We start from the raw sequence: 56,871 nt of genomic DNA on the forward strand, positions 1-56,871 counted from the left end.
GGTTCCTAGACAGCTCCACTTCACAGCCGGAGGCCTTCACCTGTCAGCCGGACTCACCACAGTGAGTAGGCCGGACAACCTCCCTGGACATCACAACTAGCCGAATTCGGCCCAGCTGGGCCGCTGCTGGTGTGCGCGCGGCCGGTCGTAGTCTCATCTGGGTGGGCGGTCGGCCAGCGGGACCGGTGCATCAGGAGACGCCCGACGTTGTCGGACCGGCCAATCATTGGGCGCGCGACAGAGAACCACGCGGCAATCCCCGACACCGATCCACCGCCGTCGCCGATGGGCTGCGGCGTACTCTCATCGTCTGGCAGCGGTGTGTCTGCTCTGGTTGACTGGCTCCGTGGTTCCGACAAGCACCATCACCCGCATCCGTACACTTGACGGCCTGCACCTGGCAGCCACCCTCGTCACTCCCGGTCAACCCACGACGCACGCCGTCGTGCTGGTGCACGGTGGCGGCGTCACCCGCGAGGAGGGCGGCTTCTTCACCCGTCTCGCGACCGGCCTTGCCGATGCTGGTATGGCGTCGCTGCGGTTTGATCTTCGCGGCCACGGCGACAGCGAGGGCCGCCAAGAGGAACTGACACTTTCCGCCATCCTCAACGACATCCGTGTCAGCCTCGCTGCTGTTCAGGCTGCCACGGGTGCCAGTGACGTGTCGCTGCTCGGTGCTAGCTTTGGGGGTGGCATTTGTGGCTATTACGCTGCCAAACGCCCACAGGATCTGTCTCGGTTGGTCTTGCTGAATCCGCAGTTCGACTACAAGAAGCGCACCATCGACACTCGCGACTACTGGACGAACGATGTCATCAGCGACGAGAAGGCCGAAGAACTCGACAAAACCGGAGCGATCCAGTTCACGCCGACACTGCGGCATGGTCGGCCGCTGCTCAATGAGGTGTTCTGGCTGAAGCCGAACGAAGTCCTCGGCGAGATCAAGGCATCGACTCTGATCGTCCATGGCAACGCAGACACCTTGGTCCCAATCGACGGTTCCCGTACTGCCGTCGCCCAATTCACCGCACCCGTTGAGCTGGTTGAAATCGAGCGATCACAGCATGGATTCGCCGTCCATGACGATCCGCAGTACCGCAACCCGAAAAGCCAGGAGTTCCAGGCCGAAGTGATCCGCATCGTGGCGGACTGGCTCACGACTTAGCGCGACGGCATCAAGGCTTCACGGAGCTGCCGCACACTCGGCCGGTGGTTCCAAGGGTCGAGCGTCCGCATTACATCCACAACGACATTCATCGTTCGCTCCGAACGGGTCTCGCGCGCCACCTCGACCGATTTGGTTGCCACCGTGGCGGCCTCGTCTGGTTCGCCGCTGAGTGCGAGTGCTTTTGCCTGTCGAGCACTGAAGAAACCAGCATCGCGCCGGGACAGTCCCCCGTCGGCGAGCACGTGACCGAACAGTTCAGTGGCCCGCTGCGGCTTGCCCGCCTCGGTGTAGCAGCAGGCTGAGCGAACCAGAAGCGTGCTCTCGTTGAAGTAGCTCACCAACCCTTGGTCGTCGGCACCGCTGGCCTCGGTGAGGAGGTGCTGAGCCTGATCAAGGCTTTGCTCCACGGCAGTGGCTGGTTCGCCGATCATGGCGAGCCCCAAGGCTTCCTGCTGCACGACTTCCGCCTGTACCCGGATCGGAAGCTGCCACGGTCCCTCTTTGGCGGCTTGCGCCAATCCGAGAAGTGTCCCAGCGTCGCGCGAGTCATAGGCCATCTGGGATTTCTTGAGCAGGACGTATCCCTGCATGGGCAGGCTGCCCGCGGCCTGCGCCCACTCCATCGCGCGGTCGTACAGGAAGGTCGCCGTTACCGGGTCATGGAGGTCGCGATACAGCCACCCTGCGAATTCCGCGCCATCTGATCCAACCGCCAGCAGTTGCCGACGCACGTCCGAGTGAACATCCTTGCTGTGCCGTCGGATTGCGCCGAGCACGGCGAGTGTGAGTGGCAACGCTTCGGCTGGACCGAGGGAACCGTCATCGGCTTTGCAACGCGCAAGCTGAGCATGGAAGAACTTCAGGACCGAGCCGTCGAAGTACCGGCGAGCGTCTTCCAGCGCCAAGCTCACCCGCTCCAGGTCGTCACTGTGACTGATCGGTGGGGTGCCAGTGCCATCGCCAGCCAACCAGCGCGCAAGCGCCAGCGCGTTATTACCTGTCGTGCTTGTAGGTTCGATGGATACGGCTGCCGCGCCCACCTCGTCGGGCAGCTTGAACCACAGCAACTCGGGCGGAATTCGGAGTATCTGCGCCCACCGCGTCAGTTTGGACAGTTGCTCTGGCGCTGAACCTTTTTCGATTCGACTGATCTGCACCTGTGTCATACCGAGCCAACTGCCCATAAGTTCCTGCGGCAGCTGTTGTCCGTGATACGGGTGGTTGCGGTAAGCGAAGAAGACCCGGCCCATGTGCCAGGTGGCGAGCGCATCGCGCATTTGGTCGGTCTGCCAGAAGTCCAGCGGAAGCGTAGGCGGGCGGTGCCGCTGCCCCCGTGCCATGACTTCGCAAGCGCCACACACAGATTCGGCGTTGTAGCGGCTCAAGCGGTTGCCGCAGCGCGCGCAGTAGCGCTGGTTGTGCGGCGTTTCGGTCATGTGAACCGCTCCGGATCGTCCGCGAGGGTTGCCTTATCCCCCGTTTGCCCTGGCCGGAGAACGCTACCACTGGTTTCCGTGATCAGTATGCGTTCCATGTATATCGCGTATTCGTCGTGGTCGTGGTGGGTTTTTGGCCGAAATCCGACGCTTGGGGACCAGACACATTCAGGCCCTCAAAAGAAAGGAGTAGGCCGTGGCCCTGTCCCTTGTCGTACCCATCTTCGGTCCACCGGCCGCAGGCAAAACCACTCTCACACTGCGCCTCGGATCGGCACCAGGGCGGCGGATCTTCCGACTGCGCGAGCACGTGCCGACAGACGTACTGGCTGCCACCGCGACCAGTAGCGAACGGCTGGGCTGGATCGACGAGTTCACCGTTGGGGAAGCGCTGCGCTCATATTTCGATGCCGCTCGCGCCGATCCGGACGTGCATACCGTGCTGCTGGACAACTTCCCCGGTTCTGCGAGCCAGGTCGACCAACTGCTCACCAGCCTCTGGGCGTTGACACCACCCGGTCATATCGAGGCGATCGAAATCGTCACCGACGCCAAGACGCTCAAGCAGCGGGCAAAGAACCGAAAGGTGTGCCACCAGTGCGAGCGTGATCCCATCCGCGATCCCAGACTTCCAGCCATACCCAGCCGGGATGACCCCTGGCAGTGCGCCCACTGCGGTGGCTTGTTGCATCCACGGCGCGGCGACTCGCCGCGGCTGTTCAAGGCCAGGTTGCAGCGCTACCACCAGACGGCTGCCGGTATCCGAGGGGGCTTCACCGACTCCGGCATTGCCGTCACTCAGCTCGACACCACCAACACCATCGACGGGGCGGCAAATCTGCTTGCCTCGCTCCTTATTTCACGGAGTTCCACACGATGAATACTGTTCCATTGCCCATGCCCAGCCTCAAACCGAGCAGTGATGGGTACGGCCACGCCCGCATGCCGCGCGGTGCCACCGTTCCTCAGCCGGACCGGATCGACCGTGTGGCCTACGGCCGCTTCCGCAACGTCTACCTCTACATCACCGAGGCGTGCCAACTTCGCTGCGAGCACTGCTACATGGGCGAACGGCTAGACCGGGCGCTGAAGATGCCGCTGCCCAAGATCGTGGACACGCTCACCACGTGGCGTCGGCTGGGCGGGAGCAAATTGACAATCCTCGGTGGGGAGCCGACGCTCCACCCCTACTACTGCGAGGTGATCCGACTGAGCAAACATCTCGGCTACGAGCACGTCATCACCACGACGAACGCTCAGAAACCGGCACTTCGGCGCTTCCGGCAGCTCGGGCCGGAGAACTTCGCCTACGTACAGGTGAGCCTCGACGGTGGCAGCCGCGAGACCCACGATGCCGTGCGTGGTGCCGGCACGTTCGATGAAGCCATGGAAACCACGCGGGAGCTGGCCGAACGCGGATTCGACACTCGCATCATCTGCACGGTCAACAAGGCCAACGAACGAGATGTGTTCCAACTCCTCGACATTGCGGATGTCCTGGGTGTGAGCCTGGTGAAGTTTCACGTCTTCTCGACCATCGGCACAGGGCACGGCAATCCGGAGATGGCCATGACACCGCCGGAATGGGTGAGTTTTTGCGACGCGCTCAATGATGTTGCACCCCAGTACAAGACAAGGGTGTGGTATCAGCCGACGTATGCCCGGCGCGATCAGATGGAGCGCTACGCCGCCGAGGGCTATCAGGGGTGCATCGGCCGAACACTGGACCGGATTTCGATCTTCCCAGACGGCCGCTGCTACGTCTGCTCCTACCTGTTCGACACCGAGTTGCACTTCGCCCAGATGGTCGACGGGCAAGTGCAGCTCAACCACAGTGCCAACGAGTTCGAGCTGTTCACCAGTGTCCTCGCCGAAAGCTCATGCGGCGGGTGCAAAGCCGGTGCCTGCATGGGCGGGTGTCCGGCCGAAGAGGTGGTGATGGGCCAGTCCTCGTGCACGACCTACGACGACATCGTGCCCGTCTGCCGCCTGTGGAAGTCCAGCGCCAAGCCCGAGGAGTGAACCCAATGGACGATATGGATCGGATCGCCGAAAATCTGCGCTGGATCGACTGGGGCGACATCGACGATGTCGAGCTGAACTGTCGTGAGGCATTGAACGAACTTACGGCCGAACCGCGAATTGTGCGTGCACGGCTCGAGGAGCTACCCAACCGGCCCGAGTTGCTCGACCTGTGCGAGCACTACGACATCCTGGACAAAATCGTGCTGGCCAGCGAGGACGATCCGGGAGTACGGGTACGACTGCATGTATTCCTGCCAGGCTACTTCGACCGCCCGCACAATCACCGCTGGTCCTACGCCAGCAAGATTCTGCGCGGGCACTACCGGCACTACTTGTTCGGCAACGCCGAGCTGGACGAACAGGTGGAGCCGAACAAGCTGCCAGTGCTGCACGTTCGAGAGGAGGCGGTCGGCACCAGCTACGCGCTGCACCACTCGATGATGCATGCAGTCGTCGCGGAGCCGTTCACGGTGTCGCTCGTGATACGCGGGCCAGCCGTAAAGGATCGGTTCCTGGTCATGGATCGGCAGACGAACGAGGCATGGTGGCAGTACGGCGCCAAGGATGAGTCCGAAGCGGAGGCCAAGAAGAAGCAGATGAGCCGTACGCGATTCGCGGAAGTAACTGGCTGGATGGATGAGTGGGGGTTGTTCTAGCTGTTGGCGACTGGCGATTAATGCCCGCAGTTCGGCCAAGGTCGGCAGTGAGGCACCTTGGTGGCGTGCACACCGGAGTGCTCCACTGGCCGATCCGAACAACATACTTTGCCCCATTGACCAGCCAGCCCAGAGGCCATGAAGCAGGCCACCAGAGAAGGCAGCACCCGCGCAGTGCGTATGTCGAATCTCCACCGGAAACGCTGGCACCGAGACCAGCTCAGACCGACTGAGCCCGACGGCACCATGAGCACCAGCGGTCACGATCACCCAGGCTGCACGAGTCTGGTCCAAGATGGATCGGGCCAGAGCTGGCGCATCGGCGTGAGCAGTGTCATCGACATTCGTTTGCACGAGCAGGCCCGAGTGCCCGCGTACGGCAGCTGCCACCTCAGGCGAAAGCATGGAGTCACCGAGATTGAGCAACAAGGGCACCTCGGCGGCACGGGCGACCTCGATAACGCGAAGTGCGGCTGATTCGATCAGCTCGTAGCAATCCAGGTAAACGAATGCCGCCTCCGCCAGCGGCGACAGGTCGGCACGCTCCAAACTGGCGACAACGCCCGGCAAATGGGCGAACCAGGTGCGGGTGTGCTGGTCATCGCCACTCACGACGATTCGCGGAGTGACGACATCCGGCCTGATCGCGAAGGCACGCTGAACCTCGCGTTGTTCCAGCCAGCGGGCAACGCCGCGGCCGTGCTCATCGTCGCCAGTGTCGTTGGCAATCAGCAGGGTCGGTGCTCCCAGAGATGCGAGCACCGCCGCTGTCATCGGCCCGTCAGCCGCTACCGACCATTCGATGGTGCGGATTTCCGCTCCGCGGTTGGCAAGGGGGAATACGGGCACGGTCCATAGTTCCGCCTGCGCCAGGTAGCTGACGCACACCACCGGGCCAGACGGAGGCACAGTGATCTACCAGCCGTAGACCGAGAAGGAGTCGCCAGCCGCGATGCGCTCCATCGCTGTGCGGCAGTAGGGGACCATGTGCTCGGGCAGTGCATCTGTCGCGAACCATTCGAGTGCGCTGCACTTTTCAGGTTCCAGGTTGGTTGGCTCCCCCTGCCATGTGTCCACGGTGAAGAATAGCGCTATGCGCCCGCCTGAGGACGAGTTGTGCATGATGTGGCTGAAGTGCACCTCCTCCGGCGCGATGGTCACGCCGATTTCTTCCCTGGCCTCGCGGATCAGGGCGTCGACCACCGATTCGTCGGCTTCGAGATGACCGCTCGGCAGGTGCCAGGCTTCGTCCTCGAAGCCTGTGTTCTGGCGCTGGCCGAACAGCACTTCAGTCCCTCGGCGCAGCAGCAGGTGAACGTCACCAGTCACCTTGTGCCGCTGCGGCTTTGCTTCTCGGGCGAGTGCGGTCGTTGTGTCAGTCATCGTTTGGTTGTCTCCTCTCGTAGTGGTTGAACTGGTTGTTTGATGCATTGAGCCCCTGAACGCACCGAGCCTAGATCTCCCGGCATCGGTGCGATATACACCGAATGTATACCGACCAACGGGTCACGATATGGATCGGTCCCGTATTCGGATTCACTCTCGTTACCAGGCAATTTGGCCATAACGGAACGGGAGTGGTGGACATGCGTAGGCCACGACACATCCGGATCGAATCCGGTGCGCTGAGGTTGGACTATCAGGGGTCGGCCGAACAGGCTCAGAATGTCGCTGATGAGTTGGCCCACGGATCGCCGGAGGTCGTTGTCACAGTCGATGACAACGTGACCGAAGACCATCCAACATTGCCGTGCTCGCGGTTGTGGGAGTGAAATTCGCTGTTACCGAACGGGTTCCTTATACTCACGGTAGGGAGCTTCACGTCACGAGCATTTGTACCGAAACCACGCACCTGCGATCGAGGTCACGCTGTTGACTTCATCGCTGATGGCGGCCCTCTGGCCAAGTTCGCTGTTCTTCACAGCAGTAACGTGTTTCCGAATTGGCAAGCGCTGGAAGTCGGTCCATCCGCCGGACGGGCGTGGCGGTGAGTTCCTCAGCTGTCACCGTTACGACGAGGATCATTACTGTCATGAGGAAAATGAAACGCAACCGATGAAGACAAACGCAGTCCAAGAGTCGTGGATCAGTGAGTATGATACGGAGATACTGCCACGACTGCAGGACATTGTGCCGCCGCTGCGGCAGACGCCAATTCGGCGACCGCCGTGGCTTCACGGCCGTTCTTGAGACTCCATGACGTCTATCGCGAATTTCACCGCGCGACAGCCGTATCAGGCACGATCCAGTCCGGCTCGGTCACGCTTCCCAAGCGTACGTGAATCGCGGCAGCTCAGCGACGCCAGAAAAATAGCGTTTCTAGTTTCGCAACATGGCTCGGAATGAAGCTTTGATACCAGCGATGTCGGACGAATATATTTGTATAAACGGCTGGTGAGAAGGCATATCCACGCCTGGGTGTCATCGCCGGCGCGGTCCCCGAGTGTTCGCTCGGTTCCACCGGCCGCGCCTTGTTGGCTTCTGTAGCCCGTTGGCCTGCGGTTATGTACGGTTGGATGTGGTTCGGATGTGTTCTGGATAGGTGATGGGTGTGGTTCGGAGGTGATCCGGATGCAGCATGCCGACATGGGTCGGGGCTGTTCCGGGCGCTGTGGCGAGGCCGTTCGGTGTGGTTGGTGAGCCCTGCTCGGCAACTGTGTTAGCGGTCTTGTTGCCGCGAGGGTGGGGTGTTGGTTTCGGGCCGTGGTCGATACGTGGGGTTATATGTGGGGAAATACGGGGGGAAATACGTGGGGTCATCAAAAGGCCCCACTCTATCCAGGGGTATCCGCGCGGCCACCACGGTACCCAGCGCCTTGATCCGGTGCTCGGTCATCGTCGCGTTGGCCGCGTAGACCCCACCCCCGCAGACACCGAGCGCACCGATCCGCTCCTCATCGACGTAGTCGAGCGTGACGAGATAGTCCACCGCACACCGGAAATCCTCGACGCGAGCGGCCGGGTCCTCCAGGTAGCGGGGTTCACCACCGCTCTCACCCTGATACGACGCGTCGAATGCCAAGGTCACGTACCCCATCTCGGCGAGGCGTTCACCGTAGATGCTGCCCGCGGTCTGTTCCTTGCAACTGCTGATCGGATGACCACATACGATCGCCGGATACTTCTTCGACGAGTCGAACCCCGGCGGGAACCGCAGATCAGCGGCCACATCGATGTCCTTGTTCTTGAAACGCACAGATTCCATCTCGAAAGCTCCTCGTCTTGTCGGCGCCACGCGTACAACTCGTGCGCACTCGATCGTCGCGCCGATGCCAAGAGACAGCCAGGGACAAACTCGACCCAGGAACCGTCGCGTAGGCGCAGAGCAACCCCGACGCCCAACAGGCATGATCACGTACGGCGAAGCGGCCGTCCCGCCCGGAGCAAAACGGGCGGTAAACGCAGGTAAGAAGGCAGAAAGCAGGTCAGACCCGGTCTCCGACCGCACCTGACCTACTACTCTGTGGAGCTACCGGGCCTCGGACCCGCTGCTGTGCCGACCACCGCCGGCCCGCAGCCTGCGCGGCTGCCGGGGACCCTGCACGCCGGACCCGACTCGCCCTCCTGGGTGATCACCACGACGTTGCTGACCACAGTCGTGGACACGCCGGCCTCCCTGCGTTTCGACCGGCATCTCGTGCTCCGAACGGCGACCGCCGGGCCGTCGGCAGACCAGCGGTGCTGCCGCCCCGGACAAGGCCGCGGGCCCGGCACCGCGTCAGCGATGCCGGGCCCGCGAATCGCGGCTGCGGTCAGAGCTTTTCGGTGAAGAACGGTGTCAGCGCGGCGACCGCCTGGTCGACGTATTCGGGCTTGTCGTAGAGACCCACGTGGCCGGCGCCATCGACGAGGACCAGCGCGGTGGTCTCCGGCAGTCGCTTGTGCAGGTTCTCGGCCTGCCACAGCGACCCCGCCGCGGTGCCCGCGACCAGCAGGACCGGCCGGTCGAGGAGTTCCTCGGCGCGGTCGAAGGCGTCGAAGGCGAAGATGCGGGGCACGCTGGCGGTGAACAGCATCCGGTTGTCGGAGTTGGGGTGCTGACAGCGTGGCGTGCGGTAGTAGTCGTGCGCCTCGACCAGGTCGGCGGGAGTGGTCTCGTCCACGGTCTCGGGGACGTAGTTGATCTCGGCGACCTTCCCACCGGTGGCCTCGGCGGCCCGCTGCGCGGCCACCGCGTCCAGGGTGGCGATCTGGGTCTCGACCGGCGCGCAGCCGTCCCAGCCGTTGCGGAAGGTCGCGCCGATGTCGACCGGGCTGACGGCGCCGACAGCCTTGATCCGGCGGTCGGTCATGGTCGCGTTGATCGCGTACCCGCCGCCCGCGCACACACCGAACGCGCCGATCCGGTCCGCGTCCACGTAGTGCAGGGTGGACAAGTAGTCGACGGCGGCACGAATGTCGGCCACGCGGGCCGACGGGTCCTCCAGGTGCCGGGGCAGCCCGCCGCTCTCGCCCTGGTGCGAGGCATCGAAGGCCAGGGTGACGAAGCCCTGGGCCGCGAGTTCCTCCGCGTACAGTCCCGCCGTCTGCTCTTTGACACCGCCGCCAGGGTGCACGGCGACGATGGCCGGGTAGGTGCCGTCCTCGGAGAACTCCGCGGGCAGATACAGGGTGCCCGCCAGGGTGACGGTGGCGTTGCGGAACTCGATGTCCTCCATGTGCTGTCCTCTGCTCGCTCGTGTCGTCTCGATGACTCCACTCTGCGACCCGGTGACCGGTACCGACAGGACGAGCCTCTTCCTGGGAAGGATCCTTCCCCCGTTCGCCGCCGCACGGGCGGGCACGGCGGCGAACAGGCCGGTCAGTGCACCGCGGCGAACATCAGCCTGGCGTCGTCGGCCTCGTCGGGGTCGAACTCGGCGACGATGCTGCCCTGTTTGGCGACCAGGATGCGGTCGGACAGCGCCCGGATCTCGGGCAGGTAGGAGGAGATGACCACCACCGCGACGCCGTCGTCGGCCAGCGCGCGGATCATGGCGTGGATCTCGGTGATGGTGCCGAGGTCGACGCCGCGGGTGGGTTCGTCGATGATGGCCACCAGCGGGGTACGGGTCAGGCTCTTGGCCAGTACCACCTTCTGCTGGTTGCCTCCGCTGAGTTCCTCGAGCTTCGCCCGCTCCGGTTGCAGCGTGCGCACGTGGAATCGTTCGACGAATCTGCGCGCCACCGACTTGCGCTCCCCCGGCCGCACCAGCAGCGGCAGGCGCGCCGCGCTGCACAGGTGGCCGAAATAGATGTTGTCGGCGATGGAGAAGTGCCCGAAGAAGCCGGAGGCCTTGCGGTCCTCGGTGACGTAGACGATCCCGGCGCGGCGGGCGTGGCGCGGGGTGCGGAACCGCACCGGGCGCCCGGCCAGCCGGACGGTCCCGCCGCGCAGCCGCCGCCGTTTGGCCACCCCGCCGACGATCATCGCCGTCTCGCTGCGTCCCGCGCCGACGAGACCGTAGATGCCGACGATCTCACCCGGATGCGCGGAGAAGGACATGTTGCGGACGGCGGGCAGCAGGGTGAGGTCGTCGACTTCGAGCACCGGCGCCGGGCCGGGTTCGCGCCCTGGCGGCACGCGCTGGTATTCGACGCTGCGCCCCACCATCATCCGCACCACCTCGGTGCGGTCGAAAGCGGGTTTGTCCAGGGTGCCCTGGACCTGTCCGTCGCGCAGGACGGTGATGCGATCGGCTTCCTCGAAGGCTTCGTCGAGCATGTGGGTGATGAAGACGACGCCGATGCCGCGGCGCTTGAGCCTGCGCATCGAGAGGAACAGTTGGAGCCGTTCCTCGGGGGTGACCGAGGCCGTCGGCTCATCGAGGATGACCAGGGTGGCGTTGCGGTGCACCGCGCGGGCGATCTCGACCATCTGCTTCTGCGCGATCCCCAGCGCGCCCGCGGTCATCTCCGGCCGGATGTGGAAGTTGTGGGATTCCAGTAGCTCGCGCGCCACCACATTGAGCTGGGAGAGGTTGTTGAACGGCTTCTCGTCACCGAGGAACAGGTTCTGCGCCACCGTCATGGACTCCACCAGGGAGCCCTCCTGGTAGACCATGGCAACGCCGGCCTGGGCGGACTCCTTGGGTGTGGCGAAGCGGCGTTCCCGGCCGCCGACGGTGAGGGTGCCCGCGTCGTGGCCGATCGCGCCCGAGATCACCTTCACGAGGGTGGACTTGCCCGCGCCGTTCTCGCCGAGCAGCGCGTGGATCTCGCCGGGACGCACGTCGAAGTCGACGTCGCGCAAGGCGTAGGTGCCGCTGTAGTGCTTGCTGACACCGGCCAGCCGGATTACCGGCTCGATGGTCTTCCCGGTCACGGCAGACTCCTCTCGTTCCGCGGCCCGGCGCACAGGACGTTGCCGAAGCCGTTGGCCGCCAGAATGATTCCGTGCGGTCCCCCCGCGACACCGGTGATGCCGTGGCGGTCACCGTCGGCACGCGAGTGCAGGCTCTCGGTGATCCGGCCGCGGGCGTCGAGACGGAAGGCCAGGCCGTAGGATCGGGCCGGCGCCCAGGGTTTCACCACCCCCAGGACGCGCAGCTGCCCCAGTTGCAGCGTGTCGGTGTAGGGGTTGGCACAGCGCAGGCGTGGCACGAACCATTCGTCGGGGCGGATGGTCGCCCGCATCTCGGCGAGCAGCTCGGGTTCGTCGAGCAGCAGTTCGGTGAAACGGTTGCGGGCATAGGGCGCCGCGACCCACCAGCCGTCGCCCGCGGCGCGAATGCGCCCGGGGTAGACCGGCAACCTGCTGCCGACCGGTGCGCCGGGCCGGTTCAGGGCGTCGATGCGCCTCCGTTCGATGCGGTGCTCGAAGCCCAAGGAGATCAGAACCTCCGTGTCCGAGACGATCTCGATGCCGCTGGGGTGAGCGAGACCGTCGGCGGCGATTTCGGCGTGCGCGAGATCCACGCGCACGATCCGGCCGGATCGGTCGCCTGCGACCAGGGCCTGCGCCCAGTCCCGGTGCGCGGGTTCCACCGAGCCGATCGTCGCCAGCAGCGCGCCGTCGGGCAGCCGGGTCAGATCGGTGACACCGGTGGCCACCAGCGGGTCGGTGCACAGGTCGTGGGTGCCGCCGCGGCGGTCGATCCGGACCAGGCCGACGCCGTCGACCGCGACGATCAGATCGTCACCGGTGTCGAGGAGGCTGCCCGCGCGACCACCGACGACGGCGTGCGGCGCGGCCGTACCGCCGTCGAGGGTGAAAACCGTGTTCCCACTGGAGAAGACGATTTGCCCACCGGGGCGCACGAGCACGTCGTCGGGTGCGTGATCCCCCGCGGGCAACAGCAGCTCGGCATCGTCGAGCCGCCGGTTCGGACGCAATCCGGCCTCGAAAGGGGGCACGCTGCGGTGCCGGGCCCAGCCGGGATTGATCCATTCCTTCAGGGTGGTCAAAGCACGATTCATCGGTCCGCCTCCGCCATCGGGCGGCCGGGCACGATCAGGCCGGGGACCTGCGCCGGATCGATGGAGCCGACCTCGCCCGGGTCCAGGGTGAGCCGGCCGATGCGGTTGTTGCTGACACCGCACAGATAGAGCTGCCCGGCGCGTTCCTTCACCGAAGTCACCATCGGGTGCGCCGCCAGCGTGGAATCCCAGAGCACTTGCAGGATCTCGCCCCGGTCACTGAACTTCATCACGCACGAGACATTGAGCTGCGGCACCACCCAGCTGTCGAGAGGCACTTCCTTGGTCATCCTCCTGCGCACCGCCGGGTAGCGGTTGAGCAGGTCCGACATCGGCGTGCGCAGCGAGACGAAGGGCAGCCAGTAGTTGCCGTCGGAGGACCGGTTGAGGTTGTCGGGATTGCCCGGCAGGTTCTCCAGGACCGGTTCCAGCTGTCCCTGTTTCGGGCCTGCGATCCACAGCCGGTCCACCCGGCACAAGCCGGTGGAGGCGATGAGGATCGACTGCCCGTCGTGCGCGGTGCAGACGCCGTTGGGGAACACGCTGTTGGACACCACGACCTCGGCGCTGCCGTCGGGGTCGATCCGCACCACGCGGCCGTTGGGTCGCGATTCGACCAGTTCCACCAGGTATTCGGCGGCATTGGTGCGAGTGGAGAAGTCCGAGACGTAGATCGAGCCGTCCGGGGCGACGTCGAGGTCGTCGACCGCGCGCAACCCGGAGTCGTCGATCAGGGAGAACCGGCTGCGTGGCACCTTGGTGGCGACCGGTTCGGCTTCCCCGTCCGCGTCCAATCGGTAGACGCCCATACCGCCGACCGCGACCAGCAGCCGCCCGTCCCGGTCCCAGGCATGACCGAGCGGGAAACCGCCGGTGCGGGCGAAGATCTCGCCCTCGTCGGGGGCGTCGGCATGGAAACGCCAGACCCAGCCGCGGCGGTCACCGCAGTAGATTTCGCCCTCGGGTCCGACGGCGCAGTCCTCGGCGCCCTCGATCCGGCCGAGACCGATCGGGGTGGCGTCGGTCATCTTGTCGTTGATCGTCCAGACGGTGCCGGGCACGGTCACGTCGACGAGTTCGCCGAGGGCGATCCGGCCCGGGTCGATCTTCAGCTTCTCGGCGGTGCGCTGCCGGTACTTGCCCCACTGCTGATCGAGGACCGCGAAGACCAGCAGCGCCAGCGCGAGAACCACGGTGTACCAAGAACCTTCGAGGTGCATGACGACCGTGGCCTGCTGGATGATCTGCACGACCACGATGCCGACCGTCGCCCGCAGCACCGAACCGCGACCGCCCGCGAGGCTTACCCCGCCGAGTACGACGGCGGTCAGCGCCATCAGCTCCCACCCTTGTCCGACATCGGGATCGGTGCGCCCGACCCGGGCCGAGGTGAGCAGGGCGGCCAGCCCGGCAAGCGCGCCGGACAGCACGTAGCCGAAGAAGGTGACCCGGTCGACCGGGATGCCGTTGCGGCGCGCCGATCGCCGGTCGCTGCCGACCGCGGCCACCCACCAGCCCCACCGCGACCGGGTGAGGCCGACGTGCGCCGCCAGCAGCACGCACCCGAAGAAGACCCAGGCCGTGGGAATCAGCGCGATCGAGCCCTCGCCCAGGAAGTCCCAGACGATATCGGGTCTCGGCATGCTCAGCTGGAAGCTGTAGGCGCTTTGCAGCGCCGCGGCCGCGCCACCGAAGGCCACCAGGGTGACCAGGGTGGTGATGAAGGGTCGCATCTTCCGGTAGGCGATGAAGTATCCGTTGACCGCGCCCAGCAGCGCGCCGCACACGACGGCGGCGGGAGCCACGACAACCATCGGCCACTCCCATGCCCGCGCGGCCACCATGGCCCCGATCGCGGTGAATCCGACGATCGATCCGACCGACAGGTCGATGCCGCCCGCGACCAGCACGACGGTCAGGCCGATCGCGAGCAAGCCCTTCTCGGAGATTTCGTCCATGATGGTCGGCGCGTCCGCGAGGCCGACCGGTGTGCTCAGCACGACCAGCACGCTCAGTCCCACGGCGAGGCCCAGCGGCACCGCGCCTTCCATCCAGCGCTTCTCGAACAGGTCCGACAGCGTGCGAGCAGGTGCGAAGCGGTCGCGCCAGGAGCCGCCGGTCTGCCCGAACGCGTCGATGCCGCGTGCCATCACTGCCCCTTGTAGCAGGCGATGGTGGTGGCGTCGACGTTCCCGCGATCCACCACCGTGTGCGGAACGAAGGCCACGGTGTGCGTGCTGCCCGCGGGCGCGCCGGTCTGTACCAGCTGCTGGGCGGCCACCACCGCCGCGGTGCCGACACCCTGGACGTCGTAGGAGGCCGAGGCGGTCACCTTGCCCTGGCGCAGCGCGTCACACCACAGGGTGTCGGCGGCCATGGTGTAGACCCCGAGCGAGTCGGCCGGGATCACCCCGCGCGCGACCGCGCTCTGCACCGCGTCACCTACCGCGATGGAGTTCAGGTCGTAGGTGACCAGAAAGCCGCAGACATTCGTCTTCTGCTGCTGGATGATCGATTCGGCGGCCTGCTGGGCGAGGGAGTTCTGCCACTGGCTGTGCGCGGTGGTCACCACCTCGAACCCGGCCGGGTCGGCGATGTTGTGCACGCCTTTGGACCACAGCAGCGAGGCGGCGTCGTTGCCGGGACCGTCGATGATCGCCAGTCGTTTGGGAGCGCCGCGCTTCTCGCAGTCCGAGACCGCCCGGCTGGTGATGTCCTCGGCGGCGGCGATGTTGTCCACGCCGATGTAGGCGTCGCCGAGCCGGCTCGAGATCATGTTGACCACGACCGTGTAGATGCCCGCCTTCTGGGCGTCGGCGATCTGCTTGGTGAGGACGCCGACGTCGGGGTTGTGCAGGATCAGCACGTCGGCGGCCTTGCGGTCGATGATGTCGCTGATGATGCGGGTCATCTTGTCGGTGTCGAAATTGGGGTCGTAGACCTGGAATTCGGCGCCGAGGTTGCCGAAGGCGCGCTCCATGGAGGCGCCCCAGTTCATCGTCAGGTTGTAACCCTTGTAGAGGATGGGCACGAAGGCGACCTTCTTGCCCCGCATGGACTCGTGCACCTTGGTGCTCGCGTCGAAGAGCTGAACGGTCTCGCCGAAGGTCTGGCCCGCGCCGCCCGCGGCGGGACTGTTCGCCGATCGGGCACCGGTGGAACAGCCGGCAAGGGCGATCGCCGAGGCCGAGGCGAGAGCGAGGGCGAGCATCTTGTTCTTCATCGTCGAAGACTCCTGAGAGAGAGGTGATTCGGGAATGGCTAGAGTTCGCCGCTCTTGGCGGTTTCCTCGTCGCGGGGGTGTAGCCAGGCGTCCAGGGCGACGGCCACGATGAGCACACCGCCACGGATGAGGTCCTGGACCGCGGTGGTGAGTCCGTGCAGGACGAGCAGGTTGTCGAGCACGGCGATGAACACCGAACCCGCGAGCACGCCGAGGATCGAGCCGCGGCCGCCCGCCAGGGAGATGCCGCCGATGACGGTCGCGGTGAGCGCGGTGAACAACAGCGGGTCGAACGAGGTGACGGTGGTCTGCACGCTGCCCTGGATGGAGACCGTCAGGTACCCCGCCAGCAGTGCCAGCAGCGCGGAGATCATGTAGGTGCCGACTTGCAGCGGCCGCACCGGGGCGCCGGTGGCGCGGGCGGTGGCGAAATTGTCACCCATGGCCCGGATGAGCCGTCCGGCCGAGGTATAGGTGACGAACAGCCAGGCCGCGAGGAACACCAGCGCCGCAAGGACGACGGGGCGCGGGACGCCGAACACCGCGCCGTTGCTCAGTTCGGCGATGCGGGAACCGGCGGGCAGCGCGTAGAAGTTGCTGTCGAGCAGGAAGACGTCGACCCCGCCGATCACCAGGAGCCCGGTGGCCAGCGTGACGAACAGCGCCGGCACTTCCACATAGGCGACCAGCACGCCGTTGATCAGGCCGGTGACGAGCGCGATCACCGCCGCGATCGCGATGGCCTGCGGTTCGGGCATGCCGCCGGATATCAAGGCGAGGGTGGCCTGCGCGCAGCCCAGTGCCACACCGGCGATGGACAGATCGATGCCCTTGCCCAGGATGACGATCGCCGCGCCGACGGCGAGGATGCCGAAGGCCGCCGACAGCCGCAGCAGGCTGGCGAAGTTGCCCGCGGTGAGGAACCCCGGGGTGGTCGCCGCGCCCGCCGCGCACAGCAGCACGGTGATGCCGAGGACGAAGTAGGCCTGTTCGGAGCGGCCGAGCCGGGCACGCAGCCCCGGGCGCGGCGCCGCGACAGCCCGGTCGGTGGTTGTCGTCATGGTCTCGGTCCTCAGAACTCGATGACGGCTTTGCCCGCCGCCTGCTGGTCGAAATCCGCATAGGCGCGCACGGCGTCGCCGAGCGTCCAGCGGTCGGTGAACAGGCGATCGAGGTCGATGCCGTGATCGGCGACGAACCGGGCACAGTCGGCCTGGCCGGTGAGCGAGAAGGTGTAGGAGCCGAGGACGGTGAGCTGTTTGCGGATGATGTCCGGGCTGACCTCGACGGTCACCTCCCCGCCCTCACCGACGAAGGCGACCCGCCCCCACTGTCCCGCCGCGCGAGCCGCCGCGGCGCGGGCGACGGCGGCGCCGGAGCAGTCGAGGGCGGCGCTCACGCCGAGCCCGGCGGTCAGCTCCCGGATGACCGCCACCGGGTCGTCCGCGCTCGAATCGATGGCGTGGGCGGCGCCGAACTCACGGGCCCGGGCGACCCGGTCGGCCTGCACGTCGACGGCGATCACCCGCGCGCCCATCGCGGCACCCAGCTGCACCGCCGACAGGCCGACCGGTCCGAGACCGAACACCGCCAGGGTGTCGCAGGCGTCGACGCGCAGCCGTCGCAGCGCGCCGAAGGCGGTGCCGGTACCGCACGAAATCGCCGCGCCCGCAATGAAACTCAGTTCGTCGGGCAGCGGGACCAGGGTGCGGACGGGCACCCTCAGAAAGTCGGCGTGGCCGCCGTGGGCGGTGGCGCCGAAGATGACCGCGCCACGCCTGCACATCTGGGTCCAGCCGGACCGGCAGTTGTCGCAGGCGCCGCAGCCGTCGTAGTGATGGATCATGACCCGGTCGCCGAGCCGCACGGTGCGGGGATCGACGTTCACCCCCAGTGCCACCACCACGCCGCACGGCTCGTGTCCGCCGATGATGCCGCCGTCGTCGCCGGAGAGGCCGAAGGCGGCCAACGCCTGCCCGGCGGGCGCCCGGTAGAACCGCAGATCGCTGCCACACATCCCCGAGGCCTTCATCTGCACCACCGCGTCGTCGGGGCCGGGTGTGGGGTCCGCGAATTCGGCGATCTCGAGGTTGCGATCCCCGTTGAACACAACTCCCCGCATGCCAGCTTCTCTCCTCCAGTCGGGACGGGCAGCAGCAGACTGCGTCGCTCCGTCGATCGGTCGAGGCAATATAAAATATGCAGTGTGGTGAATCACAAGAGGCGGGGCCGGAAGTAGACCGAACGGAGTACCCACTCCGACCTGGGCATGAGGCCCCGGCCGAGCAGGTGGGCCAATTGGAGCGATTCACAACACAGGTAGCGAATATTGAATATTCTGTATCAGCGGAGTAGAGGAACGGGAGCTGCGCGGTGATCGAGATGACGACTGCGAGCCGCGACCGGGCGGGCGGGGCGGATCTCGCCGCGCGCCTGGCCGCGCTGACGGCCGCCGCCGCCGAGTTGCTGGACCGGCCCATCGACGCCCCCGACGCCCCTTCCCCCGAAGCGGCCCGTCACCTGCTCGCCCGGCTCTGGGACGACACCCTCGCCCTCGTGACCGAGGCACCCCCCGGCACCGACATCGCCCCCGCGGCCGCCCTGCTGACACGCATCCGCGAGGCCGAGGCCGAGCTCGCCGCGTTGCGCGGCGCCGACAGCGCCCACCACCTGCGGTTGGCCGCGAGAGCCGTGGCGGCGCTGCGTGGCGCTCGCGGCACCGACGAACTCCTGGCGCGCGCGGCGGAGGCGGTGGGCACCATGGGCTTCGACCGCGCCCTGGTCTCGACGACCGAAGGCACGACCTGGCATCTGCACACCATGTTCGTGGCTCGCGATCCGCACTGGGCCGACGAGATACTCGCCGCAGGACGCGAATCCCGCCCCACGCTGGACGGACACTTGGTCGAGACGGACATCGTCAGCAAGGCCGAGCCCGGGCTCGTCTTCGATGTCCAGCACAATCCACGAGTCGTGCGGCCGCTGGTGGAGTTCACCCGGTGCAGCTCCTACGGCGTCGCCCCGATCGTGGTCGGAGACAGCGTGACCGGGCTCGTGCACGGCGACTACTACTTCCAGCGACGCGAAGTGGACGCCACCGCGCGGGCCATGCTGGCGGTGTTCGCCGAAGGGCTGGGTCACGCCTTGGCCGGGGCGGCCTTACTCGACGGTCTCACCGCCGTACGCTCGGGACTGGACCGGCTCACCCGCGCCCATACACCCCCGAACTCCGCCACCACCCGGCTGCCCGCACTCTCCGATCGGGAAGCCGAGGTGATGGACCTGCTCGCCGCGGGCCGGGCCAACCGGCAGATCGCCCGCGATCTGTCCATCACCGAGGCGACGGTCAAGACCCACATCACCCATATCCTGCGCAAACTCGGTGTCGCCAACCGGGCCGAGGCGGTGGCTCGCTGGCTGCGCGCGACATCCCTGCCATGACGGCCCGAGTGCGCGAGGCGTCCGACCTTGTCATCGATAATATATAATGCGAAAACCTCCCGGCCCTGTTCGCGGCCGGTGGCCCGTGAGTGCGAGAGGAATCCCCCATGCCCGAAACGATTGCCGAGCAGCTGGCCCGCTTCACCACCGGCGCCGACTACGACACCCTGCCGCCCGAGGCGGTCCAGGAGTCCAAGCGGCTGCTGCTGGACGCGATGGGCTGCGCGCTGGGCGCGGTCGACGAACCCAAGGGCCGCATCGGCATCGAGTACGGCAGGCTCACCGGCGGCACCGCGGGCGACGCCACCATCATCGGCACCGCCGACCGCGTCTCGATCTTCGGCGCCTCCTTCGCCAACGGTGAGCTGATCAACGCCCTCGACTTCGACGCCGTCCTGCCACCGGGGCACGTCTCCCCTTACGTGTTGCCCACCACGATGGCCATGGGCGAGAGCCGCGCCAGCTCGGGCCGCGAGGTGCTGGCAGCGGTCGCGCTGTCGCACGAGATGTCCTATCGCTTCTACAAGGCGATGGATTACTTGCGCGATGTGCAGAACGATTCGATGGACCTGTCCCCCGTGATCGGCTACAGCGTCACCGTTTTCGGCGGCGCGGCCGCGGCGGGCAAGCTGGCCGGGCAGTCCACCGAGACCCTCGCCAACACCCTGGGCATCGCGGCGGCGATCGCGCCGGTGAACTCCATGCGTCCGTGGATCGAGCACGCCCCGAGCGCCACCATCAAGTATCTGCTCGCGGGCACCCTGACCCAGGCCTCGCTCACCGCGGTGCACATGGCCGGCCTCGGCCATCGCGGTGACCTGCGGATTCTCGACGACGCCGAGGTCGGCTTCCGCCGCTTCATCGGCACCCGCCGCTGGGAACCGGACAACATCACCGACGGCCTCGGCACCGAATGGCGCTTCCTGGCCGAGCAGTCCTACAAGCCCTACCCGCACTGCCGCATCCTGCACGCCCCGCTGCACGCGCTCACCGAGATCATCGATACCAACGATCTGAAGCCGGAGGAGATCGACGCGATCCGCTGCTGGGGGGAGGCGGCGGTCATGCACCCGCTGTGGCAGAGCCGGATCGTGGAGAAGCCGCACGACGCGCAGTTCGACATCGCCCACGGCCTGGCCGTCGGCGCGCACCATGTCGTGCCGGGAAAAGCCTGGCACGCACCCGAACTCGTGTTCAGCGAGTCCGTGCTCGGGTTGATGGACAAGGTCACCTTCGCCCCGCATCCGGACTACTTCGCCGAGTTGTCGGCGCATCCCTCGGCACGGCCGACCAAGGTCGAGGTCGACGCGCGCGGCACGACGTTCACCGCCGAGCGCCGCTTCCCCAAGGGCAGCCCGTCCCCGGACCCGACCACCCGGATGACCGATGACGAACTGATCGCCAAATTCCGGGTCAACGCCCAGGGCGTGCTCTCGGAGTCGCGGATGGACGAGGTGGTGGAGTCGGTGTTCACGCTCGACTCCGTCGACGACTTCGGCGCGGTCATGCGACTGCTGGCGCCGGATACCGCCCGCTGAGACACTGCCAGCCGACCCGGGCCCGCTCGCCACGAGCGCGAGCGGACCCGGTGGCGTCTCACGGCCACGACACCGTGCGCCCGCGGTTTTCCCGGCCGGGATTCCCGCCGGCCGGGACCCACCTCACGCGATGCGCAGCGCCCGCATGCGGTTGTACAAGGTCGACCGGCTCACCCCGAGTGCCCGCGCGGCCTGCAGTTTGTTGCCACCCGCCGCCTCGATGGCCGCGACGATGATCTCCCGTTCGGCTTCGAGGAACGGCGAGCCGGGAACCTGAGCCGAGCGGTGCGACGCGGGCAGGTCGGTGGGGATGATGTCCCCGGCCGAGCGCGCCGCCGCGGCGGCCTCGACCACCCGGCGCAGCTCGGTGAAATTGCCCCGCCACGGTTGCCCGGCCAGGATCCGCAGGGTATCGGAGGTGAAGCGGGTCCGGTTGTGGCCGGTCACTTCGGCGAGCATGCGCTGGGCCAGCTGCGGGATCTCGTGCCTGCGCCGCCGCAGGGGCAGCAGGTCGACCCGGTCGGTGCACAAGGCGGACAGCGCGGCGTGCACCTCGTCGAGGTGGTCGCCGGGTGTGGTGGTCAGCGCGACCTGACGCGGCGTCCGGCGCAGGGCACGAGCCAGCAACGCGGTGAGCGGCGCGGACAGCAGCTCGATGCTCTCGACCACCACCGGTGGTCCCGGAATGTCCAGCGCGGCACCGAGTTCCGTCGCCCAGGCCTGCTCGCCGACGAGGACGATCTCGGTCGCGTCCAGCACCGTCGCGGCGGGGCCCGCCACGCCGAGCGCCTCCGTGGTGCGCCCGGTGCCGGATTCGCCCACCACCAGCAGGGGCCAGCGCGCGACCCGTTCCGCGACGCCGCGACGCGCGCGGCGTTCGTCGCAGATGTCGACCAGCACTCCCTGGGTGTCCTCGATCGGAGCGCACGTCAGCACGACCTCCCGGCCCGAGGCCAGGGTGAGCCGGTGGGACTCCTCGGCGCCGGGACGAAGACTCTCCGCGCAGGCCCGCACCGCGGCGTGGTCGGCCGGTGTCAGCAGATCCAGCGCCGAGGGGGTCGCCAGTACCAGCCCCTCACCGACCACCACCACCGAACGGCCGCGGCGGCCCGCGGCCGCCCGGAAGGCGCTCATCAACCGGCTCTGTACCCGAGGCGAGTCCTGCTGCAGGCGGTCCTCGATGTCGCGGACGATGCGGCGGGCCAAAGGCGCCGACAGGCGGTGATCCTCGTCGAACTCGCCACCGATGCCGAGGACGCCTTCGAGCCGGCGGGTCACCGGATGGACGATGGGGTGCCCGTAACAGGTGAAGGCGCGGAAGGCCGACAGAAAATGTTCCTCGCCGCGCACCAGCAGACTGCGCCGCGTCTCGAGCGGGGTGCCCATGGCATTGGTGCCGATCCGGTCCTCGCTCAGCCGCACCCCGGGCACGATGCCCACCGCTTCGATGGAGCGGCTCACGGCGCGCAGCGCGCCGTCGACCTCGAGGATGCAGGCAGCGTGATCGGCCAGCACCAAGGCGACCCGGCTGCCCTCGATCTCCCCCAGTGTGCGGCCGAGCACCGGCCGCGCCGCCCGGAGCAGACCGCTGTCGGTCGCGACCGGCCCGGGCGTCAGACGTGGAGTCGCGTCGCGCCGTAATCCGTTGAGCCGGGACCGGCGCCAGGACGACGCGATGTCCGGATGGACCCGTTCCTCGGAGGCCTGAGGCGAAACTGTGTGCACGCGATACCACCCTGTCTCGACGCCGAGACGTCCTCGTCCGACGATCCGAGCTGTGACTGAAGCAACATATTTTATACAGTGCGCTGGAGTCGGTGTCGAGAACGCGCAGATCGGCGCTACCGGGAGCCTGGGAAGGTTTTGTCCCAGGCGGCGGCGTCTCGCCGGGCATAGCGTGGTGACATGACGGAGAAGGCACCTCACCTCCGCGAGCTGGGCGGCTTCCTCAAGGCCCGCCGCGGCGAGCTCACCCCCGACGACGTCGGCCTGTCGGTGCACAGCGCCACCCCCCGCCGGGTCAGCGGCCTGCGGCGCGAGGAGGTCGCCGATCTGGTCGCGATCAGCCACGACTACTACACCCGGATCGAGCAGGGCCGGCTCGCCCCGTCCGAGCCCGTGCTCGACGCGCTGGTGCGCGCGCTGCGCCTGAACCCCGACCAGCGTGAGTACGTCGAAAGCCTGGCCCGCCGTTCCGAACGACGTGCGCCCGCCCGGCGGCAGGCCAAGCCGGTGCGCCCGCAGCTACAGCGGCTGCTCGATCAGCTCACCGATACCCCCGCCCTGGTGTTCGGCCGGTATCTCGACATCCTGGCGTGGAACGACCTGGCCGCGGCGCTGATCACCGATTTCGGCGGGATGCCCGCGCGCAAGCGGAACTACGTGCACATGGTCTTCACCGACCCGGCCATGCGCGAGCTCTATGCGGACTGGGAATCGGTCGCGCGGACCTGTGTCGCGATCCTGCGCATGGACGCGGCCGTCAATCCGACCGATCCCCAGCTGACCGCACTGGTGGGCGAGCTGTCGATCGCCGACTCACAGTTCCGGCAGTGGTGGGCGGCACGGCACGTCGCGCGCCAGGAGTTCGGCACCAAGACCCTGCACCATCCCGCCGTCGGCGACCTCACGCTGAACTGGGACACCTTCCGCGACACCGGCGACACCGACCAGCAGCTGGTGCTGTGGTCGGCCGATCCGGGCACCACCTCGCACGAGAAGCTGCGCATCCTGGGTTCCTGGTCGGCGCCGATATCCACGCGCGACACCACCGAACACCGCCCCGCCTGAGGCGCCTGCCGCTGTTTCCTCCCACCCCGCGCCACCGTCCGCTCGTCCCGGAAGCGACCATCGTGCCCGAGCCCCACACCCAAGTCACCGAGATACTCGACTATTTCGGCCGCTGCGCAGCCTGCGACTACCCCGCCTCGGCGCACCTCTACACCCACCACTTCGCCGATGGCTCGATCCATCGCGAGGTCATCGCCACCTGCGGCCTGCCGTGCGGCTGGCGGGGACCGGTGCCGCCACACCGGATGACCGGCCGTAATGGAACATAATATATAATCTCGGAAATTTCCTATGAAGGAGTGAGCGTTTGACACCGCAGCCAGTCACCAACGAGCCCTCCGCTCTTCCTGCCGCACGGCAGGCAGGCGCATGAGCGGGCAGCCGCTGGCGGGCCTGCGGGTCGTCGAATTCGCCAGCTTCGTCGCGGGACCCTCGGCGGGCATGACCCTGGCCCAGCTCGGCGCCCAGGTCATCCGGATCGATCCGCTCGGCGGCGGCCCGGACTACCGGCGCTGGCCGGTCGCGCGCGCCACCGGCGAGAGTCTGTACTGGAACTCGCTCAACCGAGGCAAGCAGTCGGTCGCGCTCGACGTGCGCAGTCCCGAGGGCCGCGAACTCGTGCTGGCGCTGGCCACCGCGCCGGGCGCGGACGCGGGACTGGTCGTCGACAACGCGGTGGGCCGCCCGTGGTTCTCCTACGAGGCGCTGGCCGCCCGCCGCGCCGATGTCATCAAGGTGCACATCGGCGGCCAGGCCGACGGGGGCCCGGCAGTGGACTACACGGTGAACACCGAGGTCGGCGTGACCGACCTGACGGGCCCCGCCGATACCCGCACTCCGGTCAATCATGTGCTGCCCGCCTGGGACTTCCTGGCGGGGACGACCGCCACCACCGCGCTGCTGGCCGCGCTGCACCGGCGCGAGCGCACCGGTGCGGGCGCCGATCTGCGGATCGCGTTGGCCGACGTCGCCCTCGCGGGCGTGGCGAACCTGGGCTGGCTCAGCGAGGTTCGCGAACGCGGGGACCGGCCGCGGCACGGCAATTTCGTCTACGGCACCTTCGGTGCGGACTTCGTCACCGCCGACGCCGAACGGGTCATGATCGTGGCGCTCACACCGCGCCAGTGGGCCGCGCTGGGTTCCGCGACCGGGACCACGAAAGTACTTGCCGCGTTGGAGGAGTCCCTCGGTGCGGACTTCACCGACGAGGCCGAGCGCTACACCCACCGGGAGACGATCGCCGCGGTCATGCGACCGTGGTTCGGCGCGCGTTCCGTCGCTGCGGCCGCCGCCGCGCTCACCGAGGCCGGGGTGCTGTGGAGCCGTTACCGGCGGATGAGTGACGTGGTCGCCGATTTCGAGGACGGCACCGGTTCCGAGGTGCTGGCCTCCGTCGACCAGCCCGGTATCGGCCCGATCATCTCCGCGCACAACCCGATTCGCGAGAACGGCGCCTACGGACCCGTGGGCATCGCCTCGGCCCTGGGCGCGGACACCGAGCAAGTGTTCGCCGATGTCCTGGGCCTGGATACCGCCGAGCTGAACCGGCTGCGCCGTGCGGGCGTGCTCGGGGATTGATCACGCAAAACGCGAAAAGCGCCGCCCCGGTTCCGGATCCCCGGGCCCGGGGCGGCGCTGTCACTGTGACAGTTGGTGGTCACGCCCGGACACTGAGCAGTGCGGCCGACCGGTCCACCACGGCTCAGTCCTCAATGAACAGGACGCCGCCTGCCACGAGGTCGTCGATCTGATCACCGGAGAGCACTTCCCCTGCCACCGATCGCGTGTCGGCGCCGACGCGCGGCGCCACGCCGGGACGGTCGGGGCGCTCGCCGTCGAACCGCCACGGCGGGCGCAGCAACGCCAGGGCGTCGGCCTGCGGCTCCACCATCCCCAACCAGCGGGTCTGCTCATGACCGACGTAACCGCTCATCGACAGCACCGGAGCGAAAGGCACATCGTGTTCGGTCAGCACCCGTTCCCAGTCGTCGAAGGTGCGACGCTCGAACTCCGCCTCGACGACCTTGACCAGTTCGAAGTAGTGCGCCTCGCGCGGGCGGTATTCGGCGAAGCGCGGATCCTCGGTGAGATCGAGACGGTCCATGGCCCGGCACAACGAGTGCCAGAACTTCTGCGACGACGACAGGTGGATGGCCAGGGATTCCCCCGAAGCGGTGCGGACACAGAAGTTCTGGGCCTGCGGGTGCCTGCTCTCCCGGGTCGGGTCGGCGCCGAGTTCGAAGGACTGGGTGATGCCGTCGGCGGTCAGGACGCTCACCGCCTCCATGATCGAGGTCTCCAGGTGCTGGCCCGCGCCGGTCCGCAATCGGCCGACCAGAGCGGCGAGCACGCCCGCCGTCGTCGTCAGGCCGGTCACCAGGTCGGCGCTCAGGCCACCCGTCAGCTGCGGGTGGCCCTCGTCGCCGAACAGCGAGTACATGCCGCCGAAGGCCATGCCGATGGTGTCGTAGGCGGGCCGGTCGGCCAGCGGGCCACCGGCGCCGAAGCCGGTGACCGACCCGTAGACCAGGTCTTCCCGCAACTCCCGGCAGACCTCTGGGCCGAGACCCAGGGCGGCGAGCTTGCCCGGCCGCATGTTCTCCAGCACCACGTCGAATCGCGGGATCAGCGCCTTGACCAGGGCCACGCCCTCGGGGCGCTTGAGGTCGACGGCGAGGCTGCGCTTGCCCGTGTTGTACTGCCGGAAATAGGGACTGCCGTCGTTCTGATGACGGCGGAAGTCCTCGCCCACGACCGGCCGCTCCACCTTCACGACCTCGGCACCGAGTGCGCACAGCATCGACGTGCCGAAGGGAAGGGAGATGTATCCACCGATCTCGAGGATCCGGATACCATCGAGCGGCTTGTGCTGCATTGCCTGCCTCCTGTGGTCAGTCTGTTCATATTATATATTGTCGCCGCACCCGGAGTTGTCTCCGGTCACCTCGGTGCGACCGATATCGGCACGTGGCAGTAGGCATGCCTAGGGCATCGAGTGGCCCGAGCGCAACGAAATCTTGGTCTCAGCGATTCAATATTATATAGTTTGTATGACCGGGATCACGACGGGCACTCTGCACCGCGGCCCGGAGACACCGGCGGCCGGGGCCGACACCGCACCGGGAACGCCGCGATCGTGAGCGAGGAGCTACCCATGACTGTGCCGACGGACGTCCGGCAGGGGCAGTACGACAAGGTGTTCATCGGCGGCGCATGGGTGACCCCCGCGACCGAGGACCGGTTCGCTGTGGTCTCGCCGGCCACCGAGGAGGTGCTGGCCCGGGTCGCCGAGGGTTCGGTCGCCGACATCGATGCCGCTGTCGCCGCCGCCAGGACCGCCTTCGACTCCGGTCCGTGGCCACGCTCGGACCTGAGTGAGCGCATCGCGGTGCTCACCCGGGTGAGCGAGGCACTGGCCGCTCGCCAGGACGAGGTCGCCCGGCTCATCAGCGCCGAAATGGGGTGCCCGATCACTCTGTCCACGCGGATGCAGTCGATGGGCACGCGGATGCTGCTCGACGCCTTCCTCGAGCTCGCCCCGCGGTACTCGTGGAGCGATGTCCGTCGCTCCGTGACCGGCAACGCCTTGGTCACCAGAGAGCCGGTCGGCGTGGTCGCCGCGATCGTTCCGTGGAACGCGCCGCTGCAGATCGCGATCATCAAGCTCGCGCCCGCGCTGCTGGCCGGTTGCACCGCGATCCTCAAGCCGTCGCCGGAGACCGCGCTGTCGGCCTACCTGCTGGCGGAGATCTTCGCCGAGGCCGGTCTGCCCGACGGCGTGCTGAACGTGGTGGTGGCCGGTCGCGAGGTCAGCGAGCACTTGGTCCGGCATCCGGGCGTGGACAAGGTCTCCTTCACCGGGTCCACCGCGGCGGGCCGCCGAATCGCCGCGATCTGCGGGCAGGATCTGCGCCGGGTGACCCTGGAGCTGGGCGGCAAGTCCGCCGCGGTGCTGCTCGATGACGCCGATCTGGACGCCGTGGTGCCGGTCATCCGAGCCCTGTCCCTGCGCAACAGCGGACAGGTGTGCAGCAACAAGACCCGCATCGTGGTCGCCCGCTCGCTGCGCGACGATCTCTACGACCGGCTGCGCGACATGATCGGCTCGACGCCGGTGGGTGATCCGTTCGATCCGGCCACCGAGATCGGCCCGCTGGTCAGCGCCGCGCAGCGCGAACGTGTCGAGTATTTCGTGGCCGCGGCGAAGGCCGAAGGCACCGAGATCCTGGTCGGCGGCGGGCGCCCCGACGGGCTGGAACGCGGCTGGTATGTACAGCCGACCGTGTTCGCCGATGTCGACCCCGACGCCCGCATCGCCCAGGAGGAGGTGTTCGGCCCGGTATTGACCGTGCACACCTTCGACACCGAGGACGAAGCGATCGCCATCGCCAACAACTCGCCCTACGGCCTCAACGGATCGGTGTTCGCCGCCGACCCGGCGCGCGCCCTGTCGGTGGCCCGCCGCATCCGGACCGGAACCGTCGAAATCAACGGCACCCCGGCCGGATTCTTCGCCCCCATCGGCGGTTTCAAGAACAGCGGCATCGGCCGTGAAGCCGGCCTGGAGGGCTTCGACGCCTACGTGGAACCGAAGTCCTACGGCCTGCCCCCGGCGCTGCTGGACACGCTCGGCTGATCCCACGCGAAAGGTTACCCATGTCGACCACTCCCCCGCTCGAGTCCGCCGTCGCCCGGCTGGTCACCGAGCTGGACTACGACTCGATTCCCGCCGCGGCGCTCGACGGAGCCCGGCGGCTGATGCAGGACCAACTGGCGGTGCAGATCGGCTGCGCGGCACTGCCGTGGAGCCGGGCCGTACTCGAGCTGACCCTGGCCTCGCACGCGCCCGGCGCGGCGCACGTCACCGGCTCCGCGCACACGATGAGCGCCGCCGACGCCGCGTTCGTCAATGCCACTTATGGGCACGGCTTCGAATACGACGACGCGCACCGCTCTAGCTCCAGTCATCCCGGCAGCACGGTTGTTTCGGCCGCGCTGGCGGTCGGCGAGGAAATGGGAGCGACCCTGCGCGAGGTGATCACCGGTATCGTGGCCGGTTACGAGGTTTACACGCGCATCGGCATCCTGGCCGCGCCGGAACTTCTGGAGCGCGGTTTCCATCCGCACGGACTGCTGTCGGCGTTCGGCGCCGCGGCGGTCGTGGCCAAGATGCGTGGATTCGACGCCGAGACAACCGTGCACGCCTTGTCGATCGCGATGAGCCACAGCGCGGGCACCACCGAGTACACCTCCTCGGGCGGTTCGGTCAAGCGCCTGCACGCCGGCATCGGCACCCGCAACGGCATCCGCGCCGCGGAGATGGCGGCGGCCGGGATCACCGGTCCCACCACCTTCCTCACCGGCCGGAAGGGCTTCTACCGCAGCTACGTCGGGCGGCCGGTGGCCGAGAACGCCGCGCAGCTGTTCGCGCCGGACGCCCCGTTCGAGATCACCCGGCTCTGGATCAAGCCCTACTGCTGCTGCGGTATCAACCACGCCTACATCGACGGCGCCCGGCAGCTGGCGGCGAAAGCCGGTGCGGTGACCGCCATCCGGCTCGGCATCCAGTCCGGCGGCGATGTGATCATCGGCAACCAGAACGCCAACGCCTACGCCCCGCGGATCATCGAGCACCTGCAATACAGCCTGCCGTTCCAGTTCGCGCTCGCGATCACCGGGCACGGCAACGGTTTCCGCGTCCACCACGACTACCTGTCCGGTGCGCTGGACCTGGGTCCGGACAGCGCGGTGGCCGAGATGGCCCGCCGGGTGCGCATCGAGGTCGACACCGAGCTCGACGCCGCCTATCCCGGCCGCTGGATCGCCGACATCACCGCCACCTACGACGACGGCTCCCGCGAGCACGTCTTCGTCGACAATCCCCTCGGCACCGCCGAGAACCCGATGTCGGCCGACGACCTCGACGCCAAGTTCCGTGATCTGACTTCGGTCGCCATGGGCACCGAGCGCAGCGAGGCCCTGCTGAAGTCGATCACCGCGAGCGACCCGGATCTGCCGGTCGCCGAATTCGCAGCCCTGCTGCGTCCCTAGAACCGGCGCCGTATCCGGGGTCTGCCGTCATCCCGGACACGGCGTCCCGGCCGGGCCGGGACGGAGAACCGGCGATCGAAGTACCCGAGGGGGAGTCGGACTTCGATCGTGTCCGTCCCGGCCCGTTGCTGTGTCCGGATTCCGAAAGCTCTGCCTTACCACGGAGTCGGGCCCCGGCCGACCTGTTCGATCGACCGGGGCCCGGCTCGTCTTACCCGAGTGGGTCTTTCAGGCAGTCTCGAAGGTGGCGGCGAGCCCCTGCCCGCCACCGATGCACATGGTGGCCAGGCCACGGCCGCCGCCACGCCGTTTCAGCTCGTGCAGCAGGGTGGTCACCATGCGGGCGCCCGTGGCGCCGATCGGGTGTCCCAGGGAGATGCCGGAGCCGTTGACGTTGAGCTTGTCGTGCTCACGCCAGCCCCAGCCCTCCAGCACCGCCAGCACTTGGACCGCGAACGCCTCGTTCAGCTCGACGAGGTCCATGGTGTCGAGCAGCGACACGGTGTCGGAGCCCTGCCGCGCGGCCAGTTTCGCCACGGCGGGCACCGGCCCGATGCCCATGCGGGAGGGGTCGCAGCCGGCGGCCGCCCAACCGGTCAGATAGCCGATCGGTTCGAGGCCCAGCACGTCGAGCTGGTCCTCGGCGACCACGAGCATGCCCGCCGCGGCGTCGTTCTGCTGGCTGGAGTTGCCTGCGGTCACGGTGCCGCCGGGGGTGATGGTGCGCAGTTTCGCCAGCGACTGCGGGGTCGAATCGGCCCGGATGCCCTCGTCGGTGGCGAAGACGACCGGGTCGCCCTTGCGCTGCGGGACCCGCACCGGCACGACCTCGTCGGTGAAACGGCCCTCGGCCCAGGCCGCGGCGGCGCGCTGGTGGCTGCGGGCGGCATAGGCGTCGGCTTCCTCGCGCATCAGGTTGTAGTCCTCGGCGAGGTTCTCGGCGGTCTCGATCATCCCGGAGATCCTGCCGAACCGGCCTTCGGGCTGGGACCGCTCACGACCCCGGTCGAGCCGGTCGAACAGCTGCACGGTGCCCGCGCGTGCGCCCCAGCGGGTGGCGGTCGAGTAGTACTCGATGCGGCTCATCGATTCGACACCTCCCGCGAGCACGACGTCGGCGGCGCCGGTCTGCACCATCATCGCCGAGGTGACCAGGGCTTGCAGGCCGCCACCACAGCGGCGGTCGAGCTGCATGCCGGGCACGCCGATCGGCAGACCGGCGTGCAGTGCCAGCCACCGGCCGACACAGGGCACCTCCGAGCTGGCGTAGGACTGGGCGAACACCACGTCATCGATGCGTTCGGGGTCGACTCCGGACCGTTCGACGACGGCGTTCACCACGGTGGCGCCCAGATCCTCGACCGGGACGTCACGAAGCGCGCCACCGAAGGTGCCGACCGCGGTGCGGGACGGTGCGACCAGCGCGGCACGGCGGAGACTGGAAGTCATTGTCGGAAACTCCGATTCGGGTCAGATCGCGTTGCGGGCGATCAACTGTGCGGCGATGACATTGCGCTGGATCTCGTTGGTGCCCTCACCGACGATCATCAGCGGCGCGTCCCGGAAGTAACGCTCGACGTCGTACTCCTTGGAGTAGCCGTAGCCGCCGTGCACACGGATGGCGTCCAGAGCGATCTGCATGGCGGTCTCGGAGGCATAGAGCTTGGCCATGCCCGCCTCCATGTCGGCGCGTTCGCCACGGTCGAGCTTCTCGGCGGCATCGAGGGTGAGCAGACGGGCGGCACGCTGCTTGGTGGCCATGTCGGCCAGCAGGTTGCCGATCGACTGATGTTTCCAGATCGGCTTGCCGAAGGACTGCCGTTCCTGGGCGTAGCGCACGGCGGCTTCCAAGGCGGCCTGCCCGACGCCCAGCGCGCGGGAGGCGACCTGGATGCGGCCGACCTCGAGGCCGCGCATCATGTGCGCCCAGCCCTGGTTCGGCACACCGCCGAGGATCGCGTCGTCACCGACCCGACGCCCTTCGAACACCAGCTCGCACGCTTCGACGCCGCGGTAGCCGAGCTTGGGGAGCTTCTTCGAGACGGTCAATCCCGGTCCTGGTTCCACCAGGATCACACTCATCCCCTTGTGCGCGGGCTTCGCGTCGCGGTCGGTGACGCACAGCAGCCCGATCAGGCCCGAGTGTGCGGCATTGGAGATCCAGGTCTTGGATCCGGTGATCGACCAGGATTCCCCGTCGCGGGTGGCGGTGGTGCGCATGGCCTGCAGGTCCGACCCGCCACCGGGTTCGGTCAGCGCCATGGTGGCGCGGATGGCGCCCTCGGCCATCTTCGGCAGATAGCGGTCCTTCTGCTCCTGGGTGCCGAAGGTCTTGATGAGGTAGGTGATCACCGAGTGGCCGCCGATGGCGCCTGCCAGGCTCATCCAGCCGCGGGCGAGTTCCTCGGTGACGCGGGCGAAACAGGCGGTGCTAACGTCGACGCCGCCGTAGTCGGCGGGTGCGAGCAGGCCGAAGAAGCCCAGCTTCTTCATCTCCTCGATGAATTCCTCGGGATAGATGTCGTTCTCGTCGAACTCGCGGACGCGCCCGGACACCCGCTGGTCCACGAATTCGGCGACCAAGTCGACCATCTGCTGTTCATCGGCTGTGAGACTCATCGTCGGTCACCACTTCTTTCGGTTCGGTTCAGTTCGCGCGTCATGGTTGCGCGACGGCGGAAGTGCCCGCGACAGGCGCGAATTCGGCCCGCAGCGCCTCGGTGTGCGCGCCGAGAGCGGGGACGGCGCCGTGCACAGCGGGCCAGTCCCGGGCCAGGCCCGGCGGCAGCAGCGCGGGCACCGGGCCGGACGGGGTTCCGACCTCACGCCAGCGGCCGCGTTCGCGCAGCTGAGGATGATCGGCGAGCTCGCGAACCCCGTTGAGGCGCGCGTTGCCGATCCCGGCGGCGTCGGCGGCGGATTGGATATCGGCGAGCGTGCGCTGGGCGCACCACCGCCCGACGATCGCGTCCAGCTCGTCGCGATGCCGGACCCGGTCGTCGTTGTGCGCGTAGCGCGGATCGGCGGCGAGTTCCGGGGTGTCCATGAGATCGGTGAGGCGCAGCCATTCGCGATCGCTGGTGGTACCGAGCACGGCGGTCTGCCCGTCGGCGGTCGCGTAAGCGCCGTAGGGGGCGATCATCGGCGAGCCCATGCCGACCGGCTCCGGTTCGGTGCCCGCGTGCAGCACCTGGTTGAGCGCGAAGCCCATCATCTCCGAGACCACGTCGAGCATCGCGACCGGCACCACCGAGCCACGGCCGGTGTGCTCGCGGTCGTAGAGCGCGGCCAGGATCGCCGAATACGCGTAGAGGGCGGTTCCGATATCGGCCACCGGAATTCCCGGTTTGGCGGGGCGGCCCGGGGTGCCGGTGATCGAGCACGAGCCCGCTTCGGCCTGGATCAGCAAGTCGTAGGCGCGCTTGTGGTCGAGGGGACCGCCGCGACCGTAACCGGAGATGTCGACCACGATCAGGCGCGGGAAACGTGCGGTCAACTCGTCCACGCCGAGGCCGAGGCGGTCCAGCGCACCTGGACCCAGATTGCTGACCAGCACGTCGGCCACGCCGAGCATGCTCTCCAGCACGGCCAGGTCGGCGGGAGCGCGCAGGTCGAGGGCTGCGGATTCCTTGCCGTGGTTGAGCCAGGTGAAATGCGCCGACAGACCGCCGACGACAGTGTCGTAGTGCCGGGTCGAATCGCCGTAGCCGGGCTGTTCGACCTTGATCACGCGGGCGCCGAGGTCGGCGAGGTGGCGGGTGCACAGCGGGGCGGCGATGGCCTGTTCGAGGCCGATCACCGTGACACCGGCCAGTGGGCCGTGCGCGCGTGGAGTGCTCATGAGAACTTCGGCTCCCGCTTCTCCCGGTGGGAGGTGACGCCCTCGATCACATCGGGGCCGGCGAAGTTGTAGAACTCCAGGCCCAGCGACGCGTCGAAGATCGGCATGGCCTGGCGGTACCAGCCGTTGAGCGCCATCTTGGTGCCCTGCAGACCGGCGCGCGACCCCGCGGCGAGCTTCTGCGCGACCTCGAAAGCCTTGTCCTGCACCTGATCGTCGTCCACACACAGCGAGACCATGCCGATGCGCTCGGCTTCCTCTCCGGTGAGCACTTCGTTGGTGAGCAGGTGGTACTTGGCCTTGGCCATGGAGGTCAGCAGCGGCCAGCAGATGGCAGCGTGATCACCGGCGGCGACACCGAGGCGCACGTGCCCGTCGACGATCTTGGCCTTGCGGCCCGCGATCGAGATGTCGGCCAGCAGCGCGGCCACCAGACCCGCGCCGACCGCGGGGCCGTTGATGGCGGAGATGATCGGCTGGGGCACCTCGATGATGTTGCGCACCAGGTCGCGTGCTTCGCGCATGACGCGGGTGCGGGAGGCGTAGTCGCCGATCATGTCGTCGATCAGGTCGAAGCTGCCGCCCGCGGAGAATGCCCGGTCACCCGCACCGCGGATCAACACCGCGCGCACGGATTCGTCGAGCGCGACGACCGGCCAGATGTCGGCCAGGTGCCGATGTGCTTCGGCGCCCACCGCGTTCAGGTTCGGTCCGTCGAGCACGATGCGCAGCACGCCCTCCGCCGGGCGGTCGACCCGGAGCGCCGAGAATTCCTCGTAACCGGTCACTGTTGTCCTCTCATTCTCCGACCGACACGGCGTCGGTGCGAGTGGCGGCGGTCTCCCACCGGGCGTGGATGTCGGCGATGTCATCCGGACCCGCTGGCGGGACAGTGGGCGCGCGGGTCGGCGTCCCGCTGAACCGCGGCGCGGGCGCCGGGTGCAGAACTCCCGAAACCCGGGTGTACACACCACGTTCCACGTTGTGCGGGTCGGCGGCGGCTTCGTCGAAGGTGAGCACCGGTGAGACGCAGGCGTCGGTGCCCCGGTAGATCCGCGCCCACTCGTCGCGGGTGCGCCGGGCCACCGCCTCGGCGATGAGCGCACGCAGCCGCGGCCACTGCGCGCGATCGTCCTGCTCGGGCCAGTCGGCGCTGTCGACACCCAGACGGCTGACGAACTCGGCGTAGAAATCCGGTTCGAGGGCGCCGACGGCCAGGTAACGGCCGTCGGCGCACAGGTAGGTGTCGTAGAACGGCGCTCCGGAGTCCAGGAAGTTGGTGCCCGGTTCGTCGGAGTACAGCCCCGCCGCCCGCAGCCCCTGCAGTTTGGCCGTCAGTACCGCCACACCGTCAACCATCGCCGCGTCGATCACCTGTCCCCGGCCCGTGCGCGTGGCCTCGACCAGCGCGCAGGCGATCCCGAACGCGCCGATCGCCCCACCACCGGCGTAGTCGCCGAGCAGATTGATCGGCGGCCGCGGTGCGCCACCGGCGGAGGCGAGCGCGTGCAGGGCGCCGGACTGGGCGACATAGTTGATGTCGTGTCCGGCGTCGTGAGCGCGCGGCCCGGTCTGGCCGTAGCCGGTGAGCCGGACGTAGACCAGGCGGGGGTTGCGGGCCAGCGCGTCGTCCGGGCCGAGCCCGAGCCGTTCGGTGACGCCGGGGCGGTAGCCCTCGACGAACACGTCGGCCGAAGAAGCGAGGCGCAGAACGGCTTCGCGTCCCTGCGGATCCTTGAGATCGACGGCCACCGAGCCGACGCCGCGGTTGACGACGTCGGTCTGCTCGCTGAGACCGTCGGTCTGGCTCAGGGCCCGCGCGGAGCGGTGCGGCGGCCGCACGACGCGCACGACGTCGGCGCCCATGTCGGCCAGCAGCATCGACACATAGGGCACCGGGCCCATGCCCGCCAGCACGACGACCCGCACTCCCGCCAGTGGTCCCGTCATCGGTTCGGCTCCTCTTAGTACGACCGGGGCAGGCCCAGAACCTGCTGGGAGATGTAGTTGCGCACCATCTCCTGGGAGAACGGCGCGTTACGCAGCAGGCGCACCTCCCGCCACAGCCGCTCGATGTGATACTCCTTGGCGTAGGCGTACCCACCCAGGGTGGAGAACGCCCGGTCACAGGCCTCGAACCCGGCCTCGGCGCCCAGGTACTTGGCCGCGGCGGCCTCGGGGCCGCACGGCAGGCCCGCGTCGAAGAGTTTCGCCGCCCGCAACGCCATTCCCTCGGCCGCCTCCAAGCGGATCCAGGAGTCGGCCAGCGGATGCGCCACGGCCTGGTTCCGGCCGATCGGCCGGTCGAACACGACCCGGCTCTTGGCGTATTCGCTGCCGATCTCGAGGGCGGCGCGGCCGAGGCCGATGCCCTCCATGCCGACCACGATGCGCTCGGGGTTCAGCCCGTCGAGCAGGTAGTAGAAGCCCTTGTCGACCTCACCGACGAGGCGGTCGTCGGACACTTCCAGATTGTCGATGAACAGCTCGTTGGTGTCGATGGCGGCGCGCCCGAGCTTGTCGATCTCGCGGACGGTGATCTTGGAGCGGTCCATGTCGGCCAGGAACAGCGACATGCCCCACAGCGGCTTGTCCTCGCGCCGCGGCGAGGTGCGGGCCAGCAGCAAAATCTTCTGCGCGTTCTGGGCGTTGGTGATGAACACTTTCTGCCCGTTGACGATCCAGCCGCCGTCGACCTTGGTCGCCTTGGTCTTGATGCGCGAGGTGTCCACACCGGCGGTGGGTTCGGTGACGCCGAAGGCCATGAGCAGTTCGCCGGAGGCGAGCTTGGGCAGGTATTCCCGCTTCATCTGCTCCGAGCCGTACTTCACGACCGGGGCGGGCGGGAAGACATAGAAGTGAATGGCCGAGCCGCCGCTCATGCCGGCGCCGGAGGCCGAGATCTCGGCCATCATGACCGCGGCTTCCTCGAGGCCGAGGCCGATGCCGCCGTACTCCTCCGGGATCATCGCGCCCAGCCAGCCGCCCGCGGCGAAGGCTTTGACGAAATCCCAGGGGTATTCGTGCTTGCGGTCTTTGTCGAGCCAGTAGTCGTTGTCGAACTTGCGGGCCAGCTCGCGGGTGGCCTGGCGGACGACCTCGACCTTGTCGTCGGTGTCGGGGGTGGTCGTCATGGACTACTCCTGTTCGTCGCCCACGGACACGGGGATCGCGTCGAGGGGGGTGGTGGGGTCGAGGGCGGACATGTCGCCGATGGGCGCCCCGAGGAAGCGCGCGCGGATGGCGCGGCGCATGATCTTGCCGTTCTTGGTCTTCGGCAGCGTGGTGACGACGTGCACCGCCGGGGAGAACGAGCGGCCCGCGTTGGCGGTGGCGGTCTCCTGCAGGTCGGCGGGTGCCTCGCCGGCGGCGCGCAGCACCGCGAAGGCGACCGCGCGCTGGCCGCGCTGCTCGTCGGGCACGCCGATGACGGCGACCTCGGCGATCCGGTTGTCACGCAGCAGCGCCGCCTCGATCTCGGCGGGACCGACCCGGCGTCCGGACAGTTTGAGCGTATCGTCGGACCGGCCGTGGATGCGCCACATGCCCGCCTCGTCGACGCTCGCGAGATCGCCGTGCACCCAGACGCCGTCCCAGCGATTCCAATAGGTGTCGAGGTAGCGCTCGCGGTCCTGCCAGAAGGCGTGCGTCATGCCAGGGAAGGTGTTGCGCACCACCAGTTCCCCGATCTCGCCGGTCACCGGTGCGCCGTCCTCGCCGAACACCGCGGTGTCCACGCCCGGCAGGGCGCCGTTGAACGCGGCCGCCGCGGCGGGCAGGAACGGGTAGCCGATGAGCAGACCGCCGCCGACCTCGGTGCCACCGCTGTAGTTGACGATCGGCGTCTTCTTCCCGCCGATCTCCTCGAACAGCCACCACCAGGTCGGCTCGTCCCAGGCTTCGCCGGTGGAGACGAAGGCGCGCAACGTTTCCAGCGACTGGGTGACCGGTTCGCCCGCGGCCTTGAGCGCCCGCGCCGCGGTGGGCGCGATGCCTGCGACAGTGACCCCGTTGCGATCGATGATCTCCCACATGCGATTCGGCGTGGGGTGCACCGGAAGGCCCTCGATCATGACGATCGTGGCGCCCAGCTGCAGCGGGCCGGTCATCAGCATGGGCCCGACCAGCCAGCCCAGATCGGTGATCCAGGAGACCACGTCCCCGGCGTGCACGTCGAAGCCGTAGCCGAAGTCCACCGCCGTCTTCACCGCGAAACCGCCGTGCGAGTGCACGATGCCCTTCGGGCGGCCGGTGGTGCCGGAGGTGTAGACGACGGTCAGCGGATCGTTCGCCTCGGTGGGCGCGGTCTCCACCGGCGCGGGCGCCGGGTCGAGTTCGTCGTAGTAGACATCGCGTCCGGCCCGCATCGGCACGTCCGAACCCAGATGCCGCACGACCACCACCGAGCGCACCGCAGGCGCGGTAGTCAGGGCCTCATCGAGAGTGACCTTGAGCGGCACGGTCTTTCCGCGCCGGGTGGTGCCGTCGGCGGTCACCACGACCACGGCCTCGGAGTCCTGCAGGCGCGTGGCCAGCGCGTCGGGAGCGTAGCCGCTGAAGGTGGGCACGGAGATCGCGCCGAGCATGGCGATGGCCAGGAACGCCACGGCCGCCTCGGGCACCACCGGCATGAACAGCAGCACCCGGTCGCCGCGGCGCACGCCACGGGCGGCCAGGTTCGCCGCGAACCGGCGCACCTCGGTGTCCAGTTCGCCGAAGGTCAAGGTGCGGCGCGCGCCTTCGTCGCCTTCGTAGACCACCGCGAGCCGGTCCGCGGCGGGCCCGCGCGCGTGCCGGTGCGCGGTCAGCTGCGCGACGTTTACGCGTCCGCCGGGGAACCACCGGGGGAACGGCGTGCCGCCGGATTCGTCGAGCACCCGCTCGAAAGCCATGGTGAACTCGACCTCGAGATCCGCTACCGCCGCCCGCCAGAACCATTCGGGGTCGGCGATGGCACGCCGGTTGAGTTCGGTCACCGCGGTGGCATCGGTGTCCAGCCCCCACGAGCGCATCGCCGCCAGCAGGCGGCTGCGTTCGCGGGCCTCGTCACTGGGCACCCAGGCCGGCTGGTCGTCGGTCATGGTGGACTCCCTCTCAGGCCTGCTCGGCCGGGCGCTTGAGCATCAGACCGACGCGCACGGCGTCGCAGACGATCTCGTCGCGCTGGTTGATGCCAAGGTGGCGGAAGGTCACGATGCCGGAGTCGTCGCGGCTCTTGGACTCCCGGCGGGCCTCGATCTTGGTCTGCACGTGGATGGTGTCGCCGTGGAAGACCGGCTTGGGAAACTTGATCTGCTCGAAGCCCAGGTTGCCCAGGGTGGTGCCCTGGGTGGTCTCCGGGACGGTGATGCCCGAGACCAAGCCCAGGATGAACAGACTGTTCACCAGGCGCTGACCGTAGATCGATTTCTTCGAGTACTCCGCGTCCAGGTGCAGCGGCGCCAGGTTCAGGGTCATGACACTGAACAGGGTGTTGTCGGCCTCGGTGACCGTCCGGCGGGTGGGGTGATCGATGACCAGCCCGGGTTCGAGTTCCTCGAAGTACAAGCCCGGCATGTCGTGTCCTTTCGCGATACGTGCGGCCGATCCGCCGTCCAGGTGAGGTGGCGCGCATCCATGCTGAATATATTATGTATCCAATGCGACCGACAGGCGGGTTGTCGGATTCCGCCTCACCACGGGATCGTATGCTATACGATCATATATTATATTGGAAATGACGAAAGGAGTCGCGGGTGCCCGAACTCAGCGCAGAGGATTTCGAACCGATCCTGGCGCACGTGCGCACGTTCATCCGTACCAAGGTGGTGCCGCGGGAAGCCGAGATCATCGAGACCAACGCCATCCCCGACGACATCCGCCGCGCGGCCGCGGAGATGGGACTTTTCGGCTACGCCATCCCCCAGCAGTGGGGCGGCCTCGGCGCGGATCTGACCCAGGACGTCGAGCTGGCGATGGAGTTCGGCTACACCAGCCTGGCGCTGCGCTCGCTGTGGGGCACCAACAACGGGATCGCCGGTCAGGTGCTGGTCAACTTCGGCACCGACGAGCAGCGCAAGCAGTGGCTCGAGCGCATCGCCACCGGCGAGGTGCTGGCCTCCTTCGCGCTCACCGAGCCCGGTGCGGGATCCAACCCGGCCGGCCTGCGCACCCGGGCCCGCCGCGACGGGGACGACTGGGTAATCGACGGCCAGAAACGCTTCATCACCAACGCGCCCCTGGCGAATCTGTTCGTCACCTTCGCGCGCACCCGCGAGGCCACCCCCGGCGACTCGGGCATCGCGGTATTCCTCGTTCCGGCCGACACCGCCGGGGTGATCGTCGGGCCCAAGGACGCCAAGATGGGTCAGGAGGGCGCCTGGACCGCCGACGTCACCTTCGACAACGTCCGCGTTCCGGCCGACGCTCTGGTCGGCGGCGCCGAAGACGTCGGCTACAAGGCCGCCATGGCCTCGCTCTCGCGCGGGCGCGTGCACATCGCCGCGCTGGCCGTCGGCACCGCCCAGCGGGTCCTCGACGAGTCGGTCGCCTATGCCGCCACCGTCACCCAGGGCGGCACGCCCATCGGTGACTTCCAGCTGGTCCAGGCCATGATCGCCGATATCCAGACCGGTGTCATGGCCGGCCGCGCGCTGGTCCGCGACGCCGCGGCCAAATACGTCTCCGGCGAGGACCGCCGGATCGCGCCCTCGGTGGCCAAGCTCTTCTGCACCGAGATGGTCGGCCGCGCCGCCGACAACGGCGTCCAGATCCACGGCGGCAGCGGCTACATGCGCGAGGTCACCGTCGAGCACATCTACCGCGATGTCCGCCTGCTGCGCCTCTACGAGGGCACCAGCGAGATCCAGCGCCTGATCATCGGCGGAGGGCTCGTGCGCGAAGCGAAGAAGCGCGCATGAGCACGGTGAGGACCGGGCCGCGCGACCATACGGCGCCGACCGGCGCTCCGCCGGGACCCGCGACGCTCGATCGCGTCCGATCCGCCTCCACGCTGCTGTTCGTCCCCGCCGATCGTCCCGAGCGCTTCGACAAGGCCGCCGCGGCCGGCGCTGGACTGGTGGTGCTCGATCTGGAGGACGCCGTCGCCCCCGACGCGAAGGACGCCGCGCGCACCGCCGCCGCCGAGTGGGTCGAGGCGGGCAATGTGTGCGCGGTGCGCATCAATGCCGCCGGAACCGCATGGCACGCCGCCGACCTCGAAGCCTTGGCACCGCTCGATTGCGCGGTGATGCTGCCCAAGGCCGACGCCGGCTCGATCGGCTCGGTGGTCACGGCCCTCGGCGCGGACGCGAGCCGATCGGACCCGAACCGCACCCGCGCCGCGTCAGCGGCCTACGACGGTGCGGTCAGCCGGACTGACGGCACCCCGCTCATCGCCCTCATCGAGACCGCGGCCGGTGTGCTCGACGCCAGACAGATCGCGGCGACACCCGGTGTGCACCGGCTGGCGGTGGGCACCTTCGATCTGGCCGCCGAACTCGTCGTCGACCCCACCGACCGCGAGGCACTGGCCGGAACCAGACAGTTGCTGGTCCTGGCCTCGGCCGCGGCGGGACTGCCGGGCCCGATCGACGGGGTAACCGCCGCCGTCGACGACGCCGACCTGCTCACCGACGACGCCGCCTACGGCCGTCGCCTCGGCTTCGCGGGAAAGCTTTGTATCCATCCCCGGCAGCTACCCCCTGTGACTGCCGCCTTCCGTCCCACCGAGGCCGATATCGCCTGGGCGCGCGCGATTCTGGCGGCGACAACGGACAGCGCGGGCGTGGCCGTCGTCGACGGCGCGATGGTCGACAAGCCCGTCGTCGATCGCGCCCACCGCATCCTCGACCTGCTCGACCGACTCCCCTTCGATACCGAGGACACCAAATGACCGGACCACTCCTGGCGGGCAAGACCGCCGTCGTCACCGGCGCCGCCCAGGGCATCGGCTACGCCATCGCCGAGCGCTTCGTCAGCGAGGGCGCGCGCGTCGTCATCGGTGACATCGACGGCGTGGCCGCCGAAGCCGCCGCGGCGAAGCTCGGCGGCCCCGAGGTGGCGCGGGGCGTGCGCTGCGACGTCACCGTGGCCGAGGACGTGCAGGCGCTGCTCGACGCGGCCGCGGAGTCCTTCTCCCCCGTCGACGTCATGATCAACAACGCAGGCATCACCCGCGACGCCACCATGCGCAAGATGACCGAGGACCAGTTCGACCAGGTCATCAACGTCCATCTCAAGGGCACCTGGAACGGCACCCGCCTCGCCGGTGCGGTCATGCGCGAGCGGGGCAGCGGCGCCATCGTCAACATGTCCTCGCTCTCGGGCAAGATCGGCCTGCCGGGCCAGACCAACTACTCCGCGGCGAAAGCGGGCATCGTCGGCCTGTCCAAGGCGGCGGCCAAAGAGCTGGCGCATCTGGGCGTGCGGGTCAACGCGATCCAGCCGGGCCTGATCCGTACCGCGATGACCGAGGCCATGCCGGCGAAGGTGTGGGACCAGAAAATGGCCGAGATCCCGCTGGGCCGCGCAGGCGAGGTGGACGAGATCGCCTCGGTGGCGCTGTTTCTCGCCTCGGATCTGTCCTCCTACATGACCGGCACCGTGCTCGAGGTGACCGGCGGGCGGTTCATGTGAGCACCTGGCAGCCGCACCTCGAGACCACCACGGAACTGCTCGACCCCGCCCCCGTCGCGGCACTGGCGGCGCTGTTCGACGACGGACTGCCCGCCCCGGCGCCGGGTGAGCAGTTGCCGCCGCTATGGCACTGGGTGGCGCTTCCGCGCTGGGCCGCGTCCGGGGTCCTCGGCCCCGACGGGCATCCACGCCGTGGATCGTTCCTGCCGCCGGTCGCGCTCCCCCGGCGGATGTTCGCCGGAGGCGAAGTGCGATTCCACGCGCCGCTGACCGTCGGCGAGACCGTGCGCCGCGAAGCCGAAGTGGTGTCGGTGACCGAGAAGAACGGCCGTTCCGGCGCACTCGTCGTGGTGGACGTGGCCATCCGGTTGTTCACCGCCGCAGGCGAACTCGCGGTCGAGGAGCAGCAGAACCTGATCTACCGGGAGGCCGCGCCGCGGCCGGACAAGCCCGCCGCGCTCCCCGACTCACCCGAACCCGGCACTCCGCTGACCCGGATCTCCGGCACCGAATGGGCCCTGCGCACGGATCCCAGTCTGCTGGCCCGGTTCTCGGCCGCGACAGCCAACGCTCACCGCATCCACTACGACTGGCCCTACGCGACGGGCGTCGAAGGCTACCCCGGTCTGGTCGTGCACGGTCCGCTGCAGGCGCTGGCCCTGGCAGAGGTTCACCGGCTCATGGCCGGTGAGCCGGTCCGGGAACTGCGTCATCGTGGCCGCGCGCCGCTGTTCTGCGGAGAACCGGCACGACTGCTGGCCACCACCGTCCCCGACGGCATCGCGCTCGAATTGTTCGGTCCGCGTGAAGAATCCGCAGGACCGAACGCGACCGTCGACATCGTCACCACCGACAGGAGCGACACGTGACCCGGATGTTCACCTCGGTCGAGGACCTGCGCGCGGCGATCGGAGAGCCGATCGGCCCGAGCGCCCCGCTGCTCGTCGACCAGACGCGCATCGATGCTTTCGCCGAGGCGACCGGCGACCGGCAGTGGATCCACGTCGACCCCGACCGCGCCGCACGCGGCCCCTACGGCACCACCGTGGCGCACGGCTACCTGACGCTGTCGCTGATTTCGCACTTCCGGCAGGAGCTGCTGGAATTCGGCTTCGGCACGGCACGAGTCAACTACGGCGTCAACAAGGTTCGCTTCCCGGCCGTGCTGGCGGCCGGCTCGCGGATCCGCGCCACCGCGACCGTCACCGACGTCTCCGAGACGAATGCGGGCACCGCCGTGACCGCACGGTACGTCCTCGATGCCGGAGCGACCAAGCCGGTGTGTGTGGCCGAGACGGTCGTCCTGATCACCGGGTGAGGCGATGACATCCCGGAGCCAGCCACCGCCGCAGCGCCGTCATCAGCAACTGCCCGACCGGGTCGCCGCTCACGTACGCGAGCAGATCATGTCCGGCGCCATGCGGCCGGGCGACTTCCTGCGGATGGAACCCATCGCCGAGGCAGTCGGCGTCAGTGTGACGCCCGTACGCGAGGGTCTCTTGACGCTCAGCAGCGAGGGTTTCGTCACGCTGGTGCCGCGGCGCGGTTTCGTCGTCGCCGCGTTCAGCCGCCAGGACGTGCGGGACCTGTTCTGGGCGCAGAGCAAGTTGGCCGGCGAACTGGCGGCCCGCGCCGCGCAAACGGCGACCCCACACGATCTCGTACTCCTGCGAACCCTGATCGCCGCATCCGTCGCGGCGAGCGACGCGGGCGACACCGCGCGCATCATCGCGCTCGGCCACGAATTCCACCGCGCCGTGAACCTTCTCGCCGGCTCGGATCGCCTGGCACGCCTGCTGGCGGGGATCGTGCACCAGCTGCCCAACAGCTTCTACGCCTCGCTGGAATCCGACGCGGCGACCACAGCATCCGAACACGCCGAGCTGGTAGCCGCGCTGGAGCGACGGGATACCCACAGGGCGCGCGCGCTCGCCGAAACCCATATCGCGGACGGCGCCGATTTCGTCGTGGACACGCTCGATCAACGGGGAATCTGGGCTGAATGACCGTTCCGAATACCGGATCGAGCGCATACATTTCCATTCGGGCCATTCCCAGCCCCGCTGACTCCCGTCTTCTCGGAGATCCTGGAACGACTCCGGACGCCCACGCAAGGAGATCATCGCCCACGACACTGCATGAGCTGCAAAACTCATCCCACTGCAGCGTGATACATCTCCCGATGCTCCGCCCACGGACGCGACCGCTCCTCCGCACTCATCGCCAACAACGCCCGCAACTTCCCCCACGCCACCTCATCGACCGGCGTATACACCTGCATCCACGCATTCGGCACCGACGGCAACGACATACTCGTCAAAAACATCTCCAACTCCCCCACCGCCAAATTCCGCACCGCCTTCGTCCGACTCACCGGCACCGCCACATCATTCAACGCCCACAACGACGCGAAACTCTCACTCTCCCCACACAACTCCGCGATGAACTCCTCCCACCCCGGATCACCCAGATTCTTCGCATACGCCCCACGCAAATACCCCACCATCCGCCGCAGATCATCCCAATTATGCCGATACGCGTTGCAGCACTCCGGAGTCAAAAACACCCGACGCGCCACGTTCCGCTCCCCCGCCAAAAACCCCGGGCACAACGCCTCATACGAGCTGTTGTGCGCCAACACGTCATACCTCGCACTCAACACCACCCCCGGCAACGGCTCCAGGTGATCCAAGATCACCTGCAACTCCTCGGGTAACGCCGATCCAGAATCCACCGAAGGCACCGTCGGCACGTCCGCCAACCGATACAAATGCGCCTTCTCCGCCGCATCCAACGACAAAGTCCGCGCCACCGAATTCAGAACTTGCACACTAACATTGATTTCGCGACCTTGTTCAAGCCAAGTGTACCAAGTTATTCCAATTCCGGATAACTGGGCGACTTCTTCGCGGCGCAAGCCGGGAGTGCGCCGACGTGTTCCTGTCGGAATTCCAACATCCTCTGGCGAGATACGTGCTCGCCGGGATTTGAGGAAGGCACCCAACTCCGCGCGTCGGGCCTTCCGCACTGCCCGGACGTCGACTACATCGGTCATCCTCTGATCCTTCCGCACCGCGCCACAGGTATCCAGTTACTGTCAGTACTAGTTTTGACTGAGATCGGTCAGCGGCCGCCAGCGTGCTGCAGACCCGGTGTGGGCGTCAGTGAGGCCATTCCTGAGACCGAGCACCCATTGCGGCATTTGCACCGGTCACGTTCACTACCCGGATCGATACATGGCCCGGTCGGTGCGGCGAGGATCGGCGCACCGGGAGCCTGAGTGGGAGTCCACGGTAGGTCACGAGACCAGTGGTTCGATCTCGATCGAGTCCACGCCAGCTGCCACACCGACCCCGCGTCGTTTTCCCGCGGCGGACAGAATCGTCACCCGCACCAGCGACCGGATGATGTCGCGCTTCGCTTCCAACGGGGTCAACTCCGGATCGTGCCACTTCGCCCGCGCATCCGGGCCTGCCGCGGCAGCGACGTGCGGCATGGGCAGCGCCGCTTGGGCTCTCCGCTCCGCCGCCTCGATCAGCGGCGCCTTCCTCGCCTTATAGACGGCGATTTCCGCTGGCGACAGGTCCGCGTCAATAGCATCGTTCAACCACTTCTCATACGAGACGCGCAATTAACGTGCCTCCGCCAACGCAGCCACGGCGTCCTCGTCCGTGCGAGCCAGAGCACCGAGCAATGCGGGATCCTCTAGCCGCCGCAGGACCACCTCCTCGACCAGGGCATCGACCAACTTCGCCGCGCGACCAACGCAGCTGTTCTTCTTGCACACGTAGTAGCGAGTTTCGGGACCCCACTTGCGCCGCGACACAACCGGCCCGTCGCACTTCCAACACCGCAATAACCCCGACAGCAACCACTTCGGCGCACTCCCGTCAGAGGCCCCCCGCCGAGCATCATGGAGGATCATCTTCAGTCGCTCATGCTCCTCGACCGAGATCAGGCCTTCCCAAGCAGCCTTGATCGTCAAGCGCTCGCCGTTCTCGTCTATATGAACACGCAGGCCCGCCGCCGCTTCGCTCAACAGCACGCGCTTGACCATGTCGCTATCCCATTGCGTCGCCACGTTTTCGGGCACGGGCACGATCTCCTATCGACCTTCCGCACCACCCGACGCCCGTCCTTCACCGAGAACCGGTTGCACGGGAAAGACTTGTCGTGGCTCGGAACCTGCACCTCTTCCCTCGTCAGCCAACGTCCGATCTGGTACGTCGGCTCCATGTTCAGCGCCCGCCCGGCCATCTCACGAAAGATCGGACCGTTCTGCGGGCACGGCACCCGCCGCACCGCACGGCCTCGTTGATAGACGATCTGGAAGCCGAACGCCTCCGGGCCATGCGGCTTACCCTCAGCGAAGTTCTGCGCCAGAGCACGCATCGAGTCCAGCCGGTTTCGTTCCGGCGCGTGCTCGTCCTCGACAGCATCCTGAGCGACCCGCTTGCGATCGTCGGGATCGTTCATGTCATAGAGCACGCCGCCGTAATACCAGTACACCCCGAACTCCGCACACAACTCACGCAGCTCGGCCATGTCGCCGACCTTCCGGTTGGCCCGCGACGAGGACCAGTTGACCCACACACCCCCAGGCACCTCACCCCGTTTCACCCGGCCAGCTATCGCCGCCAACTCCTGACGCAGCACCTCACGACCCGGACGATCCTTACGCGCATAACGCGTCGCCCCCACCGCACCCTCATCAATCACCTTGCACACCGACCACCCGAACTGGGCACACTCCCCCGCCCCCACGCGATCTGCTCCTTCGGGGAACGCTCGTTCTTATGCTTCCCCACCTTCGACACACGGGCCTGGATGACGGCCGCCAAACCAGGGAAATCCTTCGGACTCAGAGGCATCACCCCAGGCTAAGCAATAGATACCCCTAACTGCACTGCACGCACGTATACCAGGTCACGCCGATTCCTGATAATTGGGCGACTTCTTCGCGACGGAGCCCCGGTGTACGTCGACGCGTTCCGGTGGGGATGCCGACATCCTCGGGTGCGATACGCGCTCGCCGGGATTTGAGGAAGGCTCCTAGTTCCGCGCGGCGCGCCCTGCGCACTGCTCGCACATCGACGACTTCGGTCATTCCAGAGATCATCCCGTACCGGGACACAAGTATCCAGGTGCTGCTGGTACCAGTTTCAGTGCGGCGCGGCGCCGGTGATGTTCGGTTCGTCCCGGCTGGGTAGGACTGTGAAGTGGTGCGATGGCGTGAAGCACTCGAAGGCGTCACCGCGTTCCTGGCCGCCGCGGTGGCCGGGTTGTTGCTGGTCGTGCCGCTCAGCTTCGGCAGGACCTGTCATTGCACGCCCTATCAGGTGAATCGATTGGTGTTGAGCGTGCCGCGGGAGGCAGCGATCGGTGTGCTGGTCGCGGCGGTCACCGCGGTGGTCGCGGTCAGTCTGGCCCGGGCGCGTACCGCGTGGTGGATCGCGCTGGCGGCGACATCGCTGCTGTTCGTCACACACACGGTCGAAGCGAACAGTGCCTCGCCCGACGTACTGACGACCACCGCCAACCTCGACGCGATCGGCAGCGGCATCCTGCTCGGCGCGACGGGCGTGGCCGTACTCGGCCGCCGCGTGCCCGCGACGGGCTTGGTACTCGGCGCTGTCGGCTGCTTCGTGGTCATCACGCTCTCGCAGGCGTCGGGGCTGCTGGGCAACCCGCATCGGGCGACCGCCGAGCCACACGTGTGGTCGGTGTTGGAAACGCAACCTCTGTGGTTGCTGGCGGCGGTGGCCGGGCTCATCCTGACGTGCCAGGTGGTCACCCGGCACCGCTTCACGCCGGAACCGATCTATCCGGAACTGCCGCTCAGCCCGGTCATCGCCGCGATCGTGCTCGTGCTGACCGAATTGGCCGTCGCGGAGTGGCGCTTCCGTCACGGCGACGGCAGTCTCGCGCTGATCGTGACGGCACTGTGCACGCTGCTGGCCACGACCCTCGCCGCCTGGCTGTTACCGCGCCGGGACGGGATCGCGATCTACCTCGCGGTCGGGCTCAGCGCCACAGGCAGCGCGGTGGGCAGCGGTCCGCGACCGATATGGAGCGTGCCGCTCCTGCTGGGCCTGATCCTGCTCGGGTATCTGGTCGGAACCCGAATCCGACCCTCGAATCCCCTGATAGGCGCCGGTTTGCTCGCGGCCGTCGCGCTGTTCGCCTCCGTTGCCCCACCAGGTGGCACGCGCAACGTGGTCACGGCCGCGCTCGCCGTCGTCGCGGGGTATTGCGCGGTCTGCATCCAGCCACGAACGGCGGGCAGCATTCTGGCGATCGCCATCCTGTGGCGCCCCTCGACCGTGGCGCCCACCCGCACCGAGTCGTTCGACTGGACGATGGTGTCGCCGCACCATCTGCACGATTGGGGCCCGGTCACCGTGGTGTCGGGCTCGGAATGGGCGGCGTTCGCCATCGCGGTCGGCTGCGGGATCGGACTCGCTCTCCGCGCTCTTCCGAGGCGAAGAGCCCGCGTGCCGCGCCGCGCTCCGGCCGACATGGCGGCGATGCGACCCGCGATGTCCAGGGCGTCGACGGCTCGACATGGGCGCATGGAACCGAGTTAGGCGTACCCACCGCCTTCGTCCGGCCATGCGCGGGTTGAAGACGCACTATACGTCCGACAGCACCCATTGGGCGATACGTAGCGGGCACGACCATGCCCCTGGTCGACGACGTCGCTAACGGCGCGAATATGCGCGCCGCGCCGGAGCGGTGCGGCGACCGGGTCCGACGCGAATCGTGGTGGCCGTGCCCGCTGCTCCGAGTCCACGTGCCAGGAAGTGGGTCGCGCCTTGGACCGAATCGTGTGCGCGACCACGCCCACACCGGGCGTCGCCACCGGCCGCGAGCCGAGCGGCGCAGTCACTACTTCCGAGTACGGATCGCCCACCGGTTCGACGCGCTGATTCACATCGAGGAGACCCGCGCACTGGAACCGCTCGACGGAACCTCCCGATGGGAAGCCGGGGAACTGCCCGAACCTATCCCTTCGCCGTGTGACCGGTCGCGCCGCCGTGGTGTGGCAGCGAACGACCGTCCTGATGCGGCGCCGATATCCCGCCGTGGTGCGGCACAGGTCGACCGAGCGGCATCTGCGGCATCGGCGGCGCGGGCGGAACGAATCGCAGGATTTCGGAGAAACCCCGGAATCCACCGGGAATGGGAACCTCCAGCGGGAGATCGGGTTCGCCGACGGACGACGGCTCCGCCACGGCGGGGGCGGCGGGAAGCACGGCTGCCGCGGCCGCACATACCGCGGCGATCGTCCGGGCGGCCCACGAACTATGTTGTGCGCGTTGATCAGGTCGAATATCGGCGTCAGACGCCATGATGCGGTCCTCCGATCTGCGTCGGCCGGCCCGGTACGACCCATCCGGTACCACGGGGACGTCACCGAGCCTCGAATTCGTTCGAAACACCACGGTGCTTGCGGTCCACTGGATCCGGAGAGTCATGCTCCCGCACACATTCGAAGAGCTGGCGCGGGACACACGACGAAATGATCACGAAAAGACAACGAACAAGCGGCCGGTCGGTACCGGCCGCTTGTTGGCGTCCGTCAGGCTTTCGCTTGCGCCGACGAGCGAGCCGGATTTGCTTGCCCGGCCGCCTTGGGGTCGAGTTCGTCCTGTTTCGCGCGCACCCCGGCCTCGACCCGGTCGCCGAGATTCTTGTCGACATTGCGCCAGTACTCGAATGCCCGGTCCAGCACCGGCGCGCTGACGCCGTTCAGCAGGTGCCCGACGATGTTGTCCACCAGCCGCTGCCGTGCCGCGTCGTCGAGCACGTCGCGGACCATGGTGCCCGCCTGGCCCCAATCGTCGTCGTCCCGGTGCAGCGTGTAGGCCGAGCGCACGAGTTCTCCGTCGGTGTGCCACGTCGCGGGCGGACCAGCGACGGCGGGATCGGCGTGCGGGCCGCCCTTCGAGTTCGGCACGTACACCGGATCGCCCGGGTTGTGGTGACGCAGCGCGCCGTCCTTGCTGTACGAGCGGACGGTGGTGGCGTGCGGCGTATTGACCGGGAGCTCTTTGTAATTGGCGCCGATGCGGTGCCGGTGCGCGTCGGGGTAGGAGAACCAGCGGGCCATCAGCATCTTGTCCGGGCTCGGCCCGGTGCCGGGTACCGAACTGCTCGGCTCGAACGCCGCCTGCTCGATCTCGGTATGGTAATCCGCCGGATTGCGGTCGAGCGTCATCCTGCCGACGTCGATCAGCGGATAGTCGCCGTGCGGCCAGACCTTGGTCAGGTCGAAGGGGTTGAACCGGTATGACTTCGCCTCGTCGAACGGCATGATCTGCATCTTCAACGTCCAACTCGGGAAATCGCCGCCTTCGATGGATTCCCACAGATCGCGGGTGTGATAGTCGGTGTCCATCGCCGCCATCTGATCGCCTTCGTCCTGGGTGAAGAACTCGATACCTTGATCGGTCTTGAAGTGGTACTTGACCCAGAACCGTTCCCCGGAGGCGTTCACCCACATGTAGGTGTGGCTGGAGTATCCGTTCATGTGCCGCCACGTGCGCGGGATACCGCGGTCACCCATCAACCAGGTCACCTGGTGCGCGGATTCCGGCGACAGCGTCCAGAAGTCCCATTGCATGTCGTGGTCGCGCAGATTGTTGTCGGCGCGGCGCTTCTGGGAACGGATGAAGTCCTGGAACTTCATCGGGTCGCGCACGAAGAAGATCGGCGTGTTGTTGGCGACCATGTCGAAGTTGCCCTGCTCGGTGTAGAACTTCAGCGCGAACCCGCGCGGATCGCGCCAGGTGTCGGGGCTGCCGCGCTCTCCAGCGACGGTGGAGAAGCGGGCCAGCATCTCCGTCTTCTTCCCCGGTTGGAAAACCTCGGCCATGGTGTAGGCACTCACGTCGTGGGTGACCTCGAAGACGCCGAACGCGCCGCCGCCCTTCGCGTGCGGCTGGCGCTCGGGCACCCGTTCCCGATTGAACGCCGCCATCTTCTCGATCAGATACCAGTCCTGCAGCAAGATCGGCCCATCCGGGCCGACGGTCAGTGAATGCTCGTCGCTGGGGACCGGGATCCCGGCGTCATCGGTGGTGTAGTTCGGGCCAGACATCTCTCTCCTCTCCTACGAGCCGCGGGCAGGAGGCCGGCGACGAGACCGCAGAGACGAGCGGCGCGATCGCTTCACGACCGCGACGGGGTTTGCGGGTAGGCTCCCGCGCTCGACGAACGGCATCGCCGCCGCGGCCAGCCGAAGGCCGATACCCGTCCCGTCGGTCCTGTCGATCGACTTCCCAGGGGACCACTGCTCAAACTAGCGCTGACCAGGCCTTCCGCGACGACGAGCGACCGAGGCCGCGCCACCGGCGGCGCGCGTTCGGTACGCGCACGACCGGCACGGGGGCTCTTTCGCGAGGCGACCGGCGCCCGGCTAGGCTGCGTCGGCTGTCGCATGCCGAATTCCGTCCGACCACAAATTATTTCGATGGGAAACGAAATGAAGCTCGCGCTGTGCGGGGTGCTGGTCGTCTGCGCGTTGTCCGTCTCCGCGGTCGCGGCGGCGTTCATCGTCGCCGAAGCGCGGGCGCACGCGCCGCGCGGTGCCACCAAAGGCTATTTCGCCGATCTACAGCGGCTCGGGGTGCGGACCGCGGGCGACGGCGTGACCGCGGCGCTGCTCGATCTGGGCTACGCGGTGTGCCGGGAATTGGCGGCGGGAACGCCCGAAGCCGACATCGTCGTGCGGGTGAGCGCGCACCAATCGGTGGACGAGGCCGCCGCCGTGGTGGTGGCCGCCGAGCGGAATCTGTGCTGAACCGCCACGATCGGCGAGCGAGGCGACCCGGTCCGCGGACGTCTCCGGCCGCGAAACGGCGTGCGATGCGGGCTGACCGGAAATTCGGCTCTCCTTGGGTAGATTCCCCCGCGATGTCCAGAATCCCTGCTACATCGAGTGCGAACGACGCGGCCGACGCCGCGGTGCCCGCCGCTATGGTCGGGCGCCGGTATCGCAGCGGCGATCACTACGAGGTCGCCCGCGAGAAGATCCGTGAGTACGCCCGCGCGGTGCGCAATCAGCACCCGGCGCACTGGTCGGAGGACGCCGCTGCCGACCTCGGCTACGGCAACCTGGTCGCTCCGCCGACCTTCGGCGCGGTGCCCGGGTATCTCGCCTATGCCGAGGTGTTCGACACGATCCTGCCCGGCTACGACCTGAGCCGGACCATCCAGACCGACCAGATGATCGAATTCCACCGTCCGCTCCTGGCCGGCGACCGGATCTGTTTCGAGATGTCCCTGGACTCGTTCCGGCACGCGTTCGGCGGCGACCTCATCGTCCTGCGCCAGACCATCCTGGACCAGGATGATCGGCCGGTCCTCACGTCTCGGACCAGCTTGGTCGGGCGGGCCGACGAGGCCTTGCCTGACTGGTTGGACGCGGTGGTGATGCACGGAGTACGCCCGGAGGCCCGGCAGCAGCGCCGTGTCCCCGACCCGCGCCGCGTGGGGAACGGCAGCGAGCCCGCCCGCGAGACGCCCGTCACATCGGCGAACCCGCGGGGACGGCGGTTCGAAGCCGTGCGTCCGGGAGCTGAACTTCCCCCACGCACACTCACGGTCAGCCAAGGCGACCTGGTCAATTACGCCGGAGTGGCGGGCGACCCGAACCCCATCCATTGGAGCACCGAGGCGGCGGCCAAGATGGGAATGGGAACGGTTGTCGCGCAGGGCATGTTCACCATCGGGCTCAGTGTGGATTTGCTCACTTCGTGGCTGGGCGACCCCGGGGCCCTGCGCTCCTACAACGTCCGGCTGACCAATCCGGTGCACGTCGGCGCGACCGGAGGCCGGATCGAGTTCTCGGGCCGGGTGAAACACCTGGACGCGGACACGCGCACCGCCACCGTCGCGATCACCGCCGAGCACGACGGCCACAAGATCTTCGGTCGCGCGACGGCCGAGGTCGTCCTCGCGTGATCGCGCGACCCGTTCGCGCCGCCGCATCGGTGTGTTTGGTCCGGAGCGACGCGGGCACGTTGGAGGCGGAGCACGCGCCCGCCGGGATCGGTGGACGCGAACTCGGCACTCGATCGAGCGGGCAACCGGCCCGCTCGCACCCGAAAGGACCGGTATCTGTCGTGGTTGTGCTTCTTGCTGTGATCGGCTCGGCTTCCCTTGCCGTCATCGCGGTCCATGCCACGGTCGTCGCACGAAGCTTGGCGGAAGTCCGCTCCCCGCGCCGCGACGGCGCGACCAGGGACGACGAGCGGAGCACCGCACGACTGACGGGCACCATGGTCTGATCTTCCGGCCCCCTTCGCGCCCAGCCTCCGCTTCTGCCCAGGTGAACACCGTCATGTCTCGGTCGGGTAGCGGATCGGATACGATCTTGCCTGCCTCTCGGTCCAGCAAGCGGCCGCTGAGACAGTAGGCGTGCGCTGGTGCCGCCATTGGGGATCGGAGGCCGGGTTGTCGGTGTTCGCCGACGACGGCATCAGTGCTGTCAGTCGTTCCGTCGCAACCGGACCCACGACCGGCGGTGTCCGTGCGGCGTGACGGGACAGACGACGATCCCGAGGTGATGGTCGGCGCGGATTGGCCGTGGCAGCAACCTTCGGTGCTCTTGATCGAGGACGACCCGGGGGATGCGCTGCTGGTGGAGGAACTGGTCGTGGACGGCGCGCCGGGCCTGCGACTGGACTGGGTCCGGTCGCTGGCGGAGGCCGCCGAGCACCTCGCCTCCGCCGAGCCCGACTGTGTGCTGCTGGACCTGCATCTGCCCGATGCAAACGGGCTCGAGGCGGTGGAGCGCATCCGCAGGCACACCGACCAGGTCGCGATCGTGGTGATGACCGGGCTCGATCAGGAGCAGACCGGGTTGGCCGCGGTCGCGGCGGGAGCTCAGGACTATCTGGTCAAAGGCCGGGTCGAGCCGGAGCTGTTCGGGCGCGCCGTGCGGTACGCGATCCAGCGCAAGCAGGCCGAGCGCACCAGCGCGGCCCTGCAGGCGAGCAATATGCGCGCGCAGGAGAACGCGCGGCTGGAGCGCGGCCTGCTGCCCACCCCGCTGTTGCGGGGACAGCGGGTGGTCGACGTCGTGGCGCGCTACCGTCCCGGCCGGGCCCATTCACTGCTCGGCGGCGATTTCTACGACGTCGTGCAGGACGCGGACGGCACGGTGCACGCCGTCATCGGCGACGTGTCGGGCCACGGCCCGGACGAGGCGGCGACCGGCGTGGCACTGCGCCTGGCCTGGCGCACCCTGGTGTTGAGCGGCGTCACCGGCGCCCGGCAACTGCGGCTGCTCGAGCAAGTGTTGCTGGCCGAACGCACCGGCAAGCAGACTTTCGCGACGGTCACGAGCCTGGTGTTGTATCCCGGCGACCGCCGCGCCCAGGTGCTGCGGGCCGGGCACCCGGGGATGCTGCTGCGCTCGGCTTCCGGATTGACCTGGGTCGAGGTCCCCGGCGGGCCCGCCCTCGGCTTTCTGCCCGGTCGCGCCGAGTGGCCCGTCCACGATCTGGAGCTGCCGCTGGGCTCCGGGCTGATGGTGTTCACCGACGGCCTGTTCGAAGGGTACGCCGGGACCGACCGGGAACGACTCGGTGAGCAAGGGCTGATGGAGGTCGCGCGCGCCGTGCGAGCCGCGGATCCCGACTGGTTCGTCGACGAGCTGATCGGTCGCGTGGAGGCGCTGGCGGGTGCGTCCGGCGGATTGGACGACGATGTCGCCATTCTGTATCTGGGATGGAACGGCGACGGGCAAGGACAGGACCGATGACGATGACGACCGGTCGAGCGCCGCTCAGCGCACGATTGACCGCCCAGGCCTGGTTCCAACTGGTACTGGCCGCGATGGTGCTGGTGGTGATCATCGGCACCGTGGCAGGAGCCCAGGTGATCGCGCAGGCCAACCGCGTGACCGATCGGCTCGTCGACAGGACGTTGCCCGCGGCGGCCGAAGCCTACCGGTTACAGAGTGCCCTGGTTAACCAGGAGACCGGTCTGCGCGGCTACCGGATCACCGCCGACCCGCAGTTCCTCCAGCCCTACCGGGACGGCACCCGGGACGAGGCGCAGTCGGCGACCCGCCTGCGCGAGCTGCTGGCCGATCGAGAGCCGCTGCTCGACGAGCTCGACGCCGTGGAGCAGGCCGCACAGCGGTGGCGCGGCGAGTACGCGGAGCCGCTGGTCGCGGGGTTGGCCTCTGGATCACCCCTCGGCACCGACCCCACCACGCCGGTCCGCGGTAAACCGCTGTTCGACGACCTCCGGACACGTTTCGACACCCAGAACAGCAGTCTCGCGGCGACCATCGCGCATGACGAAGACGAGCTGACCCACACTCGCGCGGTCCGGGACGCCGTGCTGGCCGGGATGGTCGTGGCGTTCCTGTTGACCGGTGTCCTGCTGACCGTGCTGATCCGGCGCTTGATCGTCCGTCCCCTCGGGTCCTTGACGGATGCGTCGCTGCGGGTGGCGGGCGGCGACTTCGATCATCACATCGACGCCCACGGCCCCGCAGACCTGGTGACCGTCGCGAACGCGGTGGAGAGCATGCGCCGCCGCATCGTCGCCGAGCTGGATTCCTCCCGCGCCAAGGAAGCGGTGCTCGCGGAGCAGAAGACGGATCTGGACCTGCAGGCCGTGGAACTGCGCCGGTCCAACGCCGAGCTGGAGCAGTTCGCCTATGTCGCCTCGCACGACCTGCAGGAGCCGCTGCGCAAGGTTGCGTCGTTCTGCCAGTTGCTGGAGAAGCGCTACGGCGACAAGCTCGACGAGCGCGGCAAGCAGTACATCGACTTCGCCGTCGACGGCGCCAAGCGGATGCAGGTGCTGATCAACGACCTGCTCACCTTCTCCCGCGTCGGCCGCGTCACCGACCGCACCGAACCCACCGGCCTCGGCCCGGCCTTGGACAAGGCCCTGACCAATCTCTCCGCGGTGATCGACGACACCACCGCGAGCATCCAGCGGCCCGACGAGCTGCCCGAGATCATCGGCGATCCGACCCTGCTGACCATGCTGTGGCAGAACCTGATCGCCAACGCCATCAAGTTCCGCGAGCCCGACCGCGCACCGCGGATCGAGATCACCTGCGAACCGACCGAGAACGGCAGCGGCTGGCTGCTGTCGATCTCGGACAACGGCATCGGTATCGCGCCCGAATTCGCCGAGAAGGTGTTCGTCATCTTCCAGCGGCTGCACAATCGTGAGGAGTACAGCGGAACCGGTATCGGGCTGGCTGTCTGCAAGAAGATCGTGGAGTATCACGGCGGCCGGATCTGGATCGACACCGAGTACACCGCGGGCGCTCGCTTCTACTTCACCCTGCGCACCGCCGAAGCCGACCTCACCGTCCGCACCGCCGACGTACCCGCCCCTGAAGGAGCCACCGCATGACCGATCCCGGCCAGCCCATCGACATCCTGCTCGTGGAAGACGACCCTGGCGACGAGCTGATGACGCGAGAAGCCTTCGAGGACAACAAGATCGGCAACACCTTGCACGTCGCCAGGGACGGCGAGGAGGCGCTCGAATTCCTCTACCGCCAAGGACGGCACGCGGACGCTCCGCGGCCTGATCTGATCCTGCTCGACCTGAACCTGCCCAAGTACGACGGCAGGCAGGTGCTGGAGAAGATCAAAGCCGACCCTGATCTGTCGCACATCCCGGTGGTCGTGCTCACCACCTCCG

Annotated in this window: 49 protein-coding genes and 3 pseudogenes (1 of these 52 only partly in view); 25 read left to right on the forward strand and 27 right to left on the reverse strand. The window is 67.9% G+C overall.

Translation table 11 applies throughout. From position 1 onward, the window contains the following. Positions 1 to 346 precede the first annotated feature (346 nt). Positions 347 to 1,165 carry an alpha/beta fold hydrolase gene (locus tag AB0L97_RS11845; protein ID WP_364427995.1) on the forward strand — a complete coding sequence of 273 codons (819 nt, stop codon included), beginning with the start codon at positions 347 to 349 and terminating at the stop codon, positions 1,163 to 1,165. Here AB0L97_RS11845 and AB0L97_RS11850 read toward each other — a convergent pair. Continuing rightward, positions 1,162 to 2,604, reverse strand: a complete 1,443-nt coding sequence (locus AB0L97_RS11850; RefSeq protein WP_364427998.1) for an XRE family transcriptional regulator — start codon at positions 2,602 to 2,604, stop codon at positions 1,162 to 1,164. The genes AB0L97_RS11845 and AB0L97_RS11850 overlap by 4 nt on opposite strands. A gap of 196 nt (positions 2,605 to 2,800) precedes the next feature. Here AB0L97_RS11850 and AB0L97_RS11855 point away from each other — a divergent pair, with 196 nt between their 5' ends. From AB0L97_RS11855 to AB0L97_RS11865, 3 genes are read left to right on the forward strand one after another with little or no spacing between them, the layout of a single operon-like run. Then, complete coding sequence (locus AB0L97_RS11855; RefSeq protein ID WP_364428001.1) at positions 2,801 to 3,484, forward strand: hypothetical protein; 684 nt, start codon at positions 2,801 to 2,803, stop codon at positions 3,482 to 3,484. Positions 3,485 to 3,501: 17 nt separating this feature from the next. Beyond that, the gene (locus tag AB0L97_RS11860; RefSeq protein WP_364428004.1) at positions 3,502 to 4,626 is read left to right on the forward strand and encodes a radical SAM protein; all 1,125 of its coding nucleotides are present in this window, start codon (positions 3,502 to 3,504) and stop codon (positions 4,624 to 4,626) included. 5 nt (positions 4,627 to 4,631) lie between these two features. Continuing rightward, the gene (locus tag AB0L97_RS11865; RefSeq protein WP_364428007.1) at positions 4,632 to 5,285 is read left to right on the forward strand and encodes a hypothetical protein; all 654 of its coding nucleotides are present in this window, start codon (positions 4,632 to 4,634) and stop codon (positions 5,283 to 5,285) included. Positions 5,286 to 5,390: 105 nt separating this feature from the next. Here AB0L97_RS11865 and AB0L97_RS11870 read toward each other — a convergent pair. The 10 genes and pseudogenes from AB0L97_RS11870 to AB0L97_RS11915 all read right to left on the reverse strand — a co-directional run. Further along, positions 5,391 to 6,059, reverse strand: a pseudogene (locus AB0L97_RS11870) (carbohydrate kinase family protein); the annotation flags it as partial. A 141-nt stretch (positions 6,060 to 6,200) separates the two neighbouring features. Continuing rightward, positions 6,201 to 6,668 carry an NUDIX domain-containing protein gene (locus AB0L97_RS11875; protein WP_364428010.1) on the reverse strand — a complete coding sequence of 156 codons (468 nt, stop codon included), beginning with the start codon at positions 6,666 to 6,668 and terminating at the stop codon, positions 6,201 to 6,203. Between the two features lie 1,276 nt (positions 6,669 to 7,944). Further along, entirely contained in the window at positions 7,945 to 8,490 is a 546-nt protein-coding gene (locus AB0L97_RS11880; RefSeq protein ID WP_364428013.1) for an alpha/beta hydrolase, read from the reverse strand. A 547-nt stretch (positions 8,491 to 9,037) separates the two neighbouring features. Next, positions 9,038 to 9,943, reverse strand: coding sequence for an alpha/beta hydrolase (locus AB0L97_RS11885; RefSeq protein ID WP_364428016.1), 906 nt, complete (start codon positions 9,941 to 9,943; stop codon positions 9,038 to 9,040). A 143-nt stretch (positions 9,944 to 10,086) separates the two neighbouring features. Then, on the reverse strand, positions 10,087 to 11,589 hold the full coding sequence (locus AB0L97_RS11890) for a sugar ABC transporter ATP-binding protein (protein ID WP_364428019.1): 1,503 nt from the start codon (positions 11,587 to 11,589) through the stop codon (positions 10,087 to 10,089). Beyond that, entirely contained in the window at positions 11,586 to 12,683 is a 1,098-nt protein-coding gene (locus tag AB0L97_RS11895; RefSeq protein ID WP_364428022.1) for a hypothetical protein, read from the reverse strand. Before AB0L97_RS11895 ends, AB0L97_RS11890 begins: the two co-directional genes overlap by 4 nt. Next, positions 12,680 to 14,833: an SMP-30/gluconolactonase/LRE family protein gene (locus AB0L97_RS11900; protein ID WP_364428025.1), complete on the reverse strand. Its 2,154-nt coding sequence runs from the start codon at positions 14,831 to 14,833 to the stop codon at positions 12,680 to 12,682. The genes AB0L97_RS11895 and AB0L97_RS11900 overlap by 4 nt, the downstream gene beginning before the upstream one ends. Further along, on the reverse strand, positions 14,833 to 15,906 hold the full coding sequence (locus AB0L97_RS11905) for a substrate-binding domain-containing protein (protein WP_067810311.1): 1,074 nt from the start codon (positions 15,904 to 15,906) through the stop codon (positions 14,833 to 14,835). The genes AB0L97_RS11900 and AB0L97_RS11905 overlap by 1 nt, the downstream gene beginning before the upstream one ends. Positions 15,907 to 15,944: 38 nt before the next feature. Next, complete coding sequence (locus tag AB0L97_RS11910) at positions 15,945 to 16,967, reverse strand: ABC transporter permease (RefSeq protein ID WP_364428029.1); 1,023 nt, start codon at positions 16,965 to 16,967, stop codon at positions 15,945 to 15,947. 11 nt (positions 16,968 to 16,978) lie between these two features. Continuing rightward, a complete protein-coding gene (locus tag AB0L97_RS11915; protein WP_364428032.1) occupies positions 16,979 to 18,028 on the reverse strand; it encodes a zinc-binding dehydrogenase in 1,050 nt (349 codons plus the stop codon). Positions 18,029 to 18,288: 260 nt separating this feature from the next. Between AB0L97_RS11915 and AB0L97_RS11920 the strand changes: the two genes are divergently transcribed. Both AB0L97_RS11920 and AB0L97_RS11925 read left to right on the forward strand, forming a co-directional pair. Then, positions 18,289 to 19,347, forward strand: coding sequence for a response regulator transcription factor (locus AB0L97_RS11920; RefSeq protein ID WP_364428035.1), 1,059 nt, complete (start codon positions 18,289 to 18,291; stop codon positions 19,345 to 19,347). Positions 19,348 to 19,454: 107 nt separating this feature from the next. Beyond that, entirely contained in the window at positions 19,455 to 20,885 is a 1,431-nt protein-coding gene (locus tag AB0L97_RS11925) for an MmgE/PrpD family protein (protein ID WP_364428038.1), read from the forward strand. A gap of 123 nt (positions 20,886 to 21,008) precedes the next feature. Here AB0L97_RS11925 and AB0L97_RS11930 read toward each other — a convergent pair whose 3' ends face one another. Next, the gene (locus AB0L97_RS11930; RefSeq protein ID WP_364428041.1) at positions 21,009 to 22,610 is read right to left on the reverse strand and encodes a helix-turn-helix domain-containing protein; all 1,602 of its coding nucleotides are present in this window, start codon (positions 22,608 to 22,610) and stop codon (positions 21,009 to 21,011) included. A 180-nt stretch (positions 22,611 to 22,790) separates the two neighbouring features. Here AB0L97_RS11930 and AB0L97_RS11935 point away from each other — a divergent pair, with 180 nt between their 5' ends. The 3 genes from AB0L97_RS11935 (at position 22,791) to AB0L97_RS11945 (ending at position 25,253) form a co-directional block, all read left to right on the forward strand. Next, entirely contained in the window at positions 22,791 to 23,675 is an 885-nt protein-coding gene (locus tag AB0L97_RS11935) for a helix-turn-helix transcriptional regulator (RefSeq protein ID WP_364428044.1), read from the forward strand. Positions 23,676 to 23,737: 62 nt separating this feature from the next. Then, positions 23,738 to 23,944 (forward strand): hypothetical protein, encoded by a 207-nt coding sequence (locus tag AB0L97_RS11940; protein WP_364428047.1) that lies wholly within the window; start codon positions 23,738 to 23,740, stop codon positions 23,942 to 23,944. Positions 23,945 to 24,044: 100 nt separating this feature from the next. Beyond that, complete coding sequence (locus AB0L97_RS11945; RefSeq protein ID WP_364428050.1) at positions 24,045 to 25,253, forward strand: CoA transferase; 1,209 nt, start codon at positions 24,045 to 24,047, stop codon at positions 25,251 to 25,253. Between the two features lie 124 nt (positions 25,254 to 25,377). Here the strand turns inward: AB0L97_RS11945 and AB0L97_RS11950 are convergent, their stop codons facing one another. Next, positions 25,378 to 26,550: a CaiB/BaiF CoA-transferase family protein gene (locus AB0L97_RS11950; RefSeq protein ID WP_364428053.1), complete on the reverse strand. Its 1,173-nt coding sequence runs from the start codon at positions 26,548 to 26,550 to the stop codon at positions 25,378 to 25,380. Positions 26,551 to 26,829: 279 nt separating this feature from the next. On the opposite strand from AB0L97_RS11950, the gene AB0L97_RS11955 reads away from it, so the two are divergent. Together AB0L97_RS11955 and AB0L97_RS11960 are read left to right on the forward strand one after the other, a co-directional pair. Further along, positions 26,830 to 28,311, forward strand: coding sequence for an aldehyde dehydrogenase (locus AB0L97_RS11955; protein WP_364428056.1), 1,482 nt, complete (start codon positions 26,830 to 26,832; stop codon positions 28,309 to 28,311). Between the two features lie 20 nt (positions 28,312 to 28,331). Continuing rightward, complete coding sequence (locus AB0L97_RS11960) at positions 28,332 to 29,726, forward strand: MmgE/PrpD family protein (RefSeq protein WP_364428059.1); 1,395 nt, start codon at positions 28,332 to 28,334, stop codon at positions 29,724 to 29,726. 228 nt (positions 29,727 to 29,954) lie between these two features. Here the strand turns inward: AB0L97_RS11960 and AB0L97_RS11965 are convergent, their stop codons facing one another. From AB0L97_RS11965 to AB0L97_RS12000, 8 genes are read right to left on the reverse strand one after another with little or no spacing between them, the layout of a single operon-like run. Then, positions 29,955 to 31,175, reverse strand: coding sequence for an acetyl-CoA C-acetyltransferase (locus tag AB0L97_RS11965; protein ID WP_067810334.1), 1,221 nt, complete (start codon positions 31,173 to 31,175; stop codon positions 29,955 to 29,957). Positions 31,176 to 31,196: 21 nt separating this feature from the next. Continuing rightward, on the reverse strand, positions 31,197 to 32,345 hold the full coding sequence (locus AB0L97_RS11970) for an acyl-CoA dehydrogenase family protein (protein ID WP_364428063.1): 1,149 nt from the start codon (positions 32,343 to 32,345) through the stop codon (positions 31,197 to 31,199). A 40-nt stretch (positions 32,346 to 32,385) separates the two neighbouring features. Continuing rightward, positions 32,386 to 33,567, reverse strand: a complete 1,182-nt coding sequence (locus tag AB0L97_RS11975) for a CaiB/BaiF CoA-transferase family protein (RefSeq protein ID WP_364428066.1) — start codon at positions 33,565 to 33,567, stop codon at positions 32,386 to 32,388. Next, entirely contained in the window at positions 33,564 to 34,355 is a 792-nt protein-coding gene (locus AB0L97_RS11980; RefSeq protein ID WP_067810345.1) for an enoyl-CoA hydratase/isomerase family protein, read from the reverse strand. The genes AB0L97_RS11975 and AB0L97_RS11980 overlap by 4 nt, the downstream gene beginning before the upstream one ends. Positions 34,356 to 34,365: 10 nt before the next feature. After that, positions 34,366 to 35,517, reverse strand: a complete 1,152-nt coding sequence (locus AB0L97_RS11985; RefSeq protein ID WP_364428070.1) for a CaiB/BaiF CoA-transferase family protein — start codon at positions 35,515 to 35,517, stop codon at positions 34,366 to 34,368. Positions 35,518 to 35,531: 14 nt separating this feature from the next. Then, positions 35,532 to 36,701 (reverse strand): acyl-CoA dehydrogenase family protein, encoded by a 1,170-nt coding sequence (locus AB0L97_RS11990; protein ID WP_067810348.1) that lies wholly within the window; start codon positions 36,699 to 36,701, stop codon positions 35,532 to 35,534. Positions 36,702 to 36,704: 3 nt separating this feature from the next. Further along, positions 36,705 to 38,648, reverse strand: coding sequence for an AMP-binding protein (locus AB0L97_RS11995; protein WP_364428074.1), 1,944 nt, complete (start codon positions 38,646 to 38,648; stop codon positions 36,705 to 36,707). A gap of 13 nt (positions 38,649 to 38,661) precedes the next feature. Next, the gene (locus tag AB0L97_RS12000) at positions 38,662 to 39,123 is read right to left on the reverse strand and encodes a MaoC family dehydratase (RefSeq protein ID WP_067810351.1); all 462 of its coding nucleotides are present in this window, start codon (positions 39,121 to 39,123) and stop codon (positions 38,662 to 38,664) included. Positions 39,124 to 39,302: 179 nt separating this feature from the next. Between AB0L97_RS12000 and AB0L97_RS12005 the strand changes: the two genes are divergently transcribed. Genes AB0L97_RS12005 through AB0L97_RS12030 form a run of 6 tightly spaced genes read left to right on the forward strand, consistent with a single transcriptional unit; the run spans position 39,303 to position 44,189 of the window. Next, the gene (locus AB0L97_RS12005) at positions 39,303 to 40,466 is read left to right on the forward strand and encodes an acyl-CoA dehydrogenase family protein (protein ID WP_364428078.1); all 1,164 of its coding nucleotides are present in this window, start codon (positions 39,303 to 39,305) and stop codon (positions 40,464 to 40,466) included. Then, on the forward strand, positions 40,463 to 41,440 hold the full coding sequence (locus AB0L97_RS12010; RefSeq protein ID WP_364428081.1) for a CoA ester lyase: 978 nt from the start codon (positions 40,463 to 40,465) through the stop codon (positions 41,438 to 41,440). The genes AB0L97_RS12005 and AB0L97_RS12010 overlap by 4 nt, the downstream gene beginning before the upstream one ends. Next, on the forward strand, positions 41,437 to 42,183 hold the full coding sequence (gene fabG / locus AB0L97_RS12015) for a 3-oxoacyl-ACP reductase FabG (RefSeq protein WP_364428084.1): 747 nt from the start codon (positions 41,437 to 41,439) through the stop codon (positions 42,181 to 42,183). Before AB0L97_RS12010 ends, fabG begins: the two co-directional genes overlap by 4 nt. Further along, positions 42,180 to 43,052: a MaoC family dehydratase N-terminal domain-containing protein gene (locus AB0L97_RS12020; RefSeq protein ID WP_364428087.1), complete on the forward strand. Its 873-nt coding sequence runs from the start codon at positions 42,180 to 42,182 to the stop codon at positions 43,050 to 43,052. Before fabG ends, AB0L97_RS12020 begins: the two co-directional genes overlap by 4 nt. A 5-nt stretch (positions 43,053 to 43,057) precedes the next feature. Then, complete coding sequence (locus tag AB0L97_RS12025; protein ID WP_364428562.1) at positions 43,058 to 43,501, forward strand: MaoC family dehydratase; 444 nt, start codon at positions 43,058 to 43,060, stop codon at positions 43,499 to 43,501. Between the two features lie 4 nt (positions 43,502 to 43,505). Continuing rightward, the gene (locus AB0L97_RS12030; protein WP_195042913.1) at positions 43,506 to 44,189 is read left to right on the forward strand and encodes a GntR family transcriptional regulator; all 684 of its coding nucleotides are present in this window, start codon (positions 43,506 to 43,508) and stop codon (positions 44,187 to 44,189) included. A gap of 146 nt (positions 44,190 to 44,335) precedes the next feature. Here AB0L97_RS12030 and AB0L97_RS12035 read toward each other — a convergent pair whose 3' ends face one another. The 5 genes and pseudogenes from AB0L97_RS12035 to AB0L97_RS12055 form a co-directional block, all read right to left on the reverse strand. Then, entirely contained in the window at positions 44,336 to 45,238 is a 903-nt protein-coding gene (locus tag AB0L97_RS12035) for a helix-turn-helix transcriptional regulator (RefSeq protein WP_364428091.1), read from the reverse strand. A 243-nt stretch (positions 45,239 to 45,481) separates the two neighbouring features. Then, positions 45,482 to 45,790 (reverse strand): hypothetical protein, encoded by a 309-nt coding sequence (locus AB0L97_RS12040; RefSeq protein ID WP_364428094.1) that lies wholly within the window; start codon positions 45,788 to 45,790, stop codon positions 45,482 to 45,484. Positions 45,791 to 45,814: 24 nt separating this feature from the next. Then, complete coding sequence (locus AB0L97_RS12045; RefSeq protein ID WP_364428097.1) at positions 45,815 to 46,240, reverse strand: zinc ribbon domain-containing protein; 426 nt, start codon at positions 46,238 to 46,240, stop codon at positions 45,815 to 45,817. Then, positions 46,219 to 46,728 (reverse strand): hypothetical protein, encoded by a 510-nt coding sequence (locus AB0L97_RS12050; RefSeq protein WP_364428100.1) that lies wholly within the window; start codon positions 46,726 to 46,728, stop codon positions 46,219 to 46,221. Before AB0L97_RS12050 ends, AB0L97_RS12045 begins: the two co-directional genes overlap by 22 nt. Before the next feature lie 370 nt (positions 46,729 to 47,098). Next, positions 47,099 to 47,290: pseudogene (locus tag AB0L97_RS12055) on the reverse strand (transcriptional regulator); the annotation flags it as partial. Positions 47,291 to 47,402: 112 nt separating this feature from the next. On the opposite strand from AB0L97_RS12055, the gene AB0L97_RS12060 reads away from it, so the two are divergent. Next, a complete protein-coding gene (locus AB0L97_RS12060; RefSeq protein WP_364428103.1) occupies positions 47,403 to 48,770 on the forward strand; it encodes a hypothetical protein in 1,368 nt (455 codons plus the stop codon). A 287-nt stretch (positions 48,771 to 49,057) separates the two neighbouring features. After that, positions 49,058 to 49,198, forward strand: a pseudogene (locus tag AB0L97_RS12065) (hypothetical protein); the annotation flags it as partial. 567 nt (positions 49,199 to 49,765) lie between these two features. Here the strand turns inward: AB0L97_RS12065 and AB0L97_RS12070 are convergent. Next, complete coding sequence (locus AB0L97_RS12070) at positions 49,766 to 51,286, reverse strand: catalase (RefSeq protein WP_355080880.1); 1,521 nt, start codon at positions 51,284 to 51,286, stop codon at positions 49,766 to 49,768. A gap of 372 nt (positions 51,287 to 51,658) precedes the next feature. Between AB0L97_RS12070 and AB0L97_RS12075 the strand changes: the two genes are divergently transcribed. From AB0L97_RS12075 to AB0L97_RS12100, 6 genes are all read left to right on the forward strand, one after another. After that, positions 51,659 to 51,988, forward strand: a complete 330-nt coding sequence (locus AB0L97_RS12075; protein ID WP_364428108.1) for a DUF732 domain-containing protein — start codon at positions 51,659 to 51,661, stop codon at positions 51,986 to 51,988. A gap of 113 nt (positions 51,989 to 52,101) precedes the next feature. After that, entirely contained in the window at positions 52,102 to 53,151 is a 1,050-nt protein-coding gene (locus AB0L97_RS12080; protein WP_364428111.1) for a fused (3R)-hydroxyacyl-ACP dehydratase subunits HadA/HadB, read from the forward strand. Between the two features lie 161 nt (positions 53,152 to 53,312). After that, positions 53,313 to 53,477 (forward strand): hypothetical protein, encoded by a 165-nt coding sequence (locus tag AB0L97_RS12085; RefSeq protein WP_355080886.1) that lies wholly within the window; start codon positions 53,313 to 53,315, stop codon positions 53,475 to 53,477. Between the two features lie 278 nt (positions 53,478 to 53,755). After that, a complete protein-coding gene (locus AB0L97_RS12090) occupies positions 53,756 to 54,955 on the forward strand; it encodes a fused response regulator/phosphatase (protein WP_364428565.1) in 1,200 nt (399 codons plus the stop codon). Then, positions 54,952 to 56,577 carry a CHASE3 domain-containing protein gene (locus tag AB0L97_RS12095; RefSeq protein ID WP_364428115.1) on the forward strand — a complete coding sequence of 542 codons (1,626 nt, stop codon included), beginning with the start codon at positions 54,952 to 54,954 and terminating at the stop codon, positions 56,575 to 56,577. The genes AB0L97_RS12090 and AB0L97_RS12095 overlap by 4 nt, the downstream gene beginning before the upstream one ends. Continuing rightward, positions 56,574 to 56,871, forward strand: the 5' portion of a protein-coding gene (locus AB0L97_RS12100) for a response regulator (protein ID WP_355080889.1). Its footprint extends 149 nt past the window's final position; the window shows 298 of its 447 coding nt (coding positions 1-298); the start codon lies at positions 56,574 to 56,576; its stop codon lies beyond the right edge, outside the window. Before AB0L97_RS12095 ends, AB0L97_RS12100 begins: the two co-directional genes overlap by 4 nt.

Origin of the sequence: Nocardia sp. NPDC051911, from assembly GCF_040681035.1 — a bacterium.
GTDB classification, from domain to species: Bacteria; Actinomycetota; Actinomycetes; order Mycobacteriales; family Mycobacteriaceae; genus Nocardia; species Nocardia sichangensis.

What these genes read in the sequence shown, in the direction of transcription:
- AB0L97_RS11885 (WP_364428016.1), bottom strand. Translation starts at nt 9,943, where the DNA reads ATGGAGGACATCGAGTTCCGCAACGCCACCGTCACCCTGGCGGGCACC.
- AB0L97_RS11945 (WP_364428050.1), top strand. Translation starts at nt 24,045, where the DNA reads ATGAGCGGGCAGCCGCTGGCGGGCCTGCGGGTCGTCGAATTCGCCAGC.
- AB0L97_RS11995 (WP_364428074.1), bottom strand. Translation starts at nt 38,648, where the DNA reads ATGACCGACGACCAGCCGGCCTGGGTGCCCAGTGACGAGGCCCGCGAA.
- AB0L97_RS11920 (WP_364428035.1), top strand. Translation starts at nt 18,289, where the DNA reads ATGACGACTGCGAGCCGCGACCGGGCGGGCGGGGCGGATCTCGCCGCG.
- AB0L97_RS11955 (WP_364428056.1), top strand. Translation starts at nt 26,830, where the DNA reads ATGACTGTGCCGACGGACGTCCGGCAGGGGCAGTACGACAAGGTGTTC.
- AB0L97_RS11895 (WP_364428022.1), bottom strand. Translation starts at nt 12,683, where the DNA reads ATGAATCGTGCTTTGACCACCCTGAAGGAATGGATCAATCCCGGCTGG.
- AB0L97_RS11905 (WP_067810311.1), bottom strand. Translation starts at nt 15,906, where the DNA reads ATGAAGAACAAGATGCTCGCCCTCGCTCTCGCCTCGGCCTCGGCGATC.
- AB0L97_RS11865 (WP_364428007.1), top strand. Translation starts at nt 4,632, where the DNA reads ATGGACGATATGGATCGGATCGCCGAAAATCTGCGCTGGATCGACTGG.
- AB0L97_RS12045 (WP_364428097.1), bottom strand. Translation starts at nt 46,240, where the DNA reads ATGGTCAAGCGCGTGCTGTTGAGCGAAGCGGCGGCGGGCCTGCGTGTT.
- AB0L97_RS12050 (WP_364428100.1), bottom strand. Translation starts at nt 46,728, where the DNA reads ATGGCCGAGCTGCGTGAGTTGTGTGCGGAGTTCGGGGTGTACTGGTAT.
- AB0L97_RS12025 (WP_364428562.1), top strand. Translation starts at nt 43,058, where the DNA reads ATGTTCACCTCGGTCGAGGACCTGCGCGCGGCGATCGGAGAGCCGATC.
- AB0L97_RS11915 (WP_364428032.1), bottom strand. Translation starts at nt 18,028, where the DNA reads ATGCGGGGAGTTGTGTTCAACGGGGATCGCAACCTCGAGATCGCCGAA.
- AB0L97_RS11990 (WP_067810348.1), bottom strand. Translation starts at nt 36,701, where the DNA reads ATGACGACCACCCCCGACACCGACGACAAGGTCGAGGTCGTCCGCCAG.
- AB0L97_RS12095 (WP_364428115.1), top strand. Translation starts at nt 54,952, where the DNA reads ATGACGATGACGACCGGTCGAGCGCCGCTCAGCGCACGATTGACCGCC.
- AB0L97_RS11975 (WP_364428066.1), bottom strand. Translation starts at nt 33,567, where the DNA reads ATGAGCACTCCACGCGCGCACGGCCCACTGGCCGGTGTCACGGTGATC.
- AB0L97_RS11850 (WP_364427998.1), bottom strand. Translation starts at nt 2,604, where the DNA reads ATGACCGAAACGCCGCACAACCAGCGCTACTGCGCGCGCTGCGGCAAC.
- AB0L97_RS12075 (WP_364428108.1), top strand. Translation starts at nt 51,659, where the DNA reads ATGGGAAACGAAATGAAGCTCGCGCTGTGCGGGGTGCTGGTCGTCTGC.
- AB0L97_RS11875 (WP_364428010.1), bottom strand. Translation starts at nt 6,668, where the DNA reads ATGACTGACACAACGACCGCACTCGCCCGAGAAGCAAAGCCGCAGCGG.
- AB0L97_RS11950 (WP_364428053.1), bottom strand. Translation starts at nt 26,550, where the DNA reads ATGCAGCACAAGCCGCTCGATGGTATCCGGATCCTCGAGATCGGTGGA.
- AB0L97_RS11935 (WP_364428044.1), top strand. Translation starts at nt 22,791, where the DNA reads ATGACGGAGAAGGCACCTCACCTCCGCGAGCTGGGCGGCTTCCTCAAG.
- AB0L97_RS11880 (WP_364428013.1), bottom strand. Translation starts at nt 8,490, where the DNA reads ATGGAATCTGTGCGTTTCAAGAACAAGGACATCGATGTGGCCGCTGAT.
- fabG (WP_364428084.1), top strand. Translation starts at nt 41,437, where the DNA reads ATGACCGGACCACTCCTGGCGGGCAAGACCGCCGTCGTCACCGGCGCC.
- AB0L97_RS12035 (WP_364428091.1), bottom strand. Translation starts at nt 45,238, where the DNA reads ATGACCGATGTAGTCGACGTCCGGGCAGTGCGGAAGGCCCGACGCGCG.
- AB0L97_RS12070 (WP_355080880.1), bottom strand. Translation starts at nt 51,286, where the DNA reads ATGTCTGGCCCGAACTACACCACCGATGACGCCGGGATCCCGGTCCCC.
- AB0L97_RS11860 (WP_364428004.1), top strand. Translation starts at nt 3,502, where the DNA reads ATGCCCAGCCTCAAACCGAGCAGTGATGGGTACGGCCACGCCCGCATG.
- AB0L97_RS12030 (WP_195042913.1), top strand. Translation starts at nt 43,506, where the DNA reads ATGACATCCCGGAGCCAGCCACCGCCGCAGCGCCGTCATCAGCAACTG.
- AB0L97_RS12090 (WP_364428565.1), top strand. Translation starts at nt 53,756, where the DNA reads ATGGTCGGCGCGGATTGGCCGTGGCAGCAACCTTCGGTGCTCTTGATC.
- AB0L97_RS11925 (WP_364428038.1), top strand. Translation starts at nt 19,455, where the DNA reads ATGCCCGAAACGATTGCCGAGCAGCTGGCCCGCTTCACCACCGGCGCC.
- AB0L97_RS11910 (WP_364428029.1), bottom strand. Translation starts at nt 16,967, where the DNA reads ATGACGACAACCACCGACCGGGCTGTCGCGGCGCCGCGCCCGGGGCTG.
- AB0L97_RS11965 (WP_067810334.1), bottom strand. Translation starts at nt 31,175, where the DNA reads ATGACTTCCAGTCTCCGCCGTGCCGCGCTGGTCGCACCGTCCCGCACC.
- AB0L97_RS11960 (WP_364428059.1), top strand. Translation starts at nt 28,332, where the DNA reads ATGTCGACCACTCCCCCGCTCGAGTCCGCCGTCGCCCGGCTGGTCACC.
- AB0L97_RS11985 (WP_364428070.1), bottom strand. Translation starts at nt 35,517, where the DNA reads ATGACGGGACCACTGGCGGGAGTGCGGGTCGTCGTGCTGGCGGGCATG.
- AB0L97_RS12010 (WP_364428081.1), top strand. Translation starts at nt 40,463, where the DNA reads ATGAGCACGGTGAGGACCGGGCCGCGCGACCATACGGCGCCGACCGGC.
- AB0L97_RS12080 (WP_364428111.1), top strand. Translation starts at nt 52,102, where the DNA reads ATGTCCAGAATCCCTGCTACATCGAGTGCGAACGACGCGGCCGACGCC.
- AB0L97_RS12000 (WP_067810351.1), bottom strand. Translation starts at nt 39,123, where the DNA reads ATGCCGGGCTTGTACTTCGAGGAACTCGAACCCGGGCTGGTCATCGAT.
- AB0L97_RS11970 (WP_364428063.1), bottom strand. Translation starts at nt 32,345, where the DNA reads ATGAGTCTCACAGCCGATGAACAGCAGATGGTCGACTTGGTCGCCGAA.
- AB0L97_RS11900 (WP_364428025.1), bottom strand. Translation starts at nt 14,833, where the DNA reads ATGGCACGCGGCATCGACGCGTTCGGGCAGACCGGCGGCTCCTGGCGC.